The organism is Microbacterium sp. NPDC012755 (genome assembly GCF_042901325.1).
Classification (GTDB): Bacteria; Actinomycetota; Actinomycetes; order Actinomycetales; family Microbacteriaceae; genus Microbacterium; species Microbacterium natoriense.
Map to the genome: position 1 here is coordinate 2,036,470 of NZ_JBIBCT010000001.1, position 55,125 is coordinate 2,091,594.

Below are 55,125 nucleotides of genomic sequence, written 5' to 3' on the forward strand. Positions count from 1 at the left end.
GGCGCGGCGATGGAGACGCCCGACGCCCAGGCGCGCATCGCGGCCTTCGCTGCGGCGTCGACGAAGAAGGCCGTCTGACGCGGATCGGTGACCTGATGTTTCCACAGGGCCACGGATGCTCGCGGCATCCGCGACCCCGCATGCGAGGATGAACACACCGCCGCTCGTCGAGAGGACCGTCATGTCGCAGCCGGAGTCCGTGCAGGCCGAACCGAAGAAGAACATGTCCCTTCTGATCAGGGGGTCGATCTGGATCGCCATCGGCGCGCTCATCGCCGCCGCACTGGTGTGCGTGGTCTGGGTGCTGATCGGCGATCAGGACGGCCTGATCGGGCGCGCGTTCCTCACGATCCTGCTGCTCGCGGGCTTCGCGGGCATCGCGATCCTGGAGGCGGGACTGGCGCCGAACCGCCCCGACTGGCTCGCTCTCGCGAGCATGGTCACGTGGATCGTGGCCCTCATCGTCGGCGCGTTCAAGATCTGGCTCCCTGAAGACGGCCAGGTGTTCAGCGGCGGGGAGCGCTTCTTCCAGCTGCTGCTCGTCGTCGGCATCCTGCAGCTCGCGCTGTTGCATGTGCGACTGTTCACTCCGGCCGCCAACCGCTACGTCACGTCGTTCACCCGCGTGATCTACATCGCGACGATCGTGTTCCTGGTCGGCCTCGTGGGGATGCTCGTCTTCTTCCTCACGTTCACGCACAACTTCGAGTTCGGCGACCTGTACGGTCGCATCCTCGTGGCGCTGACCATCCTCACCGCGGTCGGCACCACCCTGATCCCGTTGCTGAACGCGCTGTTCGCGCCGAAGAAGCCCGTCGTCGCACACGCATACGCATCGGTGGCACCCGCCTGGCCCACCTACGCCGACGGGGCCACGCCGTTGCCCGTGCTTCCAGACGGCACCCCCGACTGGAACGCCTACTACACCGGTCACCCCTCCGCGCAGCAGCCGCAGCTCGCCGCTCCGGCCGCGCAGTACGCGGCGCCGCAGCTTCCCGCCATCCCGGACTTCTCGGCTCCGCAGGCGGCACCCCAGGTCCCTGCGACGCCACCGGCTCCCGCGGGTCCTCCCGCGCCCACGGCTCCTCCGGTGCAGGCCGCTCCTCCGGCGCCGGCCGCTCCGGAATCGCCGCCGGCTCCCAACGCCACGGCGTTCCCGCCCGCGCCGCCGCTGCCGCCGCAGTGAGCGCCGACCTCGAACTCGTCGATCTCGCCGCGGAGATCGCTCGCGAAGCCGGCGAGCTCGCACGTCGTCGCCGAGACGAGGGCGTGCATCTCGCGGCCACCAAGAGCAGCCTGGCCGACATCGTCACCGACGCCGATCGCGAGGTCGAGGAGCTCATCCGCACCCGACTCCGCGAGGCCCGCCCCGGCGACGGCTTCCTCGGGGAGGAGTCGGATGCCGATCCCGGTGTGACCGGCATCACCTGGGTCGTCGATCCGATCGACGGCACCGTGAACTACGCCTACGGCATCCCCGCGTACTGCGTGAGCATCGCCGCCGTGCGCGGAAGCGCCGACCCGCAGGACTGGGACGCTCTCGCCGCGGCCGTCTTCGCGCCCGCGGTCGGAGAGCTGTTCACCGCGAGTCGGGGCGGCGGTGCGTGGCTGGGGGAGCGGCGTCTGTCCGTCACGACGGAGACCCCCGCGGGGGCGCTGCTGGCGACCGGGTTCGGCTACGACCCCTCGACGCACGACGGCGACCTGGCCACGGTGCGCCGCGTGATGACCATGGCGCGCGACCTCCGCCGTGCAGGGTCGGCGGCCCTCGATCTCTCGTACGTCGCCGCGGGGCGTCTCGACGGCTACTTCGAACGGGGCCTCAAGCCCTGGGACTTCGCTGCCGGGGCCCTGATCGTCGAGGAGGCCGGCGGCGCGGTCACGCGTCTCGACGTGGAGTCGGCGCGTCCGATGATCGTCGCGGGCGGCATCGACGTGCACGCCCGGCTCCTGGCCCTTCTGGAGGATTCATGACGAACTCATGGCTTTCTCAGGCGGCTCAGGGTACTGTTTATCCGATCGTTACCTTCGTCGTTCCCGAGGCGATGAGGGTGCAAGCATCCCCCCTGCTTGACGTCTGACCCGAGAGAATCGTTTTGCCCTTCGAGAATCCCCAGGCTGCCCCTGCGCCCACGCGCCGCTCCAGCCGCATCCGCACTGCGGCCTCCGAGGCCCCCGCGGCAGGAGCGACGGCAGCTGTCTCCGAAGGCAGCGCACCGGTGTCGTCGGCGCCGATGACGCGCCGCACCGTTCGCCGGAGCGTGACCGTCGCCGAAGCGGTCGCCATGGTCGCCGCTCTCACCGCCGACAAGACTCCCGACATCGCAGCCGCACCCGCCGAGCCTGTTGCAGCAGAATCCGCTGCCGAGCCCGTCGTCGAGACGCCGACGGTGGGGGAGCAGACCTCCGCCGACCCGTTCGAGCAGGCTGCCCGCACGTTCCGCTCCGTCTCCGGCGATGTCGCAGACGCCGCGGCATCCGCTCCGGTCGACGAGGAGCCCGCTGTCGCGGACGCTCCGACCGTCGAGCACGTGGCCCGTCGCCGTCCGAGCGCCCGCAAGTTCCTGGCCGTCGGTGCGACCGTCGGCGTGATGAGCCTCGCCGGCCTCCTCGCTGTCTCGATGACGCTGCCGGCTGAGGCGGTGGCCGCCGTCGGCTCGAACGGCGTCGCCTCGACCTCACTCGTCGCCGCCTCCGCGGGCGCGGACAAGTCCGACACCCCGATCCAGGCTTTCGTGACCTCGTCGGACGTGCAGAACGAGACGCTCGCCAGCGCGGAGGACTTCTCGACCGTCTCTCTCGTCGACCTCGCGTCCGAGCAGGGCATCAAGTTCTCCGACACCGTCTTCACCAACGACCCCGAGGCGGCCATCCAGTGGCCGTTCCTCGTCGGCGTCGGCATGAGCTCGGGCTACGGACCCCGCTGGGGCCGCATGCACGAGGGCATCGACTTCGTGCCGGGCGAGGGCGCCCCGATCCAGGCGATCGCCGACGGCACCGTGCGCATCGCGACGGAGCAGGGCGGCGGCTACGGCGTGACCGTCTACATCGACCACGTCATCGACGGTCAGGTCATCACGAGCCACTACTCGCACATGCAGTACGGCTCGCTGAAGGTCAAGGCCGGACAGACCGTCAAGGTCGGCGACATCGTGGGGCTGACCGGCAACACCGGCCACTCCTTCGGCGCCCATCTGCACTTCGAGATCATCGTCAACGGCAAGACGATCGACCCGCTTCCCTGGCTCAAGGCGAACGCGGGCCGGTACACGCTGGACTGACCGCCTCGATTTCATGAGAACGCCACTGTGATGGTATTCTCGTGTGGTTGCCCCGCGAGGGGCAGCACGCCCCGATAGCTCAGTGGCAGAGCACTTCCATGGTAAGGAAGGGGTCGTCAGTTCAATCCTGACTCGGGGCTCACAGTGTTCGTATCTGCGATGCGGATGCAGTGCGGCAGGGTAGCTCAGCTGGTCAGAGCGCACGACTCATAATCGTGAGGTCGCGGGTTCAAGCCCCGCTCCTGCTACAGAATAGGACCCCCGGTGTAGCCGGGGGTTTTGTCGTTTTGACCGCTTCGCCTCCCACGGCAGGAGCGACCTCACGGTTTGAGCACGAGCAAGGTCGCGTGGAACGAGTGCAGCAGCTCGTGAGGATGACCTCGTGCACCGAGCTCTGTTGCCGTCACGTCGACGGCGACCGTTCAGCGGCTGCCGCAGGGCGCTAAACGCCCCTTGTCCTCGACTTTGCGTTGATTTGATGGGATTCTTAGAGGCATGAAGGCGAAAGCGGGCAGGGTCGAGCGCCGGTACGCGATTGTCGGCTTGATATTCTTCGTCGTCGGCGTTCCTCTAGGTGTATTGGCGATTTTCCTCAATCAATAGCTCAGAGGTGGCCGTGAGGCGCACGCGACCGCTACGAGATGCTCGCTGATCCGACCGACGCACGCGTCGGGATTCTCGTGTGACTTCTCCCGGGGCGCCATTCCATGAGTTGCATGTCGAATGCCGGTGGCCGGCCTGATGCCCATCACGCGTCCTGCGGAGCTTCTCGCGTTCAACGCTCGCTGGCCACGTGGGTGATCTCAGATACGTGAGACCCCGCGCCCGGCCGATGCCGGCCATGGGGTTGTTGACGCAGGACAGCCAGGACAGCGGCGGGGCGATCGGCGTCAGTCGTCAACGTCCCCGCCGTCCTCCCGCGTCTGTTACCGTCTAAACAACATAGGCAGTAACAACGAAGGGAAACCCATGACCGACTGGTCGCTCCCCGAGCGGTTCGACGTCGGCGACGGCACGGTGCGATGGGGTTCGTTCGGCAGCGGTCCGCCGCTCGTCCTGCTGCACGGCACCCCCTTCTCGTCGTTCATCTGGCGGGACATCGTCCCCGTGCTGGCTCGTGATCACCAGGTCTATGTCTGGGACATGCTCGGTTTCGGGCAGTCGTCCCGCACCGCGCCGGACGTGAGCCTTCGGCGGCAGGCGATGATCTTCGTCGATCTCCTCGAACACTGGACGGTCTCCGCGCCTCGGGTCGTGGCTCATGACGTCGGCGGCGCGGTCGCGCTGCGCGCGGCGCTCCTGCACGACGTGACCTTCGAGTCGCTCACGCTCATCGACGCCGCCACGGTGAGCGGGTGGGGCGACGGCGGGTTCTTCCAGGCCGTCCATCAGCATCCCGAGGTGTTCGAGGCGCTCCCTGGCTGGGCGAGCGCTGCCCTGATCGATGCCAAGATACGGTCAGGCAGCCACGTGGGTCTGCGTGCAGAGGCCCTGGCGTCATACACGGACCAGTGGGCGGGGGCGGAAGGGGCGCGAGCGTTCTACCGGCAGTACGCCCAGGGTGGCGAGGACAACACGAACGAGCTCCAGGACCGACTCCGGCTACTCGACATCCCCATCCACGTGATCTGGGGTGAGGACGATGCGTGGCTCGGTATCGACTACGCCCAGCGACTCGTGACCACTCTCCCGAGCCACGCGCGGTTCTCGATCATCAACGGAGCCGGACACATGGTCCCGGAGGATCAGCCCGGCGCACTTCTCAGGCTGCTGAGCGCGTGAACATCGCGCGATCCGCCGTACCTGAAGAGCTGCGCGCCGTTGAAGATCTCTGCAACAGCGCCATGCTGCTGCGCGGCATCGACGCACTCGCGACGATCCGTGGCGGGAGAGAGTGGCTGGTCCGGTACGGATGGGGGGAGGCGGAGGTCACGCCTGAGCATCTCGCCTCGTTGCGCGGCGCCAGGGAGGACATTCGATCGTTCCTCACCGACCGCACCGACCCGTCGGCGCGATCCACGCTGAACCGGCTCGCGCGAGAGCACTGGGAGAGTCCTTGCGTTGACGACTCCGGTCGACTCGCGCTGACCCCGTCGGGCGCGCGAACGGTCTCGCCGGCAGGCGCGGCGGTCGGGGCGTTGCTCCTCCACGGCTTGACCGGGTCGGGGCTGCGGCTCAGGACCTGCGCCTCGGAAGCATGCCGGTGGGTGTTCTACGACAGTTCACGGTCCGGGACGCGAACCTGGTGCGACATGAACACGTGCGGTGCGCGCAGCAAGATGCGCCACTATCGCGATCGGCTCGCCTGAATCCACTCCCACGGGCAGGCGCGGGATCGGGATGCGCCAGCCGCGGTGCGCGCGGTCTGCGGAGGGTGCCCGGATCCGAGCTCGATAAGGTCTACAGAAACACCAGATCAGCCCCGGATACGTCCGGGGATTTTGCGTTGTGGGTGCAATTTGCGCCGCGCAGACTCCGCAGATTCGGATGCCGAGCACCGCGTCGAGTGGATCCGCGGCGCAGGTTCCGCCGCGGAGGCGAACACCCCGACCGGCGGTGACGGAGCGTCAGAGCGACAGTATGAGCAGCGACACGGCGATCGGTATGCCGATCACGAAGAACAGCAGACCGATGACGGCGCCGCGGCGGGAGGGTTTGCCGTCAGGGGAGTTCATGCCAAGAGCGTGGCACAGGCCGCAACTGAGGACGGGACCGGGCTCCGTCGGCATCGCGGTGATCGGATGCCGGTCGGCCCTGCCGTCATGCCCCCGCGAAGATCTTTTTCGACGAATCTGTGACGTTTCGACTCCGGCATCCGTCCTAGTGGTGTCGCACGATTGCGACCCGCTGCCGGGAACGGCCGCGGACACACGGAGAAGGAGCTCATGATGGCGAATGTGACTGGTGGCACCCAGCCCAAGGCTCAGGTCGTTTCGGCGCCGCAGGCGTCGGCGGCCGGGAAGACGACGATCGAGGATGGCGTGGTCGCGAAGATCGCGGGCATCGCCGCACGCGATGTCAGCGGCGTGTACGCGCTCGGCGGAGGCGCCGCGCGCATGGTTGGGGCCATCCGCGACGCGCTGAACACGACGGATCTCGCGCAGGGCATCAGCGTCGAGGTCGGGGAGACGCAGGTCGCGGTCGACGTCACGATCGTCGCCGAGTACCCCGTCTCGCTGCAGAAGGTGGCCGATGACGTCCGCGCGGCGATCGTGCACGCCATGGTCGAGCTCGTGGGCATGGAGGTCGCCGAGGTCAACGTCACCGTCAACGACGTCCACATCCCCTCCGACGACGACGGCGCCGAGCAGCCGCAGGAGGCGCGAGTCCAGTGAGCACTTCGGTGATCGGCGCCGCCGCAGGGGCAGCGCTCGCGCTGACCTGGGTCGTCCTCGGGTTCTGGGCGTTCGTCCTGGTGGCCGTGGCGATGCTCGTCGGCGCGATCATCGGCCGGATCGTCGACGGGCGGCTCGATGTACGAGCGCTCGCCGATGCGTTCAGGGGACGGCGTTCATCATCATGATGATCGACGATCGCACCGCACCGGCGCCGGGGGGCGCTCCGGGGCGGACGACAGTCAGCGCCCGTGCCCTCGAGCACCTGGCCGTCGGTCTGGCGCGAGACCTCGCACGCGTTCCGCGTCGCGACGTCTCGGTCGCGCTGGCCGACGACCGGGGTTCTCTCCGGGTGTCGGTGACGGTTCCTGTCGCCCTGCAGGGGTCGCGGCGCGAATCCGTCGTCGACAGCGGGGCCGCACTCCGCCACGGGCTGATCAGCGGGATGCAGGAGCTGGCCGGGCGAACCGTGGGGACCGTCGACATCCGCTACTCGGGTGTCAGGAAGATCGCAGAGACGAGGGTCGCATGACCACCGAACAGGCAGCGTATCGGCGCGTGCTGCGCCGGGAGACGCACTCTTCGCGGTCCGTCGCGGCGGTGGTCGCGGCATCCGTCGCGGTCGTGCTGCTGCTCGCCCTGCTCGTCGGAGGCGTGTGGAGTCTGCTCGATCCGCGGTTCAGCGAAGCGGCATCCGCTCGCTTCGCAGAGCTGACATCGCCCGATGCGGGCCGGGTGCCGCTCATCGTCGCGGGAGCGGTGGCCGTCGTCGTCGCGCTGATCCTGCTGCTGCTCGCCGTCCTCCCGGGGCGTCGGGCGCGCAGGGCGCGCACGACAGAGCGGGTCGCCCTCCTCGTCGACGACGGAGTGCTCGCGGATGCGGTGGCGGATGCCGTCGCGGCCCGGTGCGGCATCGACCGCAGACAGGTCTCGGTCACGCTCGCCCGTCGTCGCGTGACGGTGCGGGTGACGCCGACCAGCGGCATCCGCATCGACGAATCCGCCGTCGCGGAGACGGCGGTCGACACCGTGTCCGACCTGGGATTCGTCGTGACGCCGAAGGTCTACATCTCGGAGAGGGGAGTGGTCGCATGACCTCCACCAACAGGGCGCTGAACCGCGCGCTGCTGCTCGTGTTCGGGCTGATCCTCCTCGTTGCGGGAGCGGCTGCGCTCGCGGTCGGCATCGGGGCTCCGCGGCTGAGCCCGTGGCAAGAGCGTGTGACGACGGTCGTCGACGACCTCTCGGCGCGGTTCGGCTCGTGGAGCGTCGACGTGCCAGGGGCGGGGTCCGTTCCGGGGATGCTGCCGGTCGCGCTGGGCATCGCGCTGCTGCTGACGATCCTGCTGATCGTCTTCGTCTTCACACGAGGCGGAGGCAGGACGAGGAACATCCTGCGCGCCGAGGCCGCCGACGGAAGCACCGTCGTCGATCGCAACGTCGCGGAGGCGGTGCTCGCCGGGACTCTGGGGGAACGGCCCGACGTCCTCGCCGCGCGCACCAACGCGTACCTCGTCCGGCGGGCGCGGACGATCGAGCTCGCCGTGACGGTCCAGCGCGGCGCCTCTCTCCGGAGGGTCGTGACCGCCGCCGAATCCGCGGTCGATGACTGGGACGCGCTGCTGGGCACCCGCGGACCGATCCTGCTGCACCTGTCCGATCGGAGCTGGCGCGACGGGCTGAAGCGGCGCACACGCGTGCGCTGAGTACGACGACGAGGAAGGGACGACATGCGCAAGAACATCATCATCGTGGCGATCATCGCCATCGCGGCCTACATCGTGGGCGCGGAGACGGCGAAGGCACGGGGCAAGGACTACGAGGACATCCGGCATCAGCTGGAGCGCCTGTGGACGAACCCCGACGCGCGGAAGTCACGCGCCCGGATGGCCAAGAAGGCGCGCCGGTCGATCCAGGACGCGCAGCGGAAGCTGCAGAAGGCCGTGCGCTGAGGCGCACGGGAGACAAGGACTCGGCCCCGAGATCCGGGGCCGTTCACGGAAGGGAGACGCCATGAGCGCTCAGGACAAGATCAAGGCCGCAGCCGAGAAGGTCGCGGGCAAGGCCAAGGAGACCGTCGGGCACGTCATGAACGACGACAAGCTCGTCGCCGAGGGCAAGGCCGAGCAGGCCAAGGGCGAGATCAGGGACGCCGCGGAGGACGTGAAGGACGCGTTCAAGAAGTAGCGGACCGGGCGGGGCCGACACGGCCCCGCCTCCATCTCATCGAAAGGACACACCATGGGCTTCTTCGGATTCCTCCTCCTCGGACTGATCGCCGGAGCGATCGCGAAACTCCTCATGCCCGGAAAGCAGGCGGGCGGCTGGTTCGTCACGCTCCTGCTCGGCATCGTCGGCGCGATGCTCGGCGGCTGGCTGGGCGGGCTCCTCTTCAACGTGAGCCTCGACTCGTTCTTCTCGCTCTCCACGTGGGTGCTCGCGATCGGCGGTTCGCTCATCGTGTTGCTGATCTACGGATTGCTCGTCGGACGCCGCGCGAAGGCGTGAGGAAGCGGACAGAGTTCGGCGAGGCATGCCCGTCGCAGGGAGATGCTGGGTCCGGGGCGGTGGCGACACCGGCCCGGACCGGCCGACGGTCAGATGGGGGAAGGGCGGGGAATGGACGACAGGCGTTCGGGCAGCGCCCTTGAGCGCGCCGACGACGGCATCGTCGCCGGACGTGCGATGGACGGAGACGTCGCGGCGTTCGCCGTTCTCGTGCGCAGGTACACGCCGATGATGAGGGCGTACACCCAGCGGATGCTGAACGCCTCCGCCGACGTGGATGACATCGTGCAGGACGCGTTCGTGACGGCGTGGCAGCGGCTCCCTGAGCTGGACGAGCCGGTGAAGGTGAAGAGCTGGCTCATGCGGATCGTCAGCCGCAAGGCGGTCGACCGCCTGCGCGCGCAGCGGCCGGTGCTCGACATCGACGACGTCGAGCATCCGGCGCCGTCGCACGCGTCGCCTCCGCGCATCGCCGAGACACGCGCGGAGGTCGAGGCACTCGCCGCCGCACTGCGCGAACTGCCCGACGGACAGCGCGAGTGCTGGGTGCTCCGCGAGATCGGCGGATATTCCTATGACGAGATCGCCGAGGAGCTCGACATTCCCGTCACCACGGCGCGCGGCCTGCTGGCCCGCGCCCGGAAGTACATCATCGTACGGATGGAGGAGTGGCGATGAGCGACGAACACGACGCGCCTGAACTGCGCCGACTCGGGCTGGAACCGGCGGATCTCGACGGTCACACGATCGACGAGCTCACCGACTACCTCGATGCCGATCGGACTCCGGCGAACCCGTCCATCGACGGATCCGCGGGATGCCAGCTCGCCCTCGATGCGCTGGTTCGTCTTCGCGCCTTGACCGGGCAGCTCATCGCTGCCGATGCGGCGGAGGAGCAGGAGGTGGATGACAGCTGGGTGGACCGCATCCTCAGCGGGATCGTCCTGGACGCCCGATCGGGACGACGCGTCCCGATCGCGTCCGAGGTCGGCGGCGCCGACCTCGGAATCACCGAGGGCGCGGTCCGCGGACTCGTGCGCGCGGCGGAGGGCAGCGTCCCCGGCGTGCTCGTCGGCCGGTGCCGGCTCGACGGCGACGCCGAGCAGCCCGGTGCCCCGATCCGGATCGACATCGACGCCAGCGTTCCCTACGGGGAACCCATCCCGAACCTCGTCGAGAGGCTGCGCGCCGAGGTCGCAGACCGGCTGCGACGGCACACCGAGCTCAACGTGGTGGGGATCGACATCACGGTGCGCGACATCCAAGACGTCGCATCCTGGGAAGAGGGGGCAGGCCGATGACGCAGGAGCAGGAGCAGCGCATCTCCCTCGCGGGCGAGATCGAGGCCGCGGTGCGGCGGGTTCCGGGCGTGCAGAGCGTGTACCGCTCCGGATCTCTCGCGTCCAACCTCGTCGGCCGCGCGGCGGAGGCCCTGGGGCTGCGCGACGGAGACGAGCCGCTCGTCGTCGTGGACCGAGACGGAGACCGGTTGGGCGTCGAGGTCTCGATCGCCGTCGAGGTCGCCGCGAGCGCCGCAGTCACCGTACGCGCGGTGCACGCGGCGGTCGCGGCGATGCTCGAGGCGGAGGGGCTGGAGGCGTCGGGTATCCGGCTCACCGTCGTGCACGTGCACGAGTAGTCGCGGCTCCCGCCGTCAGCGCGGCGTGCGCCGAGAGGCCTGGGGGAGGGGGATCGCGCCCGTGCGGCGTCGGATCTCCTCGGCGACGGTGATCGCGTCGCCCTCGGGGGCGTCGGACTTCCCGTCGGGGCGAGCGATGAGAAGGTACGCGATTCCCGTGACCACGACGACGCCGAGCCCGATCAGGACGATCCAGTCGGTGACGACGTTGCCGGAGGAGCCGGGGAGCGCGAGGAGCACCATCGCGAACACGCCGTAGGCGAGGGCGAGGGCATTGACGACGATTCCCCAGGCACCCAGCGAGAAGGGACCGGCCGGTCGCCATCCGCGCAGACGCTGGCGCAGGGCGCCGAGCACGACCATCTGGAATGCGACGTAGATGCCGAGCACGGCGAACGCGGTGACGGCCACCAGCAGGTCCGGATTGATCCACACGAGCACCGCGATGATCGCCGGAATCGTGCAGGCGACGATCAGCGCGTTGGTCGGCACCTTGTTCCGGGGCGAGATCTTCGACAGCCAGCGGTGGCCCGGCAGCATCCCGTCGCGTGCGAAGGAGAACAGGAGGCGGCTGGCGGCGGCCTGGAGGCTGAGCACGCAGGAGATGAAGGCGGTGACGGCGATGACGAGGAAGATCTTGGCGCCCACGGTTCCGAGTGCGGATTCGAGGATGCCGGGGATCGGATCGGCGTTCTCGCCGGCGACGATGGCCTGCAGATCGGGAGCCGCGAGCACATAGCCGACGAACGAGAACAGGGCGGAGACGCCTCCGACGAGGATCGTCAGCACCATCGCGCGCGGGATGCGACGGGCGGGCTGGGACACCTCCTCCGCGACGTCGCCGCAGGCCTCGAACCCGTAGAACAGGAACAGCCCGGCGAGCGCGGCTCCGAAGAACGCGGTCGTGTAGCTGCCGTCGCCCTCGACTCCCATCGTGTCGAAGAAGACGCTGAACTCCTGCTTGCGCTGGAACAGCAGGAGGTACAGGCCCACTCCGATGACGCCGGCGAGTTCGGCGGCGAGCCCGATGCGGGCGACGCGTCCCAGCCACTTGGTTCCGGAGAAGTTGATGAGCAGAGCGAGAAGCAGCAGCGCGAGCGTGAGCAGCAGCGTCGTCGTGGGGGTCGGCTCCAGACCGAACAGGCTCGCGGTGAATCCGGAGCCGAACTCGGCGACCGCCGTCACCGTGACGATCATCGCCCAGATGTAGACCCACGCGGCCATCCAGGCGTATCGGCGCCCCCACAGTCGACGCGCCCAGGGGTAGATGCCGCCGTGGATCGGATACTGCGAGACGACCTCTCCGAACACGAGGGACACGAGGAGCTGGCCCGCGCCGACGATGAAGATCCACCACACCGACGGCGGACCTCCGACGCTCAAGGCGAGGGCGAAGAGCGAGTACACGCCCACGAGCGGGGACAGGTAGGTGAATCCGAGGGCGAAGTTGGCCCAGAGGCTCATCGACCGGTCGAAGGTGTCGTCGTATCCGAGGACTTTGAGGTGCTCGCCGTCAGCGAGAGCCGACGGGGTCGTGGGACGGGTGTTCATCTGCGGCCTTCCGATCATCATTGAACGAGTGGCTCGACCTCGTGGATCGATTCCGATGGGCAGGGTGCGAGTTAAAGATCCTGTTGTAGATATTTAGCACACTTCCGTTCGGATGGCGGCAACTTTCTCACCGCACCCGTCCCCTCGGCAGGGCTCTTCGCGGATCGCCGCAGGCCGACGACGATCGCCTGCGGGCGGGCGGTGCGCTCATCGCGAGGGAGATCGCGACCGCACCGCCCACCCGTGCTCGCGGCGTCAGGCCGCGGCGCGCAGTCCGTCGACGAGCGGCGTCGTCGGCCGGCCGATGAGGCGCGCGAGCGTGCCGTCCGTGTCGGCGAGCGCACCGTCGCGGATGCCGGCGTCGAGCGCGGCCACGAACCCTGCGGTGCCCTCGTCGAGACCCGCGGCGCGGAGTGCGGCGACCTGCTCGTCGGCGTCGAGACGCACGTACGAGACCTCGCGGCCGGTGATCTCGGCGAATGCCGCAGCCAGCTCGTCGTAGTTCCACGCGACGTCGCCGCCGAGCTCGTAGACCTGGCCGAGGTGGCCGTCTTCGAGGAGGACGACGGCCGCGGCATCCGCGAAGTCCTTGCGGCTGGCCGATGCCACCCGGCCGTCGCCGACGCCGGCGGCGAGCACGCCGCTCTCCGCCGCGGTGGCGAGGTCGCGCACGTAGTTCTCGGTGTACCAGTTGTTGCGCAGGATCACCGACGGAAGACCGGACGCGGCGATCGCCTCCTCCGTGGCCTTGTGCTCGGGTGCCAGGATCAGATCGGTCGTGGTGGCCTTCGGGGCGCTGGTGTAGACGAACTTCGTCACCCCCGCGGCGGCGGCGGCGTCGATCACGGCCTTGTGCTGCGCGAAGCGCTGGCCGACTTCGGAGCTGGAGACCAGGACCACCGAGTCGACGCCGTCGAGGGCGGCGGAGACGGACGCGGGGTCGGTGTAGTCGAGGTGCACGGCGCGGACGCCGAGGTCGGCGGCCTTCGCGACGTCGCGCGCTCCGGCGACGATCTGATCGGCGGACGCACCGCGCTCGATCAGGCTCTCGATGATCAGGCGGCCGAGGTTCCCGGTGGCTCCGGTGACGAGGATGGTCATGGGGTGTCCTTTCGTAGGTGACACCAGCCACAACCCGCTCGGGAAGGCCTTACATTCCAAAGTGTGGGTACCCACTTTGAAGTAAGGTACCTACATGACGGTGAGTTTTGCGCAGATAAAGGGATCGTCTCCCATGCTCTTCGACCCCGGTTGCAGCACGCGGGTCATCCTCGACCACGTCATGAGCAAGTGGGGCGTGCTGGTGCTCTCCTGCCTCTCCGACGGGACGCGCCGCTGGGGTGAGCTGCGTCGAGAGGTCGGCGGCATCAGCGAGAAGATGCTGGCCTCCACTCTGCGCACCCTCGCCGAGGACGGCATCGTGCACCGGGAGTCCCTGCCGGCGGTCCCTCCGCACGTCGAGTACAGCCTCACTCCGCTGGGGCGTGACCTGATGGAGAGGATGCTCCCTCTGGTCGCCTGGGTGGCTGAGCACTCCGATGGGATGCTCGGACGGGACTGAACCTTCGGATTCTGTTGTTTGGTACCACTGTGAAGACGGATTCCATTGGTATCCGTAGGTGGTTGACCCGAAAACAGTAGGTGCCCTACTATCTGAACATGTCAACGACGCCAATCCATCTGGAACGACCCGACGGCAAGGGGCTGGCAGCGGGGACACTGGGGCTCTGGGGATCGACCGTCATCGGCCTGGCATCCACGGCACCCGTGTACTCGCTGGTCGCCTCGCTCGGCTGGGTGGTCATCGCCGTCGGCGCGCAGGCGCCCATCGCCTTCGTGCTCGCCTTCGTGCCGATGCTGCTCATCGCCTTCGCGTACCGCGAGCTCAACAACGCCGTGCCCGACTGCGGCACCACCTTCACGTGGGGCACCAAGGCCTTCGGCCCGTGGGTGGGCTGGATGGGTGGCTGGGGCGTCGCGGTGGCCGGCATGGTGGTGCTCGCCAATCTCGCGCAGATCGCGTCGGTCTACTTCTGGTCATTGATCGGCGTCGACCTGGAGAACAACGACTGGCGCGTGATCGTCGTCGCCGTGCTCTTCATCGCCGCCATGACCTGGGTCAGCTGGCGCGGGGTCGAGATCGGCGAGCGCATCCAGAACGTCCTGCTCGGCATCCAGTACCTCGCTCTCGTCGTCTTCATTGTCGCCGTCTTCTGGCAGATCGTCAGCGGCAACGCCCCCGACGCCATCGACTTCTCGTGGGAGTGGATGAACCCGTTCGCCTTCACCTCGTGGTCGGGCTTCACCGAGGCGATCCTGCTCGCGCTGTTCATCTACTGGGGGTGGGACACCTGCCTCGCTCTGAACGAGGAGACCAAGGACCCCAAGCGGATCCCCGGTCGCGCCGCTGTGCTCACCTGCGTCATCCTGCTCTTCACCTACGTCGCCGTGACGATCGCCGCCATGATGTACGCGGGACTCGGCGAGACGGGCACGGGCCTGGGCAACGAGGCGAACGCCGACGACTTCTTCCTCGGCATCAAGGACGGCCTGCTGGGCCCGTTCGGCTGGGTGCTGGTCGTCGCGGTCATCATCTCGGCCATCTCGTCCACGCAGACGACGATCCTCCCGACCGCCCGCGGCACCCTCGCGATGGGCGTGTACCGTGCGCTGCCGGCGAAGTTCAAGGACGTGCACCCGACCTTCAAGACCCCGTCGTTCTCGACCATCATCATGGGCATCGTCGCGATCGCGTACTACGTCGGGATGACGCTCATCAGCGACAACATCCTGCAGGACTCGATCCTCTCGCTCGGCCTCGCGATCGCCTTCTACTACTCGATCACCGGGTTCGCGTGCGTCTGGTACTTCCGCAAGGACCTCATGCGCTCGCCGCGTGACTTCTTCTTCAAGGGGCTGTTCCCGCTGCTGGGCGGACTCATGCTGGCCGCGGCCTTCGTGCAGTCGGCGATCGACATGTGGGACGTGGACTACGGCAACACCGTGCTCCTCGGCATCGGCGGCACGTTCGTCGTCGGTATCGGCTCGCTGGCGATCGGCATCGTGCTGATGTTCATCTGGTTCCTCTTCCCGCGGTCGAAGCGGTTCTTCCGCGGCGAGAGCCTGAACATGGAGACCGAGGTCATGGTGCCCGACGAGCCGGGCGACTTCATCCGCTCGATCGACGGCGGCATCTGATGGCGGTCGCCACCGCCGACCTGTACGACGAGCTCGGCGACGGCATCCAGTCGCTTCCGCTGCAGCTGCGCTCCTTCGGCCGGCGGCGGGCGTTCGACGGCCCCATCCGCACGGTGCGCTGCCTCGAGGACAACGCCCTCGTGAAGTCCCTCCTGGCCACGCCGGGTGAGGGCGCCGTGCTCGTGATCGACGGGGGAGGATCGCTGAACACCGCACTGATGGGCGATCTGATCGCCGCGTCGGCCGTTAAGAACGGATGGGCGGGGGTCGTGATCAACGGCGGCATCCGCGACAGCGTCGCGATCGACGGGCTCGACCTCGGAGTGAAGGCACTCGGCACCAACCCGCGCAAGAGCGCGAAGCTCGGCGCGGGCGAGGTCGACGTCACCGTCTCGTTCGGCGGCGTGGAGTTCGCGGTGGGCGCGCACCTGTACAGCGATGAGGACGGCATCCTGGTCGAGCGCCTGTCCTAGTCTTGATGAGTGCGCATCCGGCTCGACATCGCTTACGACGGCACCCACTTCCGCGGGTGGGCCAAGCAGCCGGGCCTGCGCACCGTGCAGGGCACGCTGGAAGACGCACTGGCCCGCATCGTCGGCTCTCCGGTGCAGTTCGTGGTCGCCGGGCGGACGGATGCCGGCGTGCACGCCTCCGGCCAGGTCGTCCACGTCGACCTCGACGATGAGCAGTGGTCGCGCGTCGAGTCGCGGCACGGGAAGGCGGCGCACGATCCAGCCGGCTCCCTCGCCGGTCGCATACGCGGTGTGCTCGGCGCCTACCCGGACGTCACGGTGACCCGCTCCTCGCCGGCGCCCGAGGGCTTCGACGCCCGCTTCTCCGCGGTGTGGCGGCGGTATCGATACCGGCTCGCCGACGAGGCCTCCGGCTACGATCCGCTGCGCCGGCTGAACACGACCACCCATCGAGGCGTCCTGGACGAGCAGGCGATGGATGCCGCAGCGCAGACGCTGATCGGCCTCCACGACTTCGCGGCGTACTGCAAGCCCCGCGAAGAGGCCACGACGATCCGCACCCTTCTCGAGTACCGCTGGGCGCGGGATGCCGACGGCGTGCTCGTCGCGGAGCTCAAGGCGGACGCGTTCTGCCACAGCATGGTGCGCGCCCTCGTCGGAGCGTGCGCCGCGGTCGGCGAGGGACGACTCGACGTGGCGGATGTGGCCGTGCTACGCGACGCCCTCGCCAGGACGAGTGAGTTCAAGGTGCTCGCCGCGCGCGGCCTGACCCTCACCGAGGTCGGCTATCCGGCCGACGAGCAGCTGTCGACGCGGGCCGAGCAGACGCGCGCGCGCCGCACGTCCGACGACTGACGGGGCTCCGTTGCGGCTGTCCTTCCCCCAAAGAAGTCCAGCCGCAACGGACGTTCACCCGAAGGCCCCAGCCGTCTGACGGTGATGACGGGCCGCCGCTCTGAGGGGAGGCGAGCGCGAATCCGTATGCTGACTGTAGACGAGGCTCCTTCACACGACGGCAGGGAGAACTGTGACGGATCGGACATCGGCGTTCGCGGCCGCACTGCGCGTCGCGATCTCTGAACGCGGCATGACGCTCGCGCGTCTGCAGGCGCTGCTGAACGACGACGGCAACCCGGTGTCGATGGCGACGCTGAGCTACTGGCGATCGGGGGCGCGGCAACCGGAGGGCGCGCAGTCGCTGAGCGTCGTCGAGGGCATCGAGGATCGCCTCGCCCTCGACCGCGGCCACCTGACGAGCCTGCTCGGGCCCTCGGCGCGGCTCGGGACGGTGGCGCCCCCGAAGCTCCCCTTCGACGAGGAGAGGGTGCAGCGCGAGGCGGAGGAGACCCTCGTCGCGCTGCGGTCGGCTCCTCAGGACTCGCTGCGGGATCTGTCCACCCAGTACGTCGCGCACGTCGGTCGCGACGGAGCCGTCGAGCGCGTGGTCACGAGGGCGCTCGTGCAGTCGACCAAGGGCACGATCACCGAGATCCCCCTCATCGACGCGACCCCGGTCGAGAGCGACGTCATGTCGGTGTTCTCCGACGTCATCGGCGGTCGGGTCGACCGCGAATACCTGCATCCGGGGCGTCTCCTCTCCGGGGTGGTGATCGCCCTCGACGAGCCCATCACGACGGGCGGCACGACGCTCATCGAGTTCACCGAGACCTATCCGCCAGGGCATCCGCCACGGCAGTCCGTCTGGCACGCGACGTCGAGGGCCGCGAGGGAGACGCTGATCTGGGTGCGCTTCCATCCGGATGCCGTGCCGAGCTGGTGCGAGGAGTTCCTCGAGACGGAGGAGGAGTACGCGTCCACGGCGCGTGCGGTGAGGTCGGGGTCGGTGCACCTCGCCAGGCACGGCTTCGGTCCGGGGATGCTCGGCATCCGCTGGGGCTATGACAGGTGATTCATCGCGACCGCTCAGCACCGACGGGTAGCGTGTGAGTGTCATGAAGGTCATCTCGTACAACCTCCAGAAGCATCGCGCCGCGAGCGAGCTCGTCGAGCTGGTCGGCGTGCACGATCCCGACGTCCTCTGCCTGCAGGAGTGCGATGTGCAGGAGCTTCCCGAGCGCATCGGAGACCTCGTGCTCGCCGAGGCGACCCAGGGCAATCGCCTTGGCCTCGCCCTGTATTACCGCGCGAGCACGTTCCGGGTGCTGGGCGTGAAGACCCTCGAGCTGAAGAAGTCGCTGCACGACCGGATCGCGAAGCCCGCCCACGAGAGGGTTCTCGGGGTGAGACTGCTCGAGATCGACGAGGGACGCGAGCTGATCGTGGCGTCCTTCCATGCGGCACCGCTCACCGCGCTGAACTCACTGCGGAGGCATCAGATCCGCGCCGCGCTCACCCAGCTCGCCGCGCTCGGCGCCGGACTCCCGCAGCTCATGGTCGGCGACTACAACTACCCCGTGTTCAAGGAGAACCTCGGCGACGCCGTGCGTGAGCACGGCTACGCGCTCACGCTCAGCGACGATCACACGTACACGCGGTATCGCGTGTTCCGCGGGCACTACGACTTCGCGACCTCTTCGGGGTTCGAGATCGAACGCGTCACGACCCTGCCTCAGGGCATGAGCGACCATCGCCCGATCCTGGTGACCGCTCGACTCGACTGATTCATGCGGCCCCGACCCGGAACGTCGAGCGGTGCGCCGCCGGGCTGACGCCAAGGCGCTGGCGGAAGTGCAGGCGCAGCGACACCGCGCTTCCGAATCCGGCGAGCTCAGCGATGCGGTCGACCGACTCGTCCGAGCTCTCGAGCAGGGTGCGGGCGGCATCCACCCGCTGATCAAGCAGCCACTGCTGCGGGCTCGTGCCCGTGCGCTCGCGGAACCGCCGCGTGAACGTCCTCCGCGAGAGGTGCACGGCCTCCGCCCACTCGTCGAGATCGAAGACCTCGGTGAGGCGGGCGCGCGCCCAGATCATCGCGCGTCCGATCGGGTCGTCCGCGGAGGCCGCGACCACCGGTGCCGGGATGTACTGCGCTTGCGAGCCGGTGCGGTGCGGCGCCAGCACGAGCGCCCTCGCCAGGGCGGTCGCGGCTGTGGCGCCGTGGTCGGAGCGCACGATGTGCAGGCAGCAGTCCAGGGCGGCTGCGGCGCCGGCCGACGTGATGACGTCGCCCAGGTCGGTCCACAGCACGTCGTCGCGGACCTCGACCTGCGGCTGCTCCGAGGTGAGTCTCGCCGCGGCGGCCCAGTGCGTGGAGACCTCCCGGCCGTCGGCGATGCCGGATGCCGACACGACGAACGTCCCGAGGCAGAGCCCCACCACCCTGGCGCCGCGGGCGTGGGCTGACGTGACGGCGTCGAGAAGGGCGGGGGAGGGCGTCATGCCCTCGCGCCAGCTCGGGATGACGACGAGGTCGGCGACGGCCATCGTCTCCAGCCCCGCGTCCACCTGGATCGCGTACCCCGCACCGGTGGGCATGGACCCTGGGTGCTCCGCGCACACGGTGACGTCGTAGAGGCCCTCGACGCCGTCGAGCCCCGCGCCGCCGAACACGAGCGTCGGCACCGACAGGTGGAAGGGGCTGATCTGCGGGAATGCGAGCACCGCGACGGTCCGTCTCCTCATGGCCTGATCCTATCGAAGAGATTCCTCAAGGCCACTGGATCGACCGCGACGGATGCCGAAGACTGATGCCATGACACAGATCCCAGCCCTTCTGATCGGCGGCCCGACGCTCCACTTCACCTATGCGGGACTCTCGATCCTCACGGACCCGACGTTCGACGAGCCCGGCGCGTACCCCGGTCCGATCACGCTGCACAAGCTCGTCGGCCCCGCGGTCGCCGCCGCGGATCTCGGCCCCGTCGACGTGGTGCTGCTCTCCCACGACCAGCACGAGGACAATCTGGACTCCGCGGGGCGCGCGCTGCTCGCCGAGGTCCCCCTGGTGCTCGGCACGCCGGACTCGGCCGAGCGCATCCCGCACGTCACCGGTCTCGACCTGTGGCAGCGGCACCGCGTCGGCGACGCCGTGATCACGGCGGTGCCGGCGCTGCACGGTCCGGAGGGAGCCGAGGCGCTCACCGGCGTCGTCACCGGTTTCGTCCTCGAGGCGGCGGGCGAGCCGACCGTGTACGTGTCGGGAGACAACGCCTCCGTCGCCCTCGTGCGCGAGATCGCCGAGCGCTTCCCGCGCATCGAGGTCGCCGTGCTCTTCACCGGTGCGGCCAACGTCGGCAGGTTCGGCGACGTCGACCTCACCCTCAACGCCCGCACCGCGCTCGAAGCGGCCGAGGCGCTGGCCGGCGCGATCATCGTGCCCGTGCACGCAGAGGGATGGTTCCACTTCTCGGAGACCCGTGAGCGTCTCATCGGCATGTTCGAGCACGCGGGGAGCGCCGGTCGGCTGCGCATCCTCACACCGGGTGAGCGCGTCGCCATCGGCTGAGGCGAGGCGCCTCGCCGACCTCCCTGCCGGAGACGGGATCTCCGGCAGGGAGGCGCGGTTTTGGGGAACCGGCTCCGATGACGTAAGCTGTCACTTTGGTACTCGACTGCCGAGTGCCGCGAACGTGAGCCCTCCACTGGCGTGTTCCTCCCCCTGGGGAGAGAACCACCCCGGAGTGGGATTCACGAACTTCTCCGTTCGAACAAGAAAGCAGCACTATCGTGACGCGCACTTACACCCCGAAGGCCGGCGAGGTCCAGCGTGACTGGGTCGTCATCGACGCCACTGACGTCGTTCTCGGCCGTCTGGCTTCGCACGCCGCTACGCTCCTGCGTGGCAAGCACAAGCCGACCTTCGCCAACCACATCGACTCGGGTGACTTCGTCATCATCGTGAACGCCGACAAGGTCGCGCTCACCGGTCAGAAGCTCCAGAAGAAGCTGGCTTACCGCCACTCGGGTTACCCGGGCGGCCTGAAGTCGGTCACCTACGCCGAGCTCCTCGAGAAGAACCCGGTCCGCGCTGTGGAGAAGGCCATCCGTGGCATGCTCCCCAAGAACAGCCTGGGCCGTCAGCAGCTGTCGAAGCTCAAGGTGTACGTCGGTGCAGAGCACCCGCACGCCGCGCAGCAGCCGACGCCGTACACCCTCGACCAGGTCGCCCAGTAAGCGCCGTAAAGACTTAAGGACATACTCGTGGCTGACATCCAGGACACCACCGAAAACCTCCAGAACTTCTCGACGTCGACTCCCGAGACCGAAGCAGTCGAGGCGGCTCCCCGCCCCGTGCTGAGCGTCCCGGGTGCCGCCGTTGGTCGTCGCAAGCAGGCCATCGCCCGCGTGCGTCTGATCCCCGGCGCCGGCACCATCACGGTCAACGGCCGTACCCTCGAGGACTACTTCCCGAACAAGCTGCACCAGCAGCTGATCAACGACCCGTTCACGGTCCTCAACCTCGCCGGCGGCTACGACGTCATCGCCCGCATCTCCGGTGGTGGCCCCTCGGGTCAGGCCGGTGCGCTCCGCCTCGGCATCGCCCGTGCGCTGAACGAGATCGACGCCGAGAACAACCGCCCGACCCTGAAGAAGGCCGGCTTCCTCTCCCGTGACGCTCGCGTCAAGGAGCGCAAGAAGGCCGGTCTCAAGAAGGCCCGCAAGGCGCCTCAGTACTCGAAGCGTTAAGGTCCATCCGACCGATGCCGATCTTTGGCACGGACGGCGTGCGAGGACTTGCCAATGGCATCCTCACCGCCGATCTGGCGCTCACCCTGGCCCAGGCGACTGCTGTCGTCCTGGGCCAGGGCCGTACTGCGGAGGCTCGCAAAGCCGAAGGCAAGCGACTCACCGCAGTTGTGGCACGCGACCCCCGGGTCTCCGGCCACTTCCTCACCGCGGCGGTCGCCGCGGGGCTCGCATCCTCCGGGGTCGACGTGCTCGAGGCCGGGGTCATCCCGACTCCGGCGCTCGCATTCCTCGTCGCCGACAGGGATGCCGACTTCGGTGTCATGATCTCGGCGTCGCACAACCCCGCTCCTGACAACGGGATCAAGATCTTCGCCCGAGGCGGGGTCAAGCTCCCCGACGTCGTGGAGGAGCGCATCGAGACCGCGATGGCCGACGAGAAGCTCCGTCCGACGGGCGCGGGCGTCGGACGCATCATCCGGTTCGCGGATGCCGAGGACCGCTACGTGGTGCACCTGCTCGGTTCGCTGCCGCATCAGCTCGACGGCATCCACGTGGTGCTCGACTGCGCGCACGGTGCTGCTGCGGGGGTCTCACCCGAGACGTTCCGAGACGCGGGCGCGAACGTGACCGTCATCGGGGCCGACCCCGACGGTCTGAACATCAACGACGGCGTGGGCTCGACCCACCTCGACAACCTCGCCGAGGCCGTCGTCCGGCTGGGCGCCGACATCGGCATCGCCCACGACGGCGACGCCGATCGCTGCCTCGCGGTCGACGCCCAGGGCAACGTCATCGACGGCGATCAGATCATGGCGATCCTCGCGGTGTCGATGAAGGAGCGCGGGCACCTCACCGACGACACCCTCGTCGCGACCGTGATGAGCAACCTCGGTCTGCACGTCGCCATGCGCGAGCAGGGGATCACCGTGCGGCAGACCGCCGTCGGAGACCGCTACGTGCTCGAGGACATGAACGAGGGCGGATACGCGCTCGGCGGCGAGCAGTCGGGCCACGTGATCATGAGCGAGTTCGCCACCACCGGAGACGGCCTGCTGACCGGTCTGCACCTGGTGAGCGAGATGGCGCGGCAGAAGAAGTCGATCGCCGAGCTCGCGAGCGTCATGAAGGTCTACCCTCAGGTGCTCATCAACGTGCGGGGCGTCGACAAGGACGCCCTGGAGGGCGACGAGGTCGTGCAGGCGGCGGTTCGCGAGGTGGAGGCCGAACTCGGCGACACCGGGCGCGTCCTGCTGCGCAAGTCCGGCACGGAGCCGCTGGTGCGGGTCATGGTCGAGGCGGCGGATGCCGAATCGGTGCAGACCTACGCCGAGCGCCTCGCCGACGTCGTACGCGAGCGTCTCGCGCTCTGAACATCATGAGAGGAAGCGGACGGATGCCGGAAGGCCTCCGTCCGCTTCGTTGTATCCGAGGCGGTGCGGAGGGGATATGAGCGGAACGGCGCTGGTCATCGGAGGCGGCGGGTCCACGGGCAACGCCTGGGCTCTCGGCGTCCTCGCCGGCCTCGCGGACGGCGGGCTCGACATCACGGACGCCGATGTGGTCGTCGGCACATCGGCGGGGTCGACGACGGCCGTCCAGGCGCTGTCGGGCGCTGTGGGAGAGCTGTACGCGGCATCGCTGGTTCCGATCCCGCAGGGCGCCGGGCCCGACCGGACCAGGGCGGCAGCCGAGGGCATGGCGAGGACGGCCGACATCATCGCCGCCTCCGCCGACATCGAGGATCTGCGCCGCAGGCTCGGTGAGGCCGCTTTGGCGATGGACCAGGACGGGTCGCGCTCCACGCGGTGGCGCGAGATGGTCGCGAGGAGGCTCCCGCGCCAGGACTGGCCTGATCGGGAGCTGCGCATCACCGCTGTCGACGCGCGCACGGGCGAGCCGGTGGTGTTCACGCGGGAGAGCGGTGTCGAGCTGGCGGATGCCGTCGCGGCGAGCTGCTCGAGCGGGTTCGCGTACGCGATCGGCGAGGAGCGCTATCTGGACGGCGGCTATCGTCGCAATGAGAACGCCGATCTGGCAGCCGGGTGCGAGCGCGTCCTCGTGCTCTCACCGTTCGGCGGGCGGTCGCGTCATCCGATCGAGTGGGGAAGCGACCTCGTCACTCAGGTCGAGGAGCTGCGCTCCACGGGGAGTCGCGTCGAGGTGATCGTCCCCGGTGAGGGCGCCGTGCATCTGTTCGGAGCATCGGCGATGGACCTGACCCTGCGCCCGGAAGCGGCGCTGCTCGGCCACTCCCAGGGGTTCGAGCTCGCAGGCGGGCTCTCGGACTTCTGGCGCTGACGAGAAGAGGGGGTCCGGTCTCTCGACCGGACCCCCTCTTCTCGTCAGATCAGGCTGCTTCGTGCTTGCGGTTGCGGCGGACCGTCGCCGCGACGGCGAGGCCGCCGCCGGCCAGGACGAGCGCGCCTCCGCCGATCCAGATGGGCAGGAGCGCGGAGCTGTCGGCTCCGGTGGCGGCGAGGCCGTCATCGCCGGTCCCCGTGCCCGCGCCCGCGTCCGTGGTGACGTACGCGGCGATGCCGGTCGGGTTGGATTCCGAGGTCGCCAGCACCGAGTAGCGGCCGGAGGCGTTGGAGGGGAGCTTTATGCTGACCGCTCCGAGGCCGCCGTTGCTGCTGGCGGTCACGGTGCCGAGAGCCTTGGTCTCGATCGCGAACTTCACGAAGCCGAGCGAGGCGCCCAGGGCGTTCTCTCCGGTGAGGCTGATGGTGACGCTCTCGCCGGGGGCGAAGATCTCCGCGGGGGCGGAGAAGGTGAACGTGCCGCCGGGTGCGACGGTCGCCGCACTGACGGTTCCGGTGGACGGAGGGGTGTACGACGTTGCGCCGGCGAAGGCCGGGGTGAGGAGCAGTGCGCCGGCGACGAGAGCGGTCGTGGCGGCTGCCTTGATGAAACTGCGCTTCATGGCGGGGCCTCTCTGGGGGAGTGGGGCAAGAACTCGGAGGGCTGTGAGGGTTCCGAGCGTTAAGCGAGGCGGGGAGCCGCGATGGTCTCCCACCAGAAGCCCCCCTCCTAAATATCACTATCCCGGAATATCGCAACCCTGTGCAATGGCAGAGGACTCCTCCTGGCCATTCGTCGGAGTCGTCTGGCCAATGGTCTGAGGCGCCTGGCCGATCGTCGGGGTCGCTCGCGTGAGGAGCACGGGCGTGTGCGGAGTCCGCACGCGCACCGTCAAGGTCGCGGTCTGTCCCGGAGCGAGCTGAACGGTCCACATCAACACGTCACGGCCGGCATCCACCCCGCTCCCGATGCCGGGGGTGACCGCGTCTCCCGATGCATCCGTCGAGAGCAGGGTCGAGTCCTGGGGCAGGTACACGTAGACGGCGGTCTTCACCTGACCGGGCGGGACGCCGTGGCTGCCGCCGCCTGTGACGTAGCTCGGGAGGTCGGCGGCATCGGCGGGCGCGGTGTTGCGGATCGTCACGGTGGTCTGCGCCTGATCCGCCCCGCACCACCACGTCGTCTGCGTCTCGAGCGTCTGGTGGACGTCCATCTTCGCCGAGGTCGCATCGTTGACGTAGACCCCGAACGCGGTCGTCGTCGCGTCGGTCTCGGGCAAGGCGCCCTGCAGTGTCGTGGCGTCGAGGATCGCTTGCTCCGCAGGGTCGTGGTTCCACACCAGCACCCGATGCTCGGCCCCGGCGCGGGCCAGTGCCTCGAGGAGACCCGCGGGTGACCCCGCCCCCGAGGCGAGGGCATCGAAGACTGCACCGGCGGATGCGGCGAAGAACGCGTCCTGCTCCCGGGGTTCCCGGTAGCGCTCGTACACCCCGCTGAGCAGCAGGTCGACCGCGTTCTCACCGGTGAGCGCGTCGCCGGTCGGAAGCGTCACGGGGCCGGTCGCCGCGAGCAGGTACGACAGCGCGACGGGATCGAGTGCGATGACCCCGTCGACCTCGACGCCGGTCTGCCGCAGCCACATCTCCCGTGCGACAGGGGCGCCGCGGGTGAAGTCGGGGATCTGCGTGACGTTCTGCACGAAGCGCCCCGGCTGAGTGCCGAAGAGCTGCGTCTCCTCCTCGCTGAGCGGGAGCACGGGCTCTGCGTAGATCGGGAAATCGGACGAGGAGCTCTGGGCGACGAGAGTCAGGCGCCCGCTGTCGACGTGCAGCTGCAGCATCGCTCCGGCGATCCCGCCGAGGGAGCGCCACTCCGCGTTGTTCTGCAGGACGACCAGGTAGTCGCGCGGGCCGTCGACGCCGAGCATCGACGGTGCGAGAGCCGAGGCCCGACGCAGGGCGTCGACGCCCTCGTGGGCGCCGGTGACGAGATCGGAGACCTGTGCCACGGCCGCGCGGACGGGGGAGATCAGGGGGGCGGGATCGATGTCGCCGATCGTCTCGCGTGCAGCGGCCAGCGCGTCCGCACTCGTCGCCGCGGCGGGCGCGATCTCCGTGAAGGGCGCGAGGTCGATCACTCCCTCCTTCGGGCGGATGCTGTCGAGCGAGGACGTCGCCGCGATGTGCGAGAGCGGGGTCAGGGCGTACGACGCGATGTCGTCGAGGGCTGCGGACACCGTCGACACGGCGGCCAGCTGCGGCCCGATCCAGGGCACGTGCTCGCCGGCCTTCCAGATCACGTCGCCCGTGAGGGCGCGTGCGGCAGAGGTGTCGTCGGCGATGCGTCGGATGAGGGCGGGTGCCGCCGAGGGATCCGCCAGCACGGAGGGGGCCTCGGCCGCCGCCTCGCTCGCGCTCTCCAGGTGCTGGTAGGCGAGGGAACCGCGGATGCCGATCCACACCGCGCACACGGCGGCGGCGAGCAGGATGCCGCCGAACACCCAGGCGGAGATGCGCCCGGCCCGGCGTCGACGACGGGAGGTGCGGGGCGCGGAGGTCACAGGGACACGATAGTCGTATTGGTATATCGGATGCCTCGGCACCGCGTAGTCTCGCAGGGTGAGTGACCTCGGCATCGAAGGAGCGGGTGTGGACGATGGGGAATCGCAGGGACGGGAGCGGCTCCTCTTCGTCGCGCCGTGGGTGCCGTCTCGGCAGCGCCCGCGCAGCCTCGGCATCCTGAAGGCCCTCGTCGAGGACTACGACGTCACCGCGCTCCTCCTCGTCTGGTCGGACCAGGACTCCGCAGACGCGCGCGAGCTGATCGCCCTCCTCCCCGAGCGCACCGACGTCCGCGTCGTGCGTCTCGGCAGGATCGGCGGGCTCGCCCGCGCTGTATGCGCCGTGTTCTCGCGGCGGCCTCTGCAGCAGGCGTTCACCGGAGCGCGGAAAGCCGACGCCGCGATCAGACGCGCCATCGCCGACACCGCGCCCGACATCGTCTTCTTCAACGTCATCCGCTCGGCGAACTTCCTGCCGCTGGCGCGGGGGATGCGCGTCGTCGACCTCGACGAGTTCCGGAGCGACTACTACCGCCAGCTGCTCGCCACCGGCCGCAATCCGCTGTGGCGTGTCATCGCGAGGATCGAGGCCGGCCGGCTGAGCCGCGCGGAGGAGCAGGTCGTCGACGAAGCCGACGCGGTTCTCGTCTCGTCTCCCGCTGAACTGCGTCCGGACGGGGTCGTCCGCCTCGTGCGCTCGCCGCACGCTCTCGACCTCTCGCCGGGCGGCGGCGCGGCGGTGACGTTGGCTCCGTCATCGGCGCTGTTCGTCGGACGGCTGTCGTACCGGGCGAATCGCGAGGCGCTCGCGTGGTACGTCCAGCACGTGGTCCCCGAGCTGCGCAGGCGCGGCGCGGCGGGAACGCTGTACATCGTCGGGCGCGGCGCCGGCCCCGATGTCCGTGCGCTCGTCACCGACGGGGTCGAGCTGATCGGCGCGGTCGACGAGGTGGCGCCCTACTACGCCGCCGCGGACGTGTGCATCGTCCCGATCCAGATGGCCACGGGCGTGCAGATGAAGCTGATCGAGGCGGCCGTGCTGGGCAGGGCGATCGTGACGACGAGGATCTCGGCGGAACGCGCCGGCCTGGTCGACGGCATCCACTGCCTCGTCGCGGAGTCGCCGACGGAATGGGCGGATGCCGTGCAGCGCCTGCACGGATCTCCGCAGCTGCGAGCGGAGCTAGGCGTGCGCGCGCAGGCGTGGGCGGCGGACGCGTACGACAGCCGCGCCATCGGAGAGAGCCTGCGCGTCGCGCTCGCCGACGGGAGGGCGCGACGTGACCTGGCCCCACATGAATCCGAAGCAGAACATCCCCAGCGACAGCACTGACGTCGCGAGCATCCCCCAGCCCGTGTAGGCGATCATCACCATCGGCAGGGCGCTGGCGACGATCGCGCGGGCGGCGTCCCCGCTCGCCGACACCATGTTGCGTCGCCTCCACGCGGCGACGGTCATGACGACGATCGGTGCGAAGAGCAGGACGAAGCCGACGATGCCGAGCTCGGCGAGGGCGAGCACGAACGAGTTGTGGACGGGGATGAACGAGCCCGTCAGTGGGGCGTTCTCGATCGTGTAGCGGTTCGGGCCCGTGCCCGTCCAGAAGAACGTCGACACGATGCGGGCCGCGTACGAGAGGATCTCGCCGCGGACGCCACCCGTGGGGTCCTCCTCGAACCGGGTGATGATCACACCGGACGCGGCGAGACCGGCGACGCCGAGGCCCAGGATCACCGAGAGCTTGCGGGAGAGGTGCAGGGACGGCTGCAGCAGGACCCAGCCGGTCACGAGGGCCGCGGCCGCGGCGAGGTTCGCCCGGCCCTGGGCGAGCACCAACGGGACGAAGGCGACGCCGATCGTGATCCAGATGAGCCGGGCGCGGTCCTTCGCGGAGTTCAGCAGACTCAGCAGCAGCGCGATCGAGATGACCAGGATCTTCCCGAGGTTGTTGGGGTGGTTCGACAGCCCGTTCACGCGGGAGCCGAGGATCTCCTGGTCGGCGGCGGCCACGGCGTTGATGTTCAGACCCAGCGCCTGCAGCACGGCGACTCCGGAGTGCGCGAGCACCACGATGACGATCAGGACGATCAGGCCGCGGCGCAGCCTCGAGTCCGGGTCGGAGCGGGCCGCGCGCATCCCGATCCCCCAGGCGAGGACGGCGATGCAGAGCTGCACGACGCCGGCGATGCCCGGCGGGTCCGAGGGCCAGATGAAGAGGGCGCCGATCGCGATCCAGAGCAGCAGCGGGACGAAGATCCCCACGAGAGGGGGTTTCGCGATGAAGGTGAGGAGCACGGCGCCGACCGCGATGACGAGGGTGAACGTGCGCAGGTCGGGGGAGGAACCGGCGATCCCCACGTGGAAGGCGCCGGAGTCGGAGATCAGCGACACCGGCACGAGGGCGAGGGAGAAGAAGGCGGCGTACGCCACGGTGGCGACGAGTCCGATCCTCGTCGTGACGATCGAGGCCGCCACGACCGCGCAGATCCCGAGGGCGACGACGGCCTCGATGGTCATGACGTGCTCCGCAACGGCGCCGCCGCCCTGTGCAGGCCCGCCACGAGCGCGGGGAGGGCCGCCCGTACGATCTCGGTCTGCGCGGCGACCTGATCGATCAGCGCGGCGGACGAGAGGTCTGCGACGACCGTGATGTCGGTGGGACGATGCCGCAGCCCGAACACCGACAGGTAGTCGTCGTACTTGAAGTCGGGTTCGGCGTGCCCGGCCACGTCGACCGCGACCACCGGCGTGCCCAGTGCATGAGCGAAGACGACCCCGTGGAGACTGTTCGTCGCGACGACCGGGGCGCTCCGGATGGCCTCCGCCACGGCGAGAGGGGTGGTGGTCGGCAGCTGCACGTCCCACCCGCGGGCGCGGATGCCGGAGAGATGAGCGCGACCGGCGCGCTCGGCGAGCATCGTGAAGTGGGGGATGAACAGCGGGGCGCTCTTCCTGATCGCAGGGCCGCCTCCGTAGACGTCGCCGACGACCAGGGCGGGATCGCCGAGGGTCTGCGTCGAGGGGAGGCCCAGGGCGTCGCGGGTCAGGGTGCCTCTGACGGCGAGGATGCGGTCGGTGGCCATCGGGAGCGGCCTGTGGTCGGGCTCGCGGAGTCCGCTTCCGAACACCGTCGCGTCGGGCTGCGCCTTCCACGCCCTGTTGAGGATCGACCCGACGCCCAGGACGTCCGCGGAGCCGATTCCGCTGCGTCTGATCGGGCGTCTGCTGAGCTCGCCGAGGGCCACGCGGCTGGCCTCGTCGCCGAAGTTGAGGGGAACGCCGCCCATCCTGACGGCGTGCGCCCATGCCGACCCGTGTCGCAGGAGCTCCCCGGCGGCTGTGCGAGGATTGCCGAGTGGCCGCCACCAGTGGAGTGCGAGGGTCAAGCTTCGTTCCTTCCGGGAAGGGCCTGCTATGGGCGAATCGGCGACCGTCGGTCCTGCGTGGCACAGGCTGCGCTTCGCGGCGATCCAGCTGGCCTCCGCGGGGGCGGGGATGGTCGCGTGGATGGTCCTTCCGCGCATCGCGAGCGGGATGGAACAGGAGCCCGCGATCGTGGCCTTCGCGCTGGGCCCCATCCTAGCGTTGCCCCTGACTATCGGTATACCGGTTACGCTCCCCAACGCGTTCCGCCGTGGGGCGGACGGGAGCCACCTGCGCCCAGGCGCGTGGGCGGTGCCTCTGCGGATCGTCTGCGGCATCCTCGCCGTCGCGCTCGGGGTCGGGATCGTGCTCTCCATCGTCGGCATCGCGGGCCTCCCCGTGGAGACCGGTGCGCTGACCGCGTCCTATGCGGCAGGGATGGGGACGTGGCTGATCGCGGCGCAGGTCGCCCGCATCAGGGAGTCGACTCTCCTGATGGCCGCTGGGGGCCTGCTCAACCCGATCCTGCCGCTGGCGTGGATGCTCTTCGCTGGACTCGGGCTTCCGCTCGACCTCGCCGCGACGGCGACCGTCGCCGTGATGACCGTGCTGTGCGCCGGGATCTGGTTCGGGATGCGAGGGCTGCTGTCCGCGCATCCGTCCGCGCCGGGGGGAGAGGCCGCGAGGACGCTCGCGATGGCGACTGTGCTGGTGCCGCATCTGGCCCTGTTCGCCGTGCTCATGCAAGGCATCCGGCTCTCGGCCATCGTCGCCGGCGCCCCCGCTCTGCTGGAGCAGGCTCATCTGGCCGCCCTCGGTGTCACGATGGTCAGCGTCCTCATCAACTCCGTCCACGCGCTGCTCTCGGTGCGGATGCAGACGACCGACGACCCCGCGCTGACCGCGGCTGTGCGGGCCTCCTCGATCGGCTACGGCGCCCTCGCGCTGGCGAGCACCGTGATCACTCTGATCTTCTATCTCGTGCTCCCGATGGTGTCGGGCGTCGCCGTGCCCCTCGCGGTCGCCGCGCCGCTGGGCCTCACCGTGCCGGCGCTCGCCGTGTACTACGCCTCGTCGGCCATCCAGCTCCGGACCGGCTCCGCGATCAGGCTGCTCACCGCGTCAGGCGGCTCTGTGGTGCTGTGGGCGCTTGCGACCGTCGTGATGCGACCGGACACCCTTCAGGGGCTGTCCTGGGTCTACGCGGTCGCTCCCGTGACGCTGGCCGCGGTCGCCGCCGTGCTGGGTTCCTTCAACCCCGACCCGGTCACCCGGGACGCCACCAGGCTGATGCTCCGCAGGATCGCGCTCCCGGTGGCCGCCTGCGTCGCCCTGCTCGCCGTCGCGGGCGTCGTGGTCGCGGTGACGGGCGTCTGACGGGGTCGATCGCTGCATGCTAGTGGGCGCTGTTCCCCGGCAGGATCACCGCTCTCAGCGTCTTGAGCAGGATGCCGATGTCGCCGAGGAGCGACCAGTTCTCCACGTAGTACAGGTCGAGGCGGACCGTCTCCTCCCACGTCGTGGTCGAGCGGCCGCTGACCTGCCAGAGGCCGGAGACGCCGGGTCTGGCGAGGAGCCGCCGCCGCGCGGCGTCGGAGTACAGGGCGACCTCGGCGGCCACCTGGGGGCGGGGGCCGACGAGGCTCATCGATCCTCCGAGCACGTTGAAGAACTGCGGCAGCTCGTCGAGCGAGTACTTGCGGATGAACCGTCCGACCGGTGTGATCCGCGGGTCGTCCTTCACCTTGAACAGCGGCGTCTCGCTCGTGCCCTGGGCATCGAGCAGGGCGCGGAGCTCGGCGTCGGCTCCCACGCGCATGGATCGGAACTTCAGCATCCTGAACGGGGTGCCCTTCAGTCCGATCCGCTCCTGGGCGAAGAGGAGGGGGCCGGGGCTCGTGGCCTTCACGGCGATCGCGACGCCGAGGAGGAGCGGCGAGGAGAGCGCGATGAGCGCGAGCGCGCCGATGATGTCCATGGTGCGCTTGACGATGCGCTGCCCCGAGCTGAACCGGGGGATCTCGACGTGGATGAGGGGGAGGCCGGCGACGGGGCGCGAGTGGATGCGCGGCCCCGCGATGTCGGTGATGCTCGGAGCGAGCACGAGGTGCTGTCGCCCGGCCTCCAGCGACCAGGAGATCTGCTTCAGCCGCGAGGGCGGCAGGTCGCCGGTGCTGGTGACCGCGACGGTGTCGGCGCCCGTGCGCACGAGGCCCAACTCGACGTCGTCGACGGAGCCGACGACGGGGACGTCCGTACCGGGGACGAGGTCTCCGACCCGCGCGCCGGGGATGCACGCCCCGACGACCGTGTAGCCGGCGTCGGACACGCGGCGGAGCTCGTTGGCGATCGCCGTCACCGACTCGCCGGATCCCACGAGGAGGACGCGTGCCGAGTAGCCTCCGGCGCGACGGTTGGACACCAGCCACTGGCGCCAGAGCCACCGGACGAGCGCGAGCGTGACGATGCCCGCGGGGAGACTGATCAGCAGGTAGCCGCGTGCGACCTCCGACTTGGTCAGGAAGGCGACGATCGCGATCATGCCGAAGACGCCGAGGCTGGCGCGCGCGACCCGGACGTACTCCGTCGTTCCGGTGCCGATCACGCGATGGCTGCGGGAGTCGGCGAGGCCGAGCGCGCAGGCCCAGGCGATGACGAGCCCCGCGGAGAAGAGCCAGTAGGAGATGTTGCCCACGCCCAGCAGGTTGTCGGTCGGCACCGAGGTGTTGCCGAATCCCAGCCAGGCGATCTGCGTGCCGTACACGACCCAGATGAGCGCGAGGAGATCGGTGATCCGGAGGTTGCGTGCGTAGCGCGCGCGCCAGTCGAAGCCGGCCCGCGTGCTGCCGGCTGCGGAACCGAGCGCTCTCCTGTCTGCGCCCGCCCCGGTGTCACTCTCTTCCTGCGTCTTCTTCGTCGCGTCGATGTCGTGTGTCGACGTCACTGTGACCTCGTAATATTCTGGTATTTCCCCCGCGTGAACAGTAGCAGAGCGAAGGATGCCGGAAGGTGCTCGAGGTCGCGGATTTCACGCGGATGTAACAAACCGCCCGGGGCTCGGGGCGCTGGCGGCTCAGCCGCGCTTGAGCAGGTCGTCGAACGCGTCGGCCGAGTCCGACTCCGTGGGCATCACAGCCTTGCCGGTCGAGCGCCTCTTCGCCGCCGAGGACGCCGACGAGGCGCCCGCCTTGTGGCCGTGACCGTACCCGTATCCATAGCCGTACCCGTACCCGTAGGTGTACGCGTCGGCGCCCTTCGTCGGGACCATCGTCAGGACCACTCCGGCGACCTTCGCGCCCACGGTCGCGAGGGCGTCGAGAGCCCCCTGGAGCTGATGCGTCGTCGTCCTGCCGACGGCGACCGCCATGATCGCCCCCGAGGTCACCCGGGACAGCACAGCGGCATCCGTCACCGGCAGCAGGGGAGGAGCGTCGCACAGCACGACGTCGAACTCCTCCGCCAGCGCGTCGAGGAGTTTCTGCATCCGGGCGGAGCCGAGTAGCTCGCTCGGGTTCGGCGGGATCTTGCCCGCGGGGAGCACGTACATCGAGCGATTGCCCCAGGGCAGCAGCACGTCCGACACCTTGGCGCGGCCGATCAGGACGTCGGTGAGGCCGGTGCCGCCCTCGATGCCCAGGTACTCGGCGACCTTCGGCTTGCGCAGGTCGGTGTCCACCAGAGCCACGCGCTTGCCGCTGTCGGCGAGCGCGATCGCCAGGTTGAGCGTCGTCGTGGACTTGCCCTCCGTCGGGATGCTGGAGGTGATGACGAACGTATGGCCGCCGTCCATCTCCAGGAACTGCAGGTTCGTGCGCAGCGAGCGGAACGCCTCGGAGCGCGGGTTGAGCGGATCGGCCTGGATGATGAGCGGCCGCTCCTTCGCCTTCGGGTCGAGCGGGATGGCGCCGATCAGCGGTCGATCGGTGAGCTCCTCCACGTCGCGGGGGGAGCGGACGCGGTTGTCCAGCACCGAGCGCAGCACGGCGATGCCGATGCCGATCGCGAGGCCGACGAGCAGGCCGAGGGCGAGGTTCAGCGGGATGTTGGGGCTGACGGGGGCGTACGCGGCGGCGGCATCCCGCACCCGGGTGAGCTTGATGGCGCTCTGGTCCTGGCCGGCGGGGGTGTCGATGCGCTCCACGGCCGCGGCGAGGCTCGCGCCGAGCGCGTTGGCGATGTCGGCCGCCATGACGGGATCGGGGTCCTGCACCGTGATCTGGATCAGCGTGCTGTTCAGCGGGCTCGACGACCTCACGTTCTCGGCCAGGTCGTCGGCCGAGGTGTCGAGGCCGAGCTGGGTGATCACGGGGTTCATCACGACGGGTTCGCGCACCAGGCTGACGTACGTCGTGATGCGGGACTGCGCGAAGGACGACCCCTGCTGCAGCTCGGTCACGGTGCTGCCCGCCTGCGACTGCACGAAGACCACGCTCTGCGACTCGTACATCGGCGTGCGGGTGAGGGAGTATCCGGCGGCGGCGGCGAGTCCGAGCAGCGTCGCGATCACGATCGCGAGCCAGCTCTTGCGCAGGATGCGGATGTAGTCGCTGAGCTCCATGTCGCCTCTCGTCGGTTCCCCTTGGCGGTTCATTGTCGCATAGGAACAGCATTCTGATATTCCGGTTGGCGCTACGGTGGATCCCGATGACCGACTCCGACGTTGACCCGTCGCATCGCTCGCGCGCGCCTCGACGGAGCGCGTGGTGGAGCGGCGGCTCGACCGTGCGCGCCTGGAACGGCGAGCTCCTCGGCTGGAGCGTGATCGGCCTCGGCGCCGGCATGCTCCTGGGGGCGTGGCTGGGGATGCTCTTCGGAGGCGTGTGGGGCCAGGCCGCGCTGTGGGCGGCGCTGCTGACACCCGTCATCCTCGCGTTCCGGAGGGGGATCCCCCGGGGGCTGCTCGCCGTCCGCCCGGTGGACCTGCTCTACGGCGTCGTCCTCGGCCTCGTACTGAGGATCGTGCAGGGCTGGTCGGCGGTCGCGTTCGGAGGCTCCGGCGCCCTCCCGTCCTACGCATCGCTCGACGGATCGCTGCCGGCGCTCTGGTGGGCGGAGGACCTCCTGGCCGGGGGGATCGTGGCCCCCGTGATCGAGGAGCTCTTCTTCCGCGGGGTTCTCCTCGTCGCCCTGTTCAGCGCGGTGAGACGGAGCGCGCGGAGAGCATCGCCGGATCGTCAGGGCGCCGGCATCCGGAGGGCCGGCGTCGTATCGGTCGCCGTGACCACCGTGCTCTTCGTCCTGACGCATCAGCTCGTGTCGGCTCTGACGCCGGATGCCGCGGTCGCGCTGACGCTCCTCGGCATCGCGACCGGCGCGCTCGTCGTGCTCACCGGGCGGATCTGGCCCGCGGTGCTGGTGCACATCGTGTTCAACCTGAGCGGGGTCGGGCTGATCGTCGCCGGGACGCTGCTCGGCTGACCGGCCGCTCAGAGCAGCGCGGCTCGCAGGACTCTGGCGACCTCGTCCACGGCGGGGATCAGCTGCGACGCGGACTCCTCGTACACGGCGCGATCGCGACGATAGGGGTCGATCACATCGTCGTCCTGCGTTCTGGCGGGGGGCATCTGCCCTCGTCGCCCAGCGACGAGGGCCAGCACGGCGGCGAGGCGCGCACGCGGGGCCGTGCCCGCGGCATCCGCGGTCCGGCGGATGGCGTCGTCGTCCAGAGCGGTGGAGAGCGCGGCGAACTCCCGCACGGTGAACGCGCGCCGCAGAGCCGAGGGAGCGAGCTCGACGGACGCTGTCCGATGCTCGCGGGACATGGCGAGGATCAGGTCGGCTCCCGCGGCGATCGGCTCGGTCAGCCACCGGGCGCGGTGTGTCATGACGTCATCGGGGGAGGCTCCGTGCGCCACGGCGATCTCCTGAGACATGCCTGTCATCTCGGCGCCGACCGGCGCGTGGGTGCCTGCGCTGTGCACGGTCGCGTCGACCCCGTGCAGGCGGGCGCGGAGCACGGTCTCCGCCAGGGGGGACCGGCAGATGTTGCCCGTGCAGACGGTGAGGATCACGGGCGTCCCGGTGTCCGCCGACGCATCGGAGGACCGGCCGAGCGCCCGCGGCGCGCTCCGGTCCGCCGGCGCGTCGAAGGAGTCGAGATCCTTCATCGCCCCGCGCCGCTGCTCCAGTTGAGCTGCTCGATGTAGCGCAGCAGCACGCCTTCGCGCAGCGCCCACGGCGAGACCTCCAGCTCGTCGATGTCGAGCACCGTCATCGCGGTGTGCAGGGAGACGGCCGCAGCGACGATCTGGAACGTGCGGTCGGGCGTGATGCCGGGCAGCTCCTGGCGAGCGGATGCGGGGAGGCGCGCCAGCCGGGGGATCCAGGACCCGAGGGATGCGCGGGGCAGCAGCATCCGCTCGATCCCCGACCAGCCGGGGACCGGGTAGCCGACGAGTCGTGCGAGCGAGCGGATCGCCTTCGAGGAGCCGACCACGTGGTCGGGGCGGGGGAGCGCGGCGAACCGGGGGAGGATCTCGGCGAGCGTCGTCCTGGCATGCTCGCGCAGACGCTCGACGTCGTCTTCGCCCGGCGGGTCGTTCGGAAGGAACTGCACGGTCATCCGACCGGCGCCCAGGGGGACGGATGCCGCAGCATCCGGCATCTCGTCGCCACCGGCCGCGATCTCGAGAGAGCCGCCGCCGATGTCGAGCAGCAGGAGCTGCCCGGCCGACCAGCCGAACCACCGTCGGACGGCGAGGAAGGTCAGCTCGGCCTCGGTCTCTCCGTCGAGCACCTGCAGCGGCTGGCCGAGAGCCTTCTCGATGCGCGCGATCACGTCGGCGCCGTTGCGGGCGTCGCGCACCGCGCTGGTGGCCGTCGCGAGCAGCTCGTCCACCCGCTCCTCCGCGGCGACCCTGCGCGCCTGCGCGACCGCGGCCTCGAGTGCCAGGACGCCCTCTTCGGAGATCGCGCCGTCCGGGGTGAGATAGCGCATGAGCCGCAGCACGGTGCGGTCGCTCGTCGTCGCGAGAGGCCTCCCGCCGGGGCGGACGTCCGCCGCGAGCATATGGACGGTGTTCGATCCGATATCGAGGACTCCCAAGCGCACGGGAAGAGACTACCGGTGCCCCGTTACGATGTATGCGTGACCACCGTCGACCCCACGCTGCCACTGTCTCCGTACCGGGAGATCGATCGCGCCGAGTGGGCGCGGCTCGCGGCAGGTCTCGATCAGCCGCTCACCGAGACCGAGGTCGTCGAGCTGCGCGGCATCGGCGACCGGCTCGACCTCACCGAGGTCCGTGAGGTGTACCTCCCGCTGAGCAGGCTGCTCAGCCTGTACGCGACGTCGACTAAGAAGCTCGGCGCGGCGACATCGTCCTTCCTGCAGGAGGACGACTCCACCACGCCGTTCGTCGTCGGCGTCGCCGGCTCCGTCGCCGTGGGCAAGTCGACCATCGCCCGACTGCTGCGCGAGCTGATGAGCCGCTGGCCGGGCACGCCCCGCGTCGAGCTCGTCACGACCGACGGCTTCCTCTACCCGAACGCCGAGCTCGAGCGCCGCGGCCTCATGGACCGCAAGGGGTTCCCCGAGTCGTACGACCGCAGATCGCTGCTCCAGTTCCTCACCGAGGTGAAGAGCGGTGCGCCGGAGGTCCGTGCACCCTTCTACTCGCACATGCGCTACGACATCGTCCCCGACGCCCACGTCGTGGTGCGCCGCCCCGACGTGGTGATCGTCGAGGGCCTCAACGTCCTGCAGCCGCCGCCCGCGCCGAACGACGTCGCCGTGAGCGACCTGTTCGACTTCTCGATCTTCGTCGACGCCGACACCGCGCACATCGAGAAGTGGTACGTCGACCGCTTCCTCGCGCTGCGCCAGGGGGCGTTCTCGAATCCGTCCTCGTACTTCAACGTGTTCGCGCACCTCACCGACACCGAGGCGATCACGACGGCGCTCGGGTACTGGAACGAGATCAACATGCCGAACCTCGTCGAGAACGTGATGCCGACGAAGCACCGAGCGCGGCTCGTCCTGAACAAGGGCGTCGACCACTCCGTCGAGAGCGTGCTGCTGCGCAAGCTTTGACTCGTGTTCGTGCTCGTCATTCCGTGAGGAGTCAGGGAGCGCGGGATCGTGCCCCCTGAACCCCGCATCTCTTGACTTCTCGCGCCGCTCCGGGGCGGGGCGTCGAGCGCGGGGGCGCGAGTTCCGAGCGGAGGACGCCGCGCCGCACGGATTCGTTCGGAATCCTGCCAAAAGTGTGCGCTTACCCTTGACGGTATGTGTGGAATCGTCGGATACGTGGGCCCGCGCCCCAGCCAGGACATCCTGCTCGCAGGACTCGCCCGCCTCGAGTACCGCGGCTATGACTCCGCGGGCGTCGCCGTCATCGACGACGCCGGGACGCTCGGGATGCGCAAGAAGGCGGGCAAGCTCAGCGCGCTGCGCGACTCGCTCGCCGAATCGGCCTTGCCCGACGGCAGCACCGGGATCGGGCACACCCGCTGGGCGACGCACGGTGGACCGACCGACCTCAACGCCCACCCGCACCTCGCGGACGGCGACAAGCTCGCCCTGATCCACAACGGCATCATCGAGAACTTCGCCACGCTCCGTGACGAGCTCCTGGCCGACGGCGTCGTCTTCCGCAGCGAGACCGACACCGAGGTCGCCGCCGCGCTCCTCGGCCGCGAGTACGCCGGCAACGGGGGAGACCTGCAGCTCGCCTTCCGCAGCATCGTGAACCGCCTGGAGGGCGCGTTCACCCTCCTCGCGATGCACCAGGACCACCCGGGCCTCGTCGTCGGCGCTCGTCGCAACTCCCCCCTCGTGATCGGCCTCGGCGAGGGCGAGAACTTCCTCGGCTCCGACGTCGCCGCATTCGTCGAGCACACGCGCAAGGCCCTCGCGATCGGTCAGGACCAGATCGTCTCGATCACGCCGGATGCCGTCAGCGTCACCGACTTCGCCGGAACCCCGGTCGAGGCCGAGCCCTTCGACGTGTCGTGGGATGCCGCCGCCGCAGAGAAGGGCGGATGGTCGTCCTTCATGGCCAAGGAGGTCGCGGAGCAGCCGGAGGCCGTCGCGAACACGATCCGCGGTCGCATCCACGACGGCCAGGTCGTCATCCCCGAGCTCGACGGTCTCGATGAGCTCTTCGCGGGGATCAACCGCATCATCATCACGGCGTGCGGCACCGCCGCCTACTCGGCTCTCGTCGGCAAGTATGCGATCGAGCAGTGGGCTCGGATCCCCGTCGACGTCGAGCTCGCCCACGAGTTCCGCTACCGCGACCCGGTGATCGGCGCCGACACGCTCGTCGTCTCCATCAGCCAGTCCGGCGAGACCATGGACACGCTCATGGCCGTCAAGTATGCGAATGAACGCGGCGCGCGCACGCTCTCGATCTGCAACACGCAGGGTGCGACGATTCCCCGCGAGTCGGATGCCGTCGTCTACACGCACGCCGGACCGGAGGTCGCGGTCGCGTCCACAAAGGCGTTCTCCGCGCAGATCACCGCCCTGCTGCTGCTCGGCCTGCACATGGGCCGCGTCCGCGGAACGGTCGCCGACGCCTCCGTCGACGTCGCCGAGCTGCAGGCGCTGCCGGAGAAGATCGCCCGTGTCCTCGCGGAGGAGCAGGACCACGTGCAGCAGCTCGCCGGCTGGATGGCCGACACCCGCTCGGTCCTCTTCCTCGGCCGCCACGTGGGCTTCCCGATCGCGCTCGAGGGCGCGCTCAAGCTCAAGGAGATCTCCTACATCCACGCCGAGGGCTTCGCCGCCGGTGAGCTCAAGCACGGCCCGATCGCACTGATCGAACCGGGGCAGCCCGTGTTCGTGCTCCTGCCCTCGCCCCGTCACTCGGCGCTCATCCACTCGAAGGTCGTCTCGAACATCCAGGAGATCCGCGCTCGCGGCGCACGGGTGATCGTGGTCGCCGAAGAGGGGGATGCCGCCGTGCTCCCCTTCGCCGACGAGGTCATCCGCATCCCGCTGGCCGGAGCGATGTTCGAGCCGCTGCTGTCGGTCGTCCCGCTGCAGATCTTCGCGATGGCCCTCGCCACCGCGAAGGGCCTCGACGTCGACCAGCCGCGCAACCTCGCGAAGTCGGTCACGGTCGAATAGACCTCCTGCGAAGTGAGTCGAGCGACGCTCTGGCGGCTCAGATCGCGGAGCGTCTGCGGAACCCGGGCCTCTCAGCTGACAGTAGGGCCTTCGCGCCGACGAACGGAGGGCACGAGGAACACGGCGGGGATGCCGGAACCGGCGCCTACTAGGCTGAACGGGTGATCATCGGGACCGGCATCGACCTCGTGGACATCCCGCGATTCGAGCGGACCATCGAGCGCACGCCCAGACTGCTGCAGCGCCTCTTCACGCCCAGCGAGCAGACCCTGCGGCTGCCGTCGCTGGCCGCGCGCTACGCCGCCAAGGAGGCGCTCATCAAGGCGCTCGGCGGCTCGGACGGCGTGCACTGGACCGAGATCGAGATCGCATCCGAGGCCTCAGGTCGACCCCGGTTCGTGCTCAGCGGCACGACCGCCGCCGTCGTCGACGAGCGCGGCATCACCACGCTGCACCTGACCCTCACCCACGACGCAGGCCTCGCCGCCGCGTTCGTCGTCGCCGAAGGAGAGCCGCTGTGACCGTTCCGTTCCGCGAGGCGAGCATCGACCTCGGCGCCATCAGCGACAACGTGCGCCACTTCACGAGGCTCACCGGCGTGCAGGTCATCGCCGTCGTCAAGGCCAACGCCTACGGACACGGCGCCGCAGCCGCGGCCGTCGCCGCTCTGGCCGGAGGCGCGACCCGACTGGGGGTCGCGGAGATCCCCGAAGCTCTCGATCTGCGACGACAGGGCATCACGGCCCCGATCGTGGCGTGGCTGCACGCTCCGGGGGAGCGGTTCGAGCAGGCGGCAGCGCAGGGCATCGAGCTCGGGATCTCGTCGTTCGACCAGCTCGAGGCCGCTGCCAGGGCGGCCGACGTCGACCATCCCGTCGGCGTGCATCTGAAGTTCGAGACCGGGCTGTCGCGCAACGGCATCGCCCCCGCCGACTGGGGCCGCGTGCTCGCGGAGGCCGCTCGGCTGGAGCGCATCGGACGTCTGCGGATCGTGGGGCTCTTCAGCCATCTCTCCAACACCTCTCCCGAGGACGACAGGGCGGCTCTCGCGCGGTTCGAGGAGGGTGTCGCGACGGCGGCCTCCTTCGGCATCCGCCCAGAGATCCGGCACATCGCGGCCACCGCCGCCGCCATCGACCTGCCGGAGACGCGCCTCGACGCGGTGCGCATCGGCATCGGCATCTACGGCGTATCGCCCTTCGAGGAGCGCACGTCGGCATCGCTCGGCCTGCGGCCGGCCATGACGCTGCGCGGTTCCATCGCGGCCGTGCGCAGGGTGCCGGCCGGCACGGGCGTCTCATACGGCTACGCCCACCGCACCGATCGGGACACGACCCTGGTGCTCGTGCCGCTCGGGTACGCGGACGGGGTTCCGCGGAACGCATCCGGCCGGCTTCCGGTGTCGATCGGGGGGCGCCGTTTCCTGAACGCGGGACGCATCGCGATGGACCAGTTCGTCGTCGACGTCGGCGACACCCCCGTCTCGATCGGCGACGAGGTCGTGCTGTTCGGCGACCCCACGCTCGGCGTCCCGTCGGCGGCGGAGTGGGGGGATGCCGCGGACACGATCGGCTACGAGATCGTCACGCGCATCGGCGCCAGGGTTCCGCGGAGGACCACGTGAGCGTCGACCCCTCCCTCCTCGGACGTCGGGAGATCGAGACCGCAGACGACATGGAGGAGCTCGGGCGGACGCTCGGGGCGACTCTGGAGGCAGGGGACCTGCTGATCCTCACCGGTCCGCTCGGTGCGGGAAAGACCACCTTCACCAGGGGGCTGGCCGAGGGACTCGGGGTGCGCGGACCCGTGCAGAGCCCGACGTTCGTCATAGCGCGCACGCATCCGTCGCTCGTCGGTCGCGCACCGCTCGTGCACGTCGACGCCTACCGGCTCGGCTCCGGAGCGGAGCTGGAAGACCTCGATCTCGATCTCGCACGGTCCGTCGTGGTCGTCGAGTGGGGCCGGGGCATGGCCGAGGATCTCGCCGACGCGTGGTGGGACGTCGAGTTGGAGCGACCCGTCGGGCGCGCGGACGGCCTCGACGCGTCCGAGCTGGACGCCGACGCTCCCAGGATCGTGACGATCGCTCGGGAGGAGCGTCGATGAGCACCGTCTCGGAGTCCGCGCGCGTCGCCGTCATCATCGAGGACGACGTCGACGTGCAGACGCTGCTGGACGAGGTCTTCCGCGCCGCGGGGTTCGAGACCGTGCTGGCGGGTTCTGCGCCCGAGGGCATCGCCGCCGTCGTCGCGCACCACCCCGTGATCACGACGCTCGACGTGAATCTGCCGGGGATGGACGGCTTCGAGGCTGCACGACGGATCCGCGAGGTCAGCACGACGTTCATCATCATGCTCTCCGCGCTCTCCGAGGAGCCGGACGTCGTCCTCGGACTCTCGGCGGGGGCCGACGACTACCTCGTGAAGCCCGTCCGCCCGCGCGAGCTGCGCGCCCGGATCGAGGCCGTGATGCGTCGTCCGCGCTTCGAGGCGCCGCCCGCGCCCGGGTCCCCCTCCGGCGGAGCGCCGATGCCGTCGCCTGCGGCCGGCCTGCAGACGCATCGCGACCTCTCCCTCGATCCCGATACGCACACGGTGCTCGTCGGGGGCGGAGAGGTCGAGCTCACCCCGACCGAGTTCGATCTCCTGGCGACCCTGCTCGATTCAGGACGCCGTGTGCGCAGCAAGTCCGAACTGGCCCTCGTCCTCCGCGGCGACACCGCAGGAGGGGCGTCCGACTACGTCGGCGAGCCAGACAGGCGCACGGTCGAGGCGCACATGACGAATCTGCGCCGCAAGCTCGGCGACACCCCCGCCGACCCTCGCTTCATCGAGACGGTTCGCGGTGTCGGCTATCGCCTCACGTCCGCTGATCTCCCGACCGGCGGAGTCCCGAAGGCCTAGGGCGGTCGAGGCCGCGGTTCCCCAACCGCGGCCCCCAGCCGCGCTCCCCAGCCGCGGTTTCCGTCCCCATCAGGATCGTATTGCCCGCGCCGCCCCCGGCGGACGCAGCATCCGCCTTCTTTGAGTAATCTTGCGAGAACGTTGAGGATCGAGGGAGAGGCGGTCGACGATGTCCCGCACGCTGTCGATCTGGCGATGGCAGCTGATCTTCACGGGCAGCATGCTCGCGGTCGTCGTGGTGATCGCCGCCTTCTCACCGCACACCTTCGGCAACCCGCTGGTGGCGCTGGGGCTCGTCGTTCTCGTCGCGACCACCCTGGTGACGCTCATGGTTCCGTGGCCACGCATCCCGCAGTCGATCGTCGTCGCGGTGCCGCTTCTCGACGCGCTCGCCGTAGGTCTGGCGACGAGCGCTCCCGGCATGCGCATCGAGCTCCTCTGGGTGTTCCCGGTGGCCTGGCTCGCATCGTACTTCGCGCTGCCGTGGGTGTTCGCGGGCATCGGCTTCATCAGCGCGTGTCTTCTCCTCTTCACGAGCCGCAGCGGAGAGCCCGCCGACGTGCTCGTGCGCGTGCTCATCGTCGTGCTGACGCTGAGCTTCCTCGGCACGACGATCCGCATCGGCGCACAGCGCTCGCGGGCCGCGAGACGGCTCCTGCAGCGGCAGTCCGAGCAGGCGGAGAGGGCCGCCGATCGTGCGCAGACCCAGGAGCAGCGGGTCACGCAGGTCATCGACGCCCTGGACGTGGCGCTCGTCGTGGTCAACGCGGACGGTCGGATCCTGAAGATGAACGACGCCTATCGCACGCTGTACGGGCGTGATCGATTCGGGGCCGCTCTGCCGTCGACGGCCGTGGAGTACGACGAGCGCAGGGGTGCACCGCTGTCGCCAGAGCGGACGACCCTGTCGCTCGCGGCACGTGGCGAGGAGCTCAGGAGCGAGCGGATCTGGCTCTTCGATCAGGAGGGGCGGTGGCGCGCACTGCAGGCGAGCACGCAGCGCCTCGCCGACGCGACGGCGCGCGACCGCAGCACCCTGCTCATCATCGACGACGTCACCGCACTGATCGAGGCCGCCGAGGAGCGGCGCACCCTCACCGCGATCGTGTCGCACGAGCTGCGCAACCCGTTGATGGCGATCCTCGGCCACGTCGACCTCCTGCGGGAGCGGGACGATCTGCCCGGCTCCGTCGTCGCGCAGCTGGAGGTCATCTCCAACGCCAGCGAACGGATGCAGCGGCTGGTGGAGAGCACGCAGGACGAAGCGAGGCGCGCGTCGGAGTCGCTGCCGGAACCGGTCGATCTCCGCCAGGTCGTCGATGCGTCGGCGGCGTCGTACTCGGCGATCGCGAGGAGTAACCGGCAGGAGCTCGTCGTGGAGGGACTCGACAGCCTCGTGGTGCGCGGAGACGCCTTCCGTCTGCGCCAGGTGCTCGACAATCTGCTGAGCAACGCGGTCAAGTACACCCCGGGCGGTGGCGGCATCCGGGTGCGTCTCGGCGTCGACGACGGCGGGGCGGTGCTCTCGATCGCCGACACCGGCGACGGGATGACGGCCGACGAGGTCGCGCGGGTCTTCGACCCCTATTTCCGCACCGCGCGGGCCGTGGTCGGGGGCGCCCCCGGCACCGGGCTGGGCATGGGCATCGCCCGCGACATCGTGACCGACCACGACGGGAGCATCGAGGTGGGCAGCGCTCCCGGTGCGGGAACCCGTGTCACGGTGCGGTTCCCGCTGATCGAGGAGGACGGATCATGAGGGAGCTGACGCACACCGCGATCAGCGTCGACGTCATGACCAGCATGGTCGCGGTGGTGACGGTCGTGACGGTGGTCGTGATCGGGCTCGCGACGCTCGCACGGCCGAGCAGGGCGACGATCACCTGGGGGGCGGCGTTCGCACTGGGGATGCTCGGCACCTACCTGTGGGTGGCCGGTCTCCAGCTGCATGAGCCGCGTCTGACGGCCGGAGCATCTGGACTGCTGCTCTGCTTCGAGCCGCTCCTCTGGCTGGGGCTGCGGATGCACAGGGGTGCGCGCACGCTCTGGTGGCCGCTCCTCGCCTTCATGGTGCTCATCCCGACCGTGCTCGTGCTCGCGGCGGGGACACCGGCGTTCCAGGTGACGTTCCGCCTCTCTTTCCTCAGCGCGAGCGTCTTCGCCGGGCTGGTCGCGTGGGAGCTGATCAGACTGAAGACGGTGTCGCGCGACATCACGATGCCGCTTCTCCTGGCCGCGTGCTCCTTCGTCGTCGTCGCGATCGCCGGTGCCGTCTCCGTGCTGCTGGACAACGGAGTGAGCTCCGACGAGCAGCTGAGCGTGCTCCGTGGCGTCAACAGCGTGGGCACCGTGGTGACCAGCATCTGCGCGGCGTTCACCCTCGTGCTCCTCGTGCGGTCAGATCGGGTCGCTCCGGCCACGGGTGATGCGGCCGCGCGTGCGGCGCGCAGGCTTCGCAAGGCACAGGCTCAGAACGACAACGCCTGGTCCGTCCTCGACGTGCGGCTGGACGATCCGCTGGACCTCAGGGAGGCGTCGACGAGCACCGGATACGCGGCGATCGTCGAGCGCTTCCACTCCGACATCGAGGAGGTGCTCCCCGCGAGTGCCGATGCCGATCGCGTCGACGACTCCCGTTCGATCATCGTCATCCGCGGGAGTGAAGAGGAGATCCGGCATCACATCCGCGCTCTGCTGCAGCGGATCTCGGCGATCGAGCACGATGCGGGTGCCTCCGGGATCCGGGTGTCGGCGAGCATCGGCTGGGCGAGCGCCTCGGCGTGGGGGCACGACTACGACGCGCTGGCGGCAGCGGCCGGCACGGCATCGGCGTCCGCCCGCGCCGATGGCGGCGACCGCTGGAGGCGCGCGGAGGAGAACGGCTCAGCATCCCCGGCTACCCTGGAAGCGTGATCCTCGCCGTCGACACCTCCCTCGGTACCGCCGTGGCCCTCATCGACGCTGACGGCGCCCTCCGCGCCGAGGCGGCGACCGCCGACCCGCTCGGGCACGCCGAGGTGATCGGCGATCTGCTCGCCGATGTCCTGAAGGACGCGGGGGCGGGGGAGATCACCCACGTCGTGTCCGGCATGGGCCCCGGGCCCTTCACCGGCCTGCGCATCGGCATCGCGGCGGCTCGTGCCTTCGCCCTCGGGCGCGGCATCCCCGTGGTCCCGGTGCCGAGCCATCTCGCGGCGGCGCTCTCGGTGTCCGCCGACGGTCCGTTCGCCATCGTCACCGACGCGCGTCGTCGAGAGGTCGCGGTCACGGTGTTCGACGGGACGGATGCCGACGGCATCCCCGCCGTCGTCGCCGACACGGTTCTCGTGCCCGCGGTCGAGGCCGATGCGCACCTGGGCGGCATCCGGCGGATCGACGTGTCCGAGTTGTCCGGCGCCGACCTGGCGCGGGTCGCGGCGCGTGCACTCGCGGCAGGACGCGTCCTGGCCGACGACGAGCCGCTGTACCTGCGGCACCCCGACGTCGTGCTCCCCGGAGTGCCGAAGCGGGTGGGATCATGACGCTGCGTCCCGCGACTCCGGCCGATCTCGACGGGATCATGGCGATCGAGAACCGCGCGTTCCCGACCGACGCGTGGAGCGCCGAGTCGATGGCGTCCGAGCTCGCCAGCCCGCACGCCCGCTACCTCGTCGACGAGGTCGACGGCGTGACGATCGGCTACGGCGGTGTGCGGGCGCTGCAGGGCGGGTCGGATGCCGACATCCAGACCATCGCGTTCGACGCCGATCGCCGCGGTGAGGGCCGAGGACGGGCCCTGCTGCGCGCGCTGCTCGAGGCTGCAGTGGGGCGGGGCGCACGAGAGGTGTTCCTCGAGGTGCGCGACGACAACCCCGCCGCGGCGGGACTGTACCTCTCGGAGGGTTTCGAGGAGATCGGCCGCCGCCCCCGCTACTATCAGCCGGACGATGTGGATGCGATCGTGATGCGCCTCGACCTGCGCGCGTGGGATGCGCGGCGCACCGCGACGTCGAAGGAGCAGACCGCATGACCGCCGCCCCCCTTGTGCTCGGCATCGAGACGAGCTGCGACGAGACCGGCATCGGCATCGTCCGCGGACGCACCCTGCTCTCGAACACGATCGCCTCGAGCATGGACGAGCACGCCCGCTACGGCGGCGTCGTTCCGGAGGTGGCCGCGCGCGCTCATCTGGAGGCGCTGCAGCCGTCGATCGACGCGGCTCTCGACGAGGCCGGCATCCGTCTGCAGGACCTCGACGCGGTGGCGGTCACCAGCGGGCCGGGGCTCGCGGGGGCGCTCATGGTCGGCGTCGGCGCGGCCAAGGGCCTCGCGGTGTCGATCGACAAGCCCCTGTACGCGGTCAACCACCTGGTGGGGCACATCGCGGCCGACATCCTCACGGCGGACTCCGCGCCGCTGGAGTACCCGACCATCGCGCTCCTCGTCTCGGGCGGGCACACCTCGCTCCTGCACGTCCGCGACCTCACGACCGACGTCGAGCTGCTCGGCGAGACCATGGACGACGCCGCGGGCGAGGCCTTCGACAAGGTCGCAAGGCTCCTCTCCCTGCCCTACCCCGGCGGGCCCGAGATCGACAGGGCCGCGGTCGACGGCGACCCGAACGCCATCCGCTTCCCCCGTGGCCTGTCCAAGGCGTCCGATCTGGCGAAGCACCGCTACGACTTCTCCTTCTCCGGACTCAAGACCGCCGTCGCCCGCTGGGTCGAGCGCTGCGAGGCCGATGGCGTCGAGGTGCCGGTGGCCGATGTGGCGGCGAGCTTCCGCGAGGCCGTCGTCGACGTGCTCGTGACGAAGGCGCTGGCGGCGTGTGAGGATCTCGGGGTCCCGCGACTGCTGCTCGGCGGGGGCGTCATCGCGAACCGCAGGCTGCGCGAGGTCGCGCTCGCCCGTGCCGAGAAGGCGGGGGTGACGGTGCGCATCCCGCCGCTGTCGCTGTGCACCGACAATGGCGCCATGATCGCGGCGCTCGCCGCAGAGCTGATCTCCTCCGGTCGGCGGCCGTCGACCCTCGCCTTCGGCGCCGACTCGACCCTCCCCGTCACGGAGATCCAGGTGGCCGAGCGCTCATGACCACACCGGACGACGGGCTGCGCGCCCGCATCGAAGGACCCAGCGGCGAGGTCGAGCGGCCGGCGGGGTCTGCTCGTCTCCCCGGCGCCAGACGCGACGCGTACACGAAGCTGCCCACCGGGCCGGTGACCGTGGAGCCGATCGTCGCCAGCGGTCCGCACCTCGAAGACGACGACGAACACGACGGGTGGGAGCCCTCGGCTGCGCCCGCGTCCGTCGACGAGACGCGGCTCGCGCCCTGGGCGCTGCTCGCCGCGATCGTCTCGCTGTGCGCCTCGTTCTTCGTCGGCTGGGTGATCCCGGTCGCGGTGGTGGCCGTGATCGCGGCGATCATGTCGCTGCGGCGTCCGGCCGAGAGCAGAGCCGTCGCGACGTGGGCTCTCGTGCTCGGCCTCGCGGCGACGACGTACAGTCTGGGCTGGCTGGTGTGGGCCGGTCTGCAGTTCGAGAGGTTCGGGTAGCGGATGCTCGACGCCGACCGGACATCGATGTCATCAGGGGGGCCGATGCCGCACGATCATGACGGCGAGGAGCGTCGTGCGCTCCAGCGCAAGGCGTACGGCCGCGAGGCGTCGCTCACGGATGCCGAGGCTCGGCGTCTGCACGAGCTCGAGCACGCCCTCCGCGAGAGCGCCCGCCCCGAGGCTGCAGCCCCCGCAGCGGAGCGCTCCGCGCGGACGGCGGTCCGCGACACGGGGCCGGTGGACGGAGTCCGCCTGGACGGCATGCGGGCGGGCGAGGTGCAGCCTCCCGTCACGCGGGGAGTCGTCGACGAGGAGAACGCCGCAGCGGCGCCCGTGGCCGACGAGACCGAGACCGAGAGCGCGGCAGACGAGGCGGCGCCGGGCATCTGGAGGACTCTGCGGTCGCACGGGAAGCCCGTGGCCGCTGCGTCCGCCGTCCTGCTGGCGATCGGACTCGGCGCGGGTTGGGCGCTGTTCTCTCCGCGCGCGAGCGACATCCCGCTCAGCGCGGAGGAGGTGGAGCGCAAGCTGGAGCTCTACACGGCGCAGAAATTCGACGACGGCTCGCTGCGCGCCGTCGCGCGCGATGGAGACGCCCTCGTCTGGTTCGCGACGAAGAGCGCGCCGGAGTCGCAGTCGTGCCTGACCCTCGATGTGGGGGAGCAGTCCTCCATCAACTGCGTCACCGATGACGAGTTCGCCACGTTCCCGTTGAACGCGTCGATCTCGGTGCCTTCTGACGAGGGCGGCTCGATGGGCGGAAGCAGTGTGAACGCCACGGGCATGCTCACCACGGCCGGCGAGGTGATGGTCGCGATCAACCGCTGGGACTACGACGACTCCATGCTCAGTCAGTTCGAGGGCGAGGAGAAGGTGCGTGCCCAGGCTCTCATCGACGAGGGGTACCAGCCGGGGATGTCCCTGATCGGACACTTCCGCGGAGAATCCGTGTGGGTCGCCGACCGCTTCACCGACACGGGCTCGATGGAGAGATGCCTGATCGTCGACGTCGTGGACGCATCGAAGTGCGCCGCACCGGACAACAGCGGGAAGCAGGCGCCGATCCGGCTGAGCTCCGGCGACGCGGACGACTCGCCGTGGTCCCTGACCGTGGAGTTCACCGGCTGGGGCATGCCCTACCTGACGATCACCGAGGGTCCGACCGGCGGATCGCTCGTGGTGATCGACACCGAGTCGGGGGATCCGATCGAGGTCCAGGCCCCCGTAGACCCTGCCGGCTGACTAGGCCGCAGACACCCGGTCGGCGAGGATCGCCAGACGCTCGTCGCCGATGCGGGTGAGGATCAGCGTCGCCGACTCCGCGCCCTTCAGCGCGAGCTCCCTGCGGAAGGCCGCAGGGTCGACGTCCATGCCGCGCTTCTTGATCTCCAGGGTGCCGATGCCGTTCCTCTTGAGCACCGCACTGATCGCCTTGGGATTGGCGGGCATCGTCTCGCGCACGCGGAACGACTGCACGAACGGACTCGTGAGCGCGGCATCCGAGGTGAGGTATGCGATGCGCTCGTCGAGCATCCCCGCCTCCAGGCTGCGGGCGACGTCGCCGATGAGCCGCGCGCGGATGACGGCTCCGTCCGGTTCGTGCAGGAAGGCGCCGAGCGGGCGCACCGGCGCGTCTTCGGCGTCGGCGCCCGCGGTGAGCTCGTAGGAGCGCTCGCCGCGGATGAGGAGCGCCGCTCTGCGCACGCCCTCTCTGGCGAGGACGCCGGTCCAGACCACGAGCTCCACGACGCTGCCGTCCGCGCTCACCCACTGGGCCTCGGCGTTTGCCGGGAGGCTGTCGCGATCGTGCGCGGGGCCGAGCTTGATGCCGGTCGGCGTGCGCGATGCCACGTCGAAGGCCCAGTCCAGCGACGGCGAGTAGTCGTCGGCCGAGACGCGGCGGGTCTCGGCGTGCCCGGAGGTGCGTCGCGCGGGGTCCATCCAGATCGCGCGAGCGGCGGGCGCGGTCGCCGTGCTCAGCTCCCGGTGCGCATCCTCCGCCGTGCTGTGGCGCACGTCCGATCCGAACGGCGCGAGGTTGTACGCGGCGATCGCGGCTGTCACCTCGTCGGCGTCGACGGCGGTCACCTCGAGTCCTGCCCCGGCGAAGGCGAGGGCGTCGCCGCCGATTCCGCAGCCGAGATCGGCGACGCTCGTCAGACCGGCGCTGCGGATGCGCTGGGCGTGCCGTGCGGCGACCCCCAGTCTCGTCGCCTGCTCGAGGCCGGCGCGGGTGAACAGCATCCGCTCGGCGAAGTCGCCGAACTTCGCCCGTGCCCTGGCGCGCAGGTGGGCCTGACCGACGACTGCCGAGACGAGTTCAGGGGAATGACCCGCAGCGCGCAGCCGCGACACGGCCCTGGCGACCTCGCCCGTCGACTCGATCGGCCCGAGGGCGTCGAGGAGCTCGAGTCCGTCGGGGGTGAGCAGGGCGCGCAGCTCGGACATCTCCACCCGTTCAGCTTAGGTCGTGCCCGGCTGGCACTCGCATTGCATGAGTGCCAGCTGAGCGCTTAGACTGGATTAGCACTCTCGGGTTGAGAGTGCGAACAAGTCTTTCGTGTCAGCGTCAAGAAAGAAGAGGTAGACCGTGTCGGTTTCCATCAAGCCGCTCGAGGACCGCATCGTCATCAAGCAGGTCGAGGCCGAGCAGACCACCGCGAGTGGCCTGGTCATCCCCGACACCGCCAAGGAGAAGCCCCAGGAGGGCGAGGTCGTGGCCGTGGGCCCCGGCCGCATCGATGACAACGGCAACCGCGTCCCGCTCGACGTCGCCGTGGGCGACCGCGTGCTCTACAGCAAGTACGGCGGCACCGAGGTGAAGTTCGGCGCAGACGAGTTCCTCGTCCTGTCGGCTCGCGACGTCCTCGCGGTCGTCGTTCGCTGATCCAGCGCACAACGCAGAAGGGGTTCGGATGCTTCGGCATCCGAACCCCTTCGCATGTCCGGAGCAGTCATGCGGCGACCGATTCCTGCCGAACCGCGGTCGTGGCGGCTGAACACGCGTTCGGCCTCCGCCCACGGGCATAGGGTTGTGCGGTGACCCCTGACGCCCCCGCCCGCACCGGCCAGACCGCGGGGGCCGTCTACGCCGTCGCCGCCTACCTGCTCTGGGGAGTGCTGCCGCTGTACTTCCTGCTGCTGGTGCCCACGGGCGCGTGGGAGGTCGTCGCCTGGCGTGTGCTGCTGTCTTTCGTCTTCTGCCTGATCCTGCTCACCGTCACACGCGGATGGAAGGCCTTCGGCGTCATCATCCGGCAGCCGAAGCTGCTCGGCCTCACGGCGCTCGCTGGCCTGCTGATCTACGTGAACTGGCAGGTGTTCGTCCTCGGCACCCTGAACGACCGGGTGGTGGAGACGAGCCTCGGCTACTTCATCAATCCGATCACCACGGTGCTGCTGGGCGTCTTCGTGCTGCACGAGCGGATCCGCCGGATGCAGTGGGCGGCGATCGGCATCGCCGCCGTCGCGGTGATCGTGATCGTCGTCGCCTACGGGGAGTTCCCCTGGATCGCGCTCTCGCTCACCGCGTCCTTCGGCATCTACGGACTCATCAAGAAGAAGATCGGACCGGCGGTGGATGCCGTGAGCGGTCTGACCCTCGAGTCCTTCTGGCTCATCCCCATCGCGATCGTGCAGCTCATCCTGGTGGCCTTCACCCCCGCAGGCATCACCATGGGGGCGAACGGCGTCCCCCACGCACTGCTGCTGGGCTTCGCCGGCGTCGCGACGGCGGTGCCGCTGCTGCTGTTCGCGGCGGGGACGCGACGGATCGACCTCACCATCATCGGGATGATCCAGTTCATCACCCCGATCATGCAGTTCGTGATCGGCGTCACCTTCCTGCATGAGGAGATGCCTCCCGCACGCTGGGCTGGCTTCATCCTCGTCTGGATCGCGATCGGCGTGTTCGTGGCCGACCTTCTCCTCGCGGGGCGGCGGAGCCGTGGAAGCGGCCCTGCAGAACTCGTCTGAACCTCGGGTGCATCGACGGCGGAACCCGGTGTCGGATCGTTAACGCACCGAAACCTAAGCACCCACTACGCGCTCCTGCCACGCTCTAGGGTTAGAGCACCCGATCGTGGTCGCATTCCACGCTCAGATATCCAAGGGAGCAACATGAACGCACTGAAGGGCTCGCGCGCAGCGAAGGTCCTCGCCGGGGTCGCGCTGGTCAGCGCGTCGGCACTCGTCATCTCGGGCTGTGCGAGCAGCACGCCGTCCGACTCCGGCGACGGCGGCAACAAGCCGTCCGCCGACCTCACTCTCAAGCTCGGGTCGCTGCTGCCGCAGACCGGTGCTCTGGCCTTCCTCGGCCCGCCCATGGAGTCGGGCGTCGGCCTCGCGGTCAAGGAGATCAACGACGCCAAGGCCGGAATCACCATCGACCTCACTGCCGAGGACGAAGGCGACACCGACACGAAGGCCTATGAGACCTCGATCACCAAGCTGCAGGGTGCAGGCGTGTCCGCCATCGTCGGCGCCGCGGCGTCCGGCGTCTCGAAGCTCATCCTCGACGGCAACGTCGCCGCGGGCATCCTCCAGATCTCGGCCTCGAACACCTCTCCCGACTTCACCACGTGGGACGACAAGGGCCTGTACTTCCGCACCGCCCCCAGCGACCTGCTGCAGGGCGAGGTGCTCGGCAACCTGATCGCCGAAGACGGACACAAGACCCTCGGCATCATCTACCAGAATGACGCGTACGGCACCGGCCTCAACGACGCCATCAAGAAGACGTTCGAGGGCACCGGCGGCAAGGTCGTCGCCGAGGCGTCGTTCAACGTCGGCGACGCGCAGTTCGACGCGCAGGTCGAGACCATCAAGGCGCAGAACCCGGACGCCGTCGCCATCGTCTCGTTCGACCAGTTCAAGACGATCGCCCCGCTGCTGGTGAACGCCGGCATCACGGCCGACAAGTTCTACATGGTCGACGGAAACCTGTCCGACTACGGCACCGACATCCCTGTCTCGCTCGAGGGCGCCCAGGGCACCAAGGCCGGCCCCAAGCTCGCCGACGACTTCACGAAGCGTCTGCAGACCTTCTGGACGGGCGAGGGCAACGCCGAGGTGAAGGACTTCACCTACGCGGGTGAGGCGTACGACGCTGTCGTGCTCGTGGCTCTCGCGTCGCTCGCCGCCGGCTCCACCAAGGGCGCCGACATCGCGGCGAAGATGCAGGAGGTCTCGGGCGGCTCCGGCGACGGTGAGAAGTGCACGACCTTCGCCGACTGCGCCAAGATCATCAACTCCGGCAAGGTGGCCGACTACGACGGCTACTCCGGAGGAGTGAAGTTCGACGAGAACGGCGACCCGCAGGACGCCACGATCGGCATCTACAAGTACGGCGCGGACAACACCATCACCCGCACCAACTGATATCGCTGAGAAGGCCCCGGATGCTCGCATCCGGGGCCTTCTCCGTGTCCTGCGCGTTCGTCTCGCTCGTAGAGTGAGGAGCGCAGTGACGAGACGGAACGCGTCTCAGGCGGCGTCGGTGCCCAGCGTGCCGAGGTAGAGCCCGATGACCTTGGGATCGTTCAGCAGGTCGCGCCCCGTGCCCTCGTACGCGTCCTTGCCCTGGTCGAGGACGTACCCGCGGTCGCAGATCTGCAGGCAGCGACGGGCGTTCTGCTCGACCATGATCGTGGTCACGCCGGCCTTGTTGATGTCGGAGACGCGGATGAACGCGTCATCCTGCCGCACGGGGGAGAGGCCCGCAGACGGCTCGTCGAGCAGGAGCACCGACGGGTCCATCATCAGAGCGCGCGACATCGCGACCATCTGGCGCTCTCCACCCGACAGGGAGCCGGCGCGCTGCTTGAGCCGCTTGCCGAGCTCCGCGAAGATGCCGCTGACGAACTCGAGCCGTTCGGCGTAGATCTTGGGGTTCTGGAAGAGTCCCATCTGCAGGTTCTCCTCGATGGTCAGCGAGGGGAAGACGTTGTTCGTCTGCGGGACGAACGCCACCCCGCGCTTGACGAGCTTGTCGGCCTTGAGGCCGACGATGCTCTCGCCGTTCACGGTGATGTCGCCGGAGCGCACGTTCACCATGCCGAAGATCGACTTCAGCAGGGTCGACTTGCCGGCGCCGTTCGGGCCGATGATCCCGATCAACTCGCCCTGCCTGGCCACCAGATTCGCCCCGTTGAGGATGTTCACGCCCGGCAGGTACCCGGCATGGACGTCCTTCAGCTCGACGATCACCTTCTCATCGCTCATGCGCGACCCTCCTCGGGGGAATCGGTCTCTTCCGCGGCGAGCTCCGCCTCGGCTTCGGCCTCGATCTTCTCGCGCAGTCGTGCGGCCGCGGCGTCCTCTAGCACGGGGATGCGACCGGTGACGGCTCCGAGGTCGAGGTCCTGGTGCGCGCCGAGGTAGGCGTCGACGACCGCGGGGTCCTCCATGACGTCCTCCGGCGGACCCTCCGCCACCACGCGCCCCTCGGCCATGACGACGACCCAGTCGGCGATGTGCCTGACCATGTGCATGTCGTGCTCGACGAAGAGCACGGTCATTCCCTGGTCCTTGAGGTCGAGGATGTGGTCGAGCAGAGACTGGGTGAGGGCCGGGTTGACGCCGGCCATCGGTTCGTCGAGCATCACCAGCGTGGGGTCGCTCATCAGCGCCCGAGCCATCTCGAGCAGCTTGCGCTGACCTCCGGAGAGCGCTGCCGCGAAGTCCTTCTCCTTGGCGTCGAGCTTGAAGCGCGCGAGCAGCTCGCGCGCCTTCGTCTCGATCTCGGTGTCCTGCGAGCGCCAGAGGAACGGGAAGAGCGAGGCCCAGAAGCCCTCGCCCTTCTGGTGCGGGGCGC

At 69.6% G+C, this 55,125-nt stretch carries 60 protein-coding genes, 2 tRNA genes and 1 pseudogene (2 of these 63 cut by a window edge); 49 read left to right on the forward strand and 14 right to left on the reverse strand.

Annotated features, from left to right (window positions below):
* From ACFY5A_RS09400 to ACFY5A_RS09490, 19 genes are all read left to right on the forward strand, one after another.
* A protein-coding gene (locus ACFY5A_RS09400; RefSeq protein ID WP_387233435.1) for an enoyl-CoA hydratase/isomerase family protein crosses the window boundary here: on the forward strand, positions 1–78 show its 3' end. The gene continues 720 nt to the left of window position 1, outside the view; 78 of the gene's 798 nt are visible here — the last part of the coding sequence; its start codon lies beyond the left edge, outside the window; its stop codon occupies positions 76–78.
* A gap of 70 nt (positions 79–148) precedes the next feature.
* Complete coding sequence (locus ACFY5A_RS09405) at positions 149–1,186, forward strand: hypothetical protein (RefSeq protein WP_387233438.1); 1,038 nt, start codon at positions 149–151, stop codon at positions 1,184–1,186.
* A complete protein-coding gene (locus ACFY5A_RS09410) occupies positions 1,183–1,974 on the forward strand; it encodes an inositol monophosphatase family protein (protein WP_387233441.1) in 792 nt (263 codons plus the stop codon). The genes ACFY5A_RS09405 and ACFY5A_RS09410 overlap by 4 nt, the downstream gene beginning before the upstream one ends.
* A 122-nt stretch (positions 1,975–2,096) precedes the next feature.
* Positions 2,097–3,281 carry a M23 family metallopeptidase gene (locus tag ACFY5A_RS09415; RefSeq protein ID WP_387233443.1) on the forward strand — a complete coding sequence of 395 codons (1,185 nt, stop codon included), beginning with the start codon at positions 2,097–2,099 and terminating at the stop codon, positions 3,279–3,281.
* Between the two features lie 68 nt (positions 3,282–3,349).
* Positions 3,350–3,421 (forward strand) — tRNA-Thr (locus ACFY5A_RS09420).
* A 34-nt stretch (positions 3,422–3,455) separates the two neighbouring features.
* Positions 3,456–3,529, forward strand: a tRNA-Met gene (locus ACFY5A_RS09425).
* A 721-nt stretch (positions 3,530–4,250) separates the two neighbouring features.
* On the forward strand, positions 4,251–5,063 hold the full coding sequence (locus tag ACFY5A_RS09430; RefSeq protein WP_387233446.1) for an alpha/beta fold hydrolase: 813 nt from the start codon (positions 4,251–4,253) through the stop codon (positions 5,061–5,063).
* Positions 5,060–5,590 (forward strand): CGNR zinc finger domain-containing protein, encoded by a 531-nt coding sequence (locus ACFY5A_RS09435; protein ID WP_344012026.1) that lies wholly within the window; start codon positions 5,060–5,062, stop codon positions 5,588–5,590. The genes ACFY5A_RS09430 and ACFY5A_RS09435 overlap by 4 nt, the downstream gene beginning before the upstream one ends.
* A 579-nt stretch (positions 5,591–6,169) precedes the next feature.
* Entirely contained in the window at positions 6,170–6,616 is a 447-nt protein-coding gene (locus tag ACFY5A_RS09440; protein WP_105672779.1) for an Asp23/Gls24 family envelope stress response protein, read from the forward strand.
* Positions 6,613–6,804 (forward strand): DUF2273 domain-containing protein, encoded by a 192-nt coding sequence (locus ACFY5A_RS09445; protein WP_105672659.1) that lies wholly within the window; start codon positions 6,613–6,615, stop codon positions 6,802–6,804. The genes ACFY5A_RS09440 and ACFY5A_RS09445 overlap by 4 nt, the downstream gene beginning before the upstream one ends.
* Positions 6,801–7,148: a hypothetical protein gene (locus tag ACFY5A_RS09450; protein ID WP_146114254.1), complete on the forward strand. Its 348-nt coding sequence runs from the start codon at positions 6,801–6,803 to the stop codon at positions 7,146–7,148. Before ACFY5A_RS09445 ends, ACFY5A_RS09450 begins: the two co-directional genes overlap by 4 nt.
* Positions 7,145–7,711: a hypothetical protein gene (locus ACFY5A_RS09455; RefSeq protein ID WP_387233450.1), complete on the forward strand. Its 567-nt coding sequence runs from the start codon at positions 7,145–7,147 to the stop codon at positions 7,709–7,711. Before ACFY5A_RS09450 ends, ACFY5A_RS09455 begins: the two co-directional genes overlap by 4 nt.
* Positions 7,708–8,322: a hypothetical protein gene (locus ACFY5A_RS09460; protein WP_387233453.1), complete on the forward strand. Its 615-nt coding sequence runs from the start codon at positions 7,708–7,710 to the stop codon at positions 8,320–8,322. Before ACFY5A_RS09455 ends, ACFY5A_RS09460 begins: the two co-directional genes overlap by 4 nt.
* A 24-nt stretch (positions 8,323–8,346) precedes the next feature.
* A complete protein-coding gene (locus ACFY5A_RS09465) occupies positions 8,347–8,568 on the forward strand; it encodes a hypothetical protein (RefSeq protein ID WP_105672663.1) in 222 nt (73 codons plus the stop codon).
* Positions 8,569–8,629: 61 nt separating this feature from the next.
* The gene (locus ACFY5A_RS09470; RefSeq protein ID WP_223586982.1) at positions 8,630–8,803 is read left to right on the forward strand and encodes a CsbD family protein; all 174 of its coding nucleotides are present in this window, start codon (positions 8,630–8,632) and stop codon (positions 8,801–8,803) included.
* A gap of 54 nt (positions 8,804–8,857) precedes the next feature.
* Positions 8,858–9,124, forward strand: coding sequence for a GlsB/YeaQ/YmgE family stress response membrane protein (locus ACFY5A_RS09475; protein WP_105672665.1), 267 nt, complete (start codon positions 8,858–8,860; stop codon positions 9,122–9,124).
* Positions 9,125–9,235: 111 nt separating this feature from the next.
* Positions 9,236–9,802, forward strand: coding sequence for an RNA polymerase sigma factor (locus ACFY5A_RS09480; RefSeq protein WP_223586981.1), 567 nt, complete (start codon positions 9,236–9,238; stop codon positions 9,800–9,802).
* Entirely contained in the window at positions 9,799–10,425 is a 627-nt protein-coding gene (locus ACFY5A_RS09485) for an Asp23/Gls24 family envelope stress response protein (RefSeq protein WP_105672780.1), read from the forward strand. The genes ACFY5A_RS09480 and ACFY5A_RS09485 overlap by 4 nt, the downstream gene beginning before the upstream one ends.
* Positions 10,422–10,763, forward strand: coding sequence for a hypothetical protein (locus ACFY5A_RS09490; protein WP_387233458.1), 342 nt, complete (start codon positions 10,422–10,424; stop codon positions 10,761–10,763). The genes ACFY5A_RS09485 and ACFY5A_RS09490 overlap by 4 nt, the downstream gene beginning before the upstream one ends.
* Before the next feature lie 15 nt (positions 10,764–10,778).
* Here ACFY5A_RS09490 and ACFY5A_RS09495 read toward each other — a convergent pair whose 3' ends face one another.
* Positions 10,779–12,314, reverse strand: coding sequence for an APC family permease (locus tag ACFY5A_RS09495; RefSeq protein WP_387233461.1), 1,536 nt, complete (start codon positions 12,312–12,314; stop codon positions 10,779–10,781).
* Positions 12,315–12,569: 255 nt separating this feature from the next.
* Entirely contained in the window at positions 12,570–13,415 is an 846-nt protein-coding gene (locus ACFY5A_RS09500) for an SDR family oxidoreductase (RefSeq protein ID WP_341940056.1), read from the reverse strand.
* Positions 13,416–13,509: 94 nt separating this feature from the next.
* On the opposite strand from ACFY5A_RS09500, the gene ACFY5A_RS09505 reads away from it, so the two are divergent.
* The 6 genes from ACFY5A_RS09505 to ACFY5A_RS09530 all read left to right on the forward strand — a co-directional run bounded on the left by ACFY5A_RS09505 (position 13,510) and on the right by ACFY5A_RS09530 (position 18,606).
* Positions 13,510–13,875 (forward strand): helix-turn-helix domain-containing protein, encoded by a 366-nt coding sequence (locus ACFY5A_RS09505; protein WP_223586978.1) that lies wholly within the window; start codon positions 13,510–13,512, stop codon positions 13,873–13,875.
* Positions 13,876–13,973: 98 nt separating this feature from the next.
* Positions 13,974–15,512: an APC family permease gene (locus tag ACFY5A_RS09510; protein WP_341940055.1), complete on the forward strand. Its 1,539-nt coding sequence runs from the start codon at positions 13,974–13,976 to the stop codon at positions 15,510–15,512.
* Positions 15,512–15,985 (forward strand): ribonuclease E activity regulator RraA, encoded by a 474-nt coding sequence (rraA, locus tag ACFY5A_RS09515; protein WP_387233465.1) that lies wholly within the window; start codon positions 15,512–15,514, stop codon positions 15,983–15,985. Before ACFY5A_RS09510 ends, rraA begins: the two co-directional genes overlap by 1 nt.
* A gap of 9 nt (positions 15,986–15,994) precedes the next feature.
* A complete protein-coding gene (gene truA, locus ACFY5A_RS09520) occupies positions 15,995–16,840 on the forward strand; it encodes a tRNA pseudouridine(38-40) synthase TruA (RefSeq protein ID WP_387233468.1) in 846 nt (281 codons plus the stop codon).
* A gap of 172 nt (positions 16,841–17,012) precedes the next feature.
* Complete coding sequence (locus ACFY5A_RS09525) at positions 17,013–17,894, forward strand: hypothetical protein (RefSeq protein ID WP_387233471.1); 882 nt, start codon at positions 17,013–17,015, stop codon at positions 17,892–17,894.
* Positions 17,895–17,937: 43 nt separating this feature from the next.
* A complete protein-coding gene (locus ACFY5A_RS09530) occupies positions 17,938–18,606 on the forward strand; it encodes an endonuclease/exonuclease/phosphatase family protein (protein ID WP_105672673.1) in 669 nt (222 codons plus the stop codon).
* A 1-nt stretch (position 18,607) separates the two neighbouring features.
* On the opposite strand, the gene ACFY5A_RS09535 is transcribed toward ACFY5A_RS09530, so the two are convergent.
* Positions 18,608–19,567, reverse strand: coding sequence for a helix-turn-helix domain-containing protein (locus ACFY5A_RS09535; protein WP_341940051.1), 960 nt, complete (start codon positions 19,565–19,567; stop codon positions 18,608–18,610).
* Between the two features lie 70 nt (positions 19,568–19,637).
* On the opposite strand from ACFY5A_RS09535, the gene ACFY5A_RS09540 reads away from it, so the two are divergent.
* The 5 genes from ACFY5A_RS09540 (at position 19,638) to ACFY5A_RS09560 (ending at position 23,872) form a co-directional block, all read left to right on the forward strand.
* On the forward strand, positions 19,638–20,390 hold the full coding sequence (locus ACFY5A_RS09540; protein ID WP_387233474.1) for an MBL fold metallo-hydrolase: 753 nt from the start codon (positions 19,638–19,640) through the stop codon (positions 20,388–20,390).
* Between the two features lie 221 nt (positions 20,391–20,611).
* Positions 20,612–21,058 carry a 50S ribosomal protein L13 gene (gene rplM, locus ACFY5A_RS09545; protein WP_105672676.1) on the forward strand — a complete coding sequence of 149 codons (447 nt, stop codon included), beginning with the start codon at positions 20,612–20,614 and terminating at the stop codon, positions 21,056–21,058.
* A 27-nt stretch (positions 21,059–21,085) separates the two neighbouring features.
* Complete coding sequence (gene rpsI, locus ACFY5A_RS09550) at positions 21,086–21,571, forward strand: 30S ribosomal protein S9 (RefSeq protein ID WP_105672677.1); 486 nt, start codon at positions 21,086–21,088, stop codon at positions 21,569–21,571.
* Positions 21,572–21,585: 14 nt separating this feature from the next.
* Positions 21,586–22,944 carry a phosphoglucosamine mutase gene (gene glmM, locus ACFY5A_RS09555; RefSeq protein WP_387233477.1) on the forward strand — a complete coding sequence of 453 codons (1,359 nt, stop codon included), beginning with the start codon at positions 21,586–21,588 and terminating at the stop codon, positions 22,942–22,944.
* Between the two features lie 76 nt (positions 22,945–23,020).
* Complete coding sequence (locus ACFY5A_RS09560) at positions 23,021–23,872, forward strand: patatin-like phospholipase family protein (protein WP_387233480.1); 852 nt, start codon at positions 23,021–23,023, stop codon at positions 23,870–23,872.
* Positions 23,873–23,921: 49 nt separating this feature from the next.
* On the opposite strand, the gene ACFY5A_RS09565 is transcribed toward ACFY5A_RS09560, so the two are convergent.
* A complete protein-coding gene (locus tag ACFY5A_RS09565; RefSeq protein WP_341940048.1) occupies positions 23,922–24,497 on the reverse strand; it encodes a cell wall protein in 576 nt (191 codons plus the stop codon).
* A gap of 117 nt (positions 24,498–24,614) precedes the next feature.
* On the reverse strand, positions 24,615–26,435 hold the full coding sequence (locus ACFY5A_RS09570; protein ID WP_387233483.1) for a DUF4012 domain-containing protein: 1,821 nt from the start codon (positions 26,433–26,435) through the stop codon (positions 24,615–24,617).
* A 490-nt stretch (positions 26,436–26,925) separates the two neighbouring features.
* Between ACFY5A_RS09570 and ACFY5A_RS09575 the strand changes: the two are divergent.
* A pseudogene (locus tag ACFY5A_RS09575) lies at positions 26,926–27,606 on the forward strand (glycosyltransferase family 4 protein); the annotation flags it as partial.
* Positions 27,607–27,618: 12 nt separating this feature from the next.
* On the opposite strand, the gene ACFY5A_RS09580 reads toward ACFY5A_RS09575, so the two are convergent.
* On the reverse strand, positions 27,619–28,953 hold the full coding sequence (locus tag ACFY5A_RS09580) for an O-antigen ligase family protein (RefSeq protein ID WP_341940046.1): 1,335 nt from the start codon (positions 28,951–28,953) through the stop codon (positions 27,619–27,621).
* On the reverse strand, positions 28,950–29,822 hold the full coding sequence (locus ACFY5A_RS09585) for a polysaccharide pyruvyl transferase family protein (RefSeq protein WP_387233486.1): 873 nt from the start codon (positions 29,820–29,822) through the stop codon (positions 28,950–28,952). Before ACFY5A_RS09585 ends, ACFY5A_RS09580 begins: the two co-directional genes overlap by 4 nt.
* A 28-nt stretch (positions 29,823–29,850) precedes the next feature.
* On the opposite strand from ACFY5A_RS09585, the gene ACFY5A_RS09590 reads away from it, so the two are divergent.
* Positions 29,851–31,176 carry a hypothetical protein gene (locus tag ACFY5A_RS09590; protein WP_387233489.1) on the forward strand — a complete coding sequence of 442 codons (1,326 nt, stop codon included), beginning with the start codon at positions 29,851–29,853 and terminating at the stop codon, positions 31,174–31,176.
* A gap of 19 nt (positions 31,177–31,195) precedes the next feature.
* Here ACFY5A_RS09590 and ACFY5A_RS09595 read toward each other — a convergent pair whose 3' ends face one another.
* Positions 31,196–32,743 carry a sugar transferase gene (locus ACFY5A_RS09595; RefSeq protein ID WP_387233492.1) on the reverse strand — a complete coding sequence of 516 codons (1,548 nt, stop codon included), beginning with the start codon at positions 32,741–32,743 and terminating at the stop codon, positions 31,196–31,198.
* A 129-nt stretch (positions 32,744–32,872) separates the two neighbouring features.
* Positions 32,873–34,357 (reverse strand): polysaccharide biosynthesis tyrosine autokinase, encoded by a 1,485-nt coding sequence (locus ACFY5A_RS09600; RefSeq protein WP_387233495.1) that lies wholly within the window; start codon positions 34,355–34,357, stop codon positions 32,873–32,875.
* Between the two features lie 86 nt (positions 34,358–34,443).
* Between ACFY5A_RS09600 and ACFY5A_RS09605 the strand changes: the two genes are divergently transcribed.
* Entirely contained in the window at positions 34,444–35,217 is a 774-nt protein-coding gene (locus tag ACFY5A_RS09605) for a CPBP family intramembrane glutamic endopeptidase (protein ID WP_387233498.1), read from the forward strand.
* Positions 35,218–35,225: 8 nt separating this feature from the next.
* On the opposite strand, the gene ACFY5A_RS09610 is transcribed toward ACFY5A_RS09605, so the two are convergent.
* Both ACFY5A_RS09610 and ACFY5A_RS09615 read right to left on the reverse strand, forming a co-directional pair.
* The gene (locus ACFY5A_RS09610; protein WP_341940040.1) at positions 35,226–35,906 is read right to left on the reverse strand and encodes a low molecular weight phosphatase family protein; all 681 of its coding nucleotides are present in this window, start codon (positions 35,904–35,906) and stop codon (positions 35,226–35,228) included.
* On the reverse strand, positions 35,903–36,850 hold the full coding sequence (locus ACFY5A_RS09615; protein ID WP_387233502.1) for a Ppx/GppA phosphatase family protein: 948 nt from the start codon (positions 36,848–36,850) through the stop codon (positions 35,903–35,905). Before ACFY5A_RS09615 ends, ACFY5A_RS09610 begins: the two co-directional genes overlap by 4 nt.
* Before the next feature lie 36 nt (positions 36,851–36,886).
* On the opposite strand from ACFY5A_RS09615, the gene coaA reads away from it, so the two are divergent.
* The 13 genes from coaA to ACFY5A_RS09680 all read left to right on the forward strand — a co-directional run bounded on the left by coaA (position 36,887) and on the right by ACFY5A_RS09680 (position 49,553).
* The gene (gene coaA / locus ACFY5A_RS09620) at positions 36,887–37,831 is read left to right on the forward strand and encodes a type I pantothenate kinase (protein ID WP_105672691.1); all 945 of its coding nucleotides are present in this window, start codon (positions 36,887–36,889) and stop codon (positions 37,829–37,831) included.
* A gap of 195 nt (positions 37,832–38,026) precedes the next feature.
* Positions 38,027–39,874: a glutamine--fructose-6-phosphate transaminase (isomerizing) gene (gene glmS, locus ACFY5A_RS09625; RefSeq protein ID WP_341940038.1), complete on the forward strand. Its 1,848-nt coding sequence runs from the start codon at positions 38,027–38,029 to the stop codon at positions 39,872–39,874.
* 161 nt (positions 39,875–40,035) lie between these two features.
* Positions 40,036–40,395, forward strand: coding sequence for a holo-ACP synthase (locus ACFY5A_RS09630; protein WP_105672694.1), 360 nt, complete (start codon positions 40,036–40,038; stop codon positions 40,393–40,395).
* Complete coding sequence (gene alr, locus ACFY5A_RS09635) at positions 40,392–41,498, forward strand: alanine racemase (RefSeq protein ID WP_223586965.1); 1,107 nt, start codon at positions 40,392–40,394, stop codon at positions 41,496–41,498. The genes ACFY5A_RS09630 and alr overlap by 4 nt, the downstream gene beginning before the upstream one ends.
* Positions 41,495–41,980: a tRNA (adenosine(37)-N6)-threonylcarbamoyltransferase complex ATPase subunit type 1 TsaE gene (gene tsaE, locus ACFY5A_RS09640; protein WP_223586964.1), complete on the forward strand. Its 486-nt coding sequence runs from the start codon at positions 41,495–41,497 to the stop codon at positions 41,978–41,980. Before alr ends, tsaE begins: the two co-directional genes overlap by 4 nt.
* Complete coding sequence (locus ACFY5A_RS09645; RefSeq protein ID WP_387233506.1) at positions 41,977–42,777, forward strand: response regulator transcription factor; 801 nt, start codon at positions 41,977–41,979, stop codon at positions 42,775–42,777. The genes tsaE and ACFY5A_RS09645 overlap by 4 nt, the downstream gene beginning before the upstream one ends.
* A 169-nt stretch (positions 42,778–42,946) precedes the next feature.
* Positions 42,947–44,536 (forward strand): ATP-binding protein, encoded by a 1,590-nt coding sequence (locus ACFY5A_RS09650; RefSeq protein WP_387233509.1) that lies wholly within the window; start codon positions 42,947–42,949, stop codon positions 44,534–44,536.
* Positions 44,533–45,690, forward strand: a complete 1,158-nt coding sequence (locus tag ACFY5A_RS09655; RefSeq protein ID WP_387233512.1) for a hypothetical protein — start codon at positions 44,533–44,535, stop codon at positions 45,688–45,690. Before ACFY5A_RS09650 ends, ACFY5A_RS09655 begins: the two co-directional genes overlap by 4 nt.
* A complete protein-coding gene (tsaB, locus tag ACFY5A_RS09660; protein WP_387233515.1) occupies positions 45,687–46,298 on the forward strand; it encodes a tRNA (adenosine(37)-N6)-threonylcarbamoyltransferase complex dimerization subunit type 1 TsaB in 612 nt (203 codons plus the stop codon). Before ACFY5A_RS09655 ends, tsaB begins: the two co-directional genes overlap by 4 nt.
* On the forward strand, positions 46,295–46,786 hold the full coding sequence (rimI, locus tag ACFY5A_RS09665) for a ribosomal protein S18-alanine N-acetyltransferase (RefSeq protein WP_387233518.1): 492 nt from the start codon (positions 46,295–46,297) through the stop codon (positions 46,784–46,786). Before tsaB ends, rimI begins: the two co-directional genes overlap by 4 nt.
* Complete coding sequence (gene tsaD, locus ACFY5A_RS09670; RefSeq protein WP_341940030.1) at positions 46,783–47,847, forward strand: tRNA (adenosine(37)-N6)-threonylcarbamoyltransferase complex transferase subunit TsaD; 1,065 nt, start codon at positions 46,783–46,785, stop codon at positions 47,845–47,847. The genes rimI and tsaD overlap by 4 nt, the downstream gene beginning before the upstream one ends.
* Positions 47,844–48,308 (forward strand): hypothetical protein, encoded by a 465-nt coding sequence (locus tag ACFY5A_RS09675; RefSeq protein ID WP_341940029.1) that lies wholly within the window; start codon positions 47,844–47,846, stop codon positions 48,306–48,308. Before tsaD ends, ACFY5A_RS09675 begins: the two co-directional genes overlap by 4 nt.
* Before the next feature lie 45 nt (positions 48,309–48,353).
* Entirely contained in the window at positions 48,354–49,553 is a 1,200-nt protein-coding gene (locus ACFY5A_RS09680) for a hypothetical protein (RefSeq protein ID WP_387233522.1), read from the forward strand.
* Here ACFY5A_RS09680 and ACFY5A_RS09685 read toward each other — a convergent pair whose 3' ends face one another.
* On the reverse strand, positions 49,554–50,759 hold the full coding sequence (locus tag ACFY5A_RS09685; RefSeq protein WP_387235917.1) for an SAM-dependent methyltransferase: 1,206 nt from the start codon (positions 50,757–50,759) through the stop codon (positions 49,554–49,556).
* A 142-nt stretch (positions 50,760–50,901) separates the two neighbouring features.
* Here ACFY5A_RS09685 and groES point away from each other — a divergent pair, with 142 nt between their 5' ends.
* From groES to ACFY5A_RS09700, 3 genes are all read left to right on the forward strand, one after another.
* A complete protein-coding gene (groES, locus tag ACFY5A_RS09690; RefSeq protein ID WP_017203655.1) occupies positions 50,902–51,198 on the forward strand; it encodes a co-chaperone GroES in 297 nt (98 codons plus the stop codon).
* Between the two features lie 152 nt (positions 51,199–51,350).
* The gene (gene rarD, locus ACFY5A_RS09695; protein ID WP_387233525.1) at positions 51,351–52,286 is read left to right on the forward strand and encodes an EamA family transporter RarD; all 936 of its coding nucleotides are present in this window, start codon (positions 51,351–51,353) and stop codon (positions 52,284–52,286) included.
* A gap of 144 nt (positions 52,287–52,430) precedes the next feature.
* Positions 52,431–53,690: an ABC transporter substrate-binding protein gene (locus ACFY5A_RS09700; RefSeq protein ID WP_341940026.1), complete on the forward strand. Its 1,260-nt coding sequence runs from the start codon at positions 52,431–52,433 to the stop codon at positions 53,688–53,690.
* A 105-nt stretch (positions 53,691–53,795) separates the two neighbouring features.
* On the opposite strand, the gene ACFY5A_RS09705 is transcribed toward ACFY5A_RS09700, so the two are convergent.
* On the reverse strand, positions 53,796–54,533 hold the full coding sequence (locus ACFY5A_RS09705; RefSeq protein WP_105672707.1) for an ABC transporter ATP-binding protein: 738 nt from the start codon (positions 54,531–54,533) through the stop codon (positions 53,796–53,798).
* Positions 54,530–55,125, reverse strand: partial view of an ABC transporter ATP-binding protein gene (locus tag ACFY5A_RS09710; RefSeq protein ID WP_105672784.1) — the 3' portion only. It continues 367 nt past the right edge of the window; only the last 596 of its 963 coding nucleotides appear in the window; its start codon lies off the right edge, out of view; the stop codon is at positions 54,530–54,532. The genes ACFY5A_RS09705 and ACFY5A_RS09710 overlap by 4 nt, the downstream gene beginning before the upstream one ends.

Coding starts and splice junctions, on each gene's coding strand:
- rimI (WP_387233518.1), top strand. CDS start 46,295: ATGACGCTGCGTCCCGCGACTCCGGCCGATCTCGACGGGATCATGGCG.
- ACFY5A_RS09685 (WP_387235917.1), bottom strand. CDS start 50,759: ATGTCCGAGCTGCGCGCCCTGCTCACCCCCGACGGACTCGAGCTCCTC.
- ACFY5A_RS09405 (WP_387233438.1), top strand. CDS start 149: ATGAACACACCGCCGCTCGTCGAGAGGACCGTCATGTCGCAGCCGGAG.
- ACFY5A_RS09560 (WP_387233480.1), top strand. CDS start 23,021: ATGAGCGGAACGGCGCTGGTCATCGGAGGCGGCGGGTCCACGGGCAAC.
- ACFY5A_RS09450 (WP_146114254.1), top strand. CDS start 6,801: ATGATGATCGACGATCGCACCGCACCGGCGCCGGGGGGCGCTCCGGGG.
- ACFY5A_RS09705 (WP_105672707.1), bottom strand. CDS start 54,533: ATGAGCGATGAGAAGGTGATCGTCGAGCTGAAGGACGTCCATGCCGGG.
- ACFY5A_RS09700 (WP_341940026.1), top strand. CDS start 52,431: ATGAACGCACTGAAGGGCTCGCGCGCAGCGAAGGTCCTCGCCGGGGTC.
- tsaD (WP_341940030.1), top strand. CDS start 46,783: ATGACCGCCGCCCCCCTTGTGCTCGGCATCGAGACGAGCTGCGACGAG.
- ACFY5A_RS09490 (WP_387233458.1), top strand. CDS start 10,422: ATGACGCAGGAGCAGGAGCAGCGCATCTCCCTCGCGGGCGAGATCGAG.
- ACFY5A_RS09565 (WP_341940048.1), bottom strand. CDS start 24,497: ATGAAGCGCAGTTTCATCAAGGCAGCCGCCACGACCGCTCTCGTCGCC.
- ACFY5A_RS09590 (WP_387233489.1), top strand. CDS start 29,851: ATGGGCGAATCGGCGACCGTCGGTCCTGCGTGGCACAGGCTGCGCTTC.
- ACFY5A_RS09535 (WP_341940051.1), bottom strand. CDS start 19,567: ATGAGGAGACGGACCGTCGCGGTGCTCGCATTCCCGCAGATCAGCCCC.
- rraA (WP_387233465.1), top strand. CDS start 15,512: ATGGCGGTCGCCACCGCCGACCTGTACGACGAGCTCGGCGACGGCATC.
- ACFY5A_RS09580 (WP_341940046.1), bottom strand. CDS start 28,953: ATGACCATCGAGGCCGTCGTCGCCCTCGGGATCTGCGCGGTCGTGGCG.
- ACFY5A_RS09440 (WP_105672779.1), top strand. CDS start 6,170: ATGGCGAATGTGACTGGTGGCACCCAGCCCAAGGCTCAGGTCGTTTCG.
- ACFY5A_RS09460 (WP_387233453.1), top strand. CDS start 7,708: ATGACCTCCACCAACAGGGCGCTGAACCGCGCGCTGCTGCTCGTGTTC.
- ACFY5A_RS09480 (WP_223586981.1), top strand. CDS start 9,236: ATGGACGACAGGCGTTCGGGCAGCGCCCTTGAGCGCGCCGACGACGGC.
- ACFY5A_RS09540 (WP_387233474.1), top strand. CDS start 19,638: ATGACACAGATCCCAGCCCTTCTGATCGGCGGCCCGACGCTCCACTTC.
- ACFY5A_RS09530 (WP_105672673.1), top strand. CDS start 17,938: ATGAAGGTCATCTCGTACAACCTCCAGAAGCATCGCGCCGCGAGCGAG.
- ACFY5A_RS09510 (WP_341940055.1), top strand. CDS start 13,974: ATGTCAACGACGCCAATCCATCTGGAACGACCCGACGGCAAGGGGCTG.
- ACFY5A_RS09475 (WP_105672665.1), top strand. CDS start 8,858: ATGGGCTTCTTCGGATTCCTCCTCCTCGGACTGATCGCCGGAGCGATC.
- ACFY5A_RS09485 (WP_105672780.1), top strand. CDS start 9,799: ATGAGCGACGAACACGACGCGCCTGAACTGCGCCGACTCGGGCTGGAA.
- ACFY5A_RS09455 (WP_387233450.1), top strand. CDS start 7,145: ATGACCACCGAACAGGCAGCGTATCGGCGCGTGCTGCGCCGGGAGACG.
- ACFY5A_RS09500 (WP_341940056.1), bottom strand. CDS start 13,415: ATGACCATCCTCGTCACCGGAGCCACCGGGAACCTCGGCCGCCTGATC.
- ACFY5A_RS09655 (WP_387233512.1), top strand. CDS start 44,533: ATGAGGGAGCTGACGCACACCGCGATCAGCGTCGACGTCATGACCAGC.
- ACFY5A_RS09675 (WP_341940029.1), top strand. CDS start 47,844: ATGACCACACCGGACGACGGGCTGCGCGCCCGCATCGAAGGACCCAGC.
- glmM (WP_387233477.1), top strand. CDS start 21,586: ATGCCGATCTTTGGCACGGACGGCGTGCGAGGACTTGCCAATGGCATC.
- ACFY5A_RS09610 (WP_341940040.1), bottom strand. CDS start 35,906: ATGAAGGATCTCGACTCCTTCGACGCGCCGGCGGACCGGAGCGCGCCG.
- ACFY5A_RS09680 (WP_387233522.1), top strand. CDS start 48,354: ATGCCGCACGATCATGACGGCGAGGAGCGTCGTGCGCTCCAGCGCAAG.
- ACFY5A_RS09605 (WP_387233498.1), top strand. CDS start 34,444: ATGACCGACTCCGACGTTGACCCGTCGCATCGCTCGCGCGCGCCTCGA.
- ACFY5A_RS09600 (WP_387233495.1), bottom strand. CDS start 34,357: ATGGAGCTCAGCGACTACATCCGCATCCTGCGCAAGAGCTGGCTCGCG.
- ACFY5A_RS09465 (WP_105672663.1), top strand. CDS start 8,347: ATGCGCAAGAACATCATCATCGTGGCGATCATCGCCATCGCGGCCTAC.
- ACFY5A_RS09650 (WP_387233509.1), top strand. CDS start 42,947: ATGTCCCGCACGCTGTCGATCTGGCGATGGCAGCTGATCTTCACGGGC.
- ACFY5A_RS09645 (WP_387233506.1), top strand. CDS start 41,977: ATGAGCACCGTCTCGGAGTCCGCGCGCGTCGCCGTCATCATCGAGGAC.
- ACFY5A_RS09430 (WP_387233446.1), top strand. CDS start 4,251: ATGACCGACTGGTCGCTCCCCGAGCGGTTCGACGTCGGCGACGGCACG.
- ACFY5A_RS09470 (WP_223586982.1), top strand. CDS start 8,630: ATGAGCGCTCAGGACAAGATCAAGGCCGCAGCCGAGAAGGTCGCGGGC.
- ACFY5A_RS09505 (WP_223586978.1), top strand. CDS start 13,510: ATGACGGTGAGTTTTGCGCAGATAAAGGGATCGTCTCCCATGCTCTTC.
- glmS (WP_341940038.1), top strand. CDS start 38,027: ATGTGTGGAATCGTCGGATACGTGGGCCCGCGCCCCAGCCAGGACATC.
- ACFY5A_RS09495 (WP_387233461.1), bottom strand. CDS start 12,314: ATGAACACCCGTCCCACGACCCCGTCGGCTCTCGCTGACGGCGAGCAC.